The following is a 42,672-nucleotide window of genomic DNA, read 5'->3' on the forward strand; positions in this document are numbered from 1 at the left end:
TTTGAATAGCTCTTTAAAATAAATCTAGAATTAACGTTGACGTATTGTCTTGTTTTGTTCAGTTTTCAAGGTTCAATGTGTTCGCACTTCGTTTGAAGCGACTTTTATAATATACCATTTAAATCTATTATCGTCAAGGTATTTTTATTATTTTAGAAAAGTTATTTTCTTGATAATTATGTAATGCCTTTCGGACAACAAATAATAGTATACACACTATTAAACAAGTTTGCAAGAGGTAAATGTTAAAAAGTTGCAGGTCACTTTATTGACCTGCAACTTTTTTCGTTCGGAAGCTAAATCGGAGAGATCTTAAATAAAAACCTCTGTAATATAGATGTCCTTTTGCTGAGATAAATCTACTATTTCATCTGTCTTTAGTTTAACGATCGGACTGGTGAAGGCGTTCGGTTTGGTATATATGACTTCTCCAAATTCTCCGGTGGATAACTTAACCCGGTTACCTGTTCTTAAGTCCCCCATTAATTGAAGGAGTCCTTCCACTACTTTTATATCAAATTTACCAAACAAGTCTTTGCTGATCATATCCAATACTTTGAAGATCGGCTGTTTGCTTCTGTACATTCTTTCTGATGTCATGGCATGAAACATGTCGGAAATCCCGACAATCTGTGAATAGAGGTGGATACGTTCGCTCTTTTCGGATGCAGGATATCCTGTTCCATCAAAACGTTCATGATGTTGAAAGATCGCAAGCTTCGTTTCCGATTTTAATAGTGGAGTGTCTTTGACCATCTTATACCCATTTGCCGTGTGCAGCTTTACTTCTTTAAATTCACTTTCTGTCAGTGGCTGTTCCTTGAATAATATGTGGGGGCTCACCTTGGCCATCCCACAGTCAGCCAGTGCCCCAGCTAATGCCAGTTGATTGATTTGTCCAGACTGTAAACCGATTTTCTTTCCTATTAAAGAACTGATGATACTGACTGAGACCGCATGATGATAGAGATAATCTTTCTTCGTTGAATAGTGGTGAAGGGAATAGATATATATATGGTTTTGTTCCACCTGTTGAATAACGGGGAGTATGAGTTCTCTCACTCTTGCCACGTTAACGGCCGTACCCGACTGCCAATTCACGAATTCCTTCTTGTATTCCTTTACTGTTGTTAAATAAAGGTCTACAAACCCTGTTGTCTCCTGAGAATCTGTCTCCTCCTGATTGGCTTTATCAGAAGAGAGCGGTGACTTGAATGGATTCCCGTCGGCTTTTGTTTTCTCTATGTATAACTCGTTGATATGGAATGCTTGAAGGATATTCAAATGTTCTTCTTCAAGCACTGTATTCTTCGGAATGATCGGGTTTACTGCCATTCCCATGATATCTTCTGCTACGATGCAGCCTAATTGTATTTCCCCGCGATGGACCTTCAACTATACACACCTCACGTTTGTTCTTTTAGTTTATTTTACCAAATTCGGTGAGGTATAGTTGTTATTTTCAAAAAATAAATAGGTCTCCTATAAAAAATAAGCTATTTCCAGAATGGACACCCATTACTGAAAATAGCTTACTCTATTATTTATTCTTCTGTATCTTCAATGGCCTCATCAGAAGCTGGTTGTTCTTCCAAGTCTTCCTGTTCCATTCCTTCAACAGATTCGACAGGCGCTTCCGTTTCTTCTTCATCTTCTTTTTCAACTTTGGCGACGGTTGAAACAAATTCACTTTCTTGAAGACGGATCAGCTTGACCCCTTGAGTGTTACGTCCCGTTGTGGAAATGTCATTTACGTCCATACGGATGAGGACACCATGGGCGGTGATGATCATTAAGTCCTCTTCGCCTGTGACGGCTTTGACAGAGACGAGTTCTCCATTGCGCTCAGTCACATTACATGTCTTCAATCCTTTACCACCACGGGTTTGGACTCTATATTCACTGGCTGGAGTACGTTTTCCGTAACCATTTACCGTGACAACCAAGACATCACTCTTGTCTTCAAGGATTTCCATACCGACAACGATATCATCCTCGCTGAGGTTGATCCCTTTTACTCCAGTGGCTGTTCTTCCCATGGAACGGACGTCTGTTTCAGGGAAACGGATCAACATACCCTGCTTCGTTCCGATGATCATATCTTTTTTGCCATCGGTCAGTTTGACGGAAATCAGTTCGTCATTTTCCCTAAGGTTGATGGCGATCAGCCCGTTCGTACGGATATTGGCGAAATCGGAGACCGGTGTCCGTTTGGATATCCCTTGCTTCGTCGTAAAGAATAAATACCAATCGTCCACAAATTCTTCGACCCGGATCATGGCGTTGATCCACTCATCTTTTTCCACTCCAAGCAGGTTGATGATCGGAAGTCCTTTCGCAGTACGACTGAACTCTGGAATTTCATATCCTTTTGCACGATATGCTTTCCCTTTGTTCGTAAAGAAGAGGATTGTATCATGTGTAGAAGTTGTCAATAGATGTTCAACGAAATCCTCATCATTGGTACCCATACCCTGAATCCCTCTTCCGCCACGTTTTTGACTGCGGTAGGTAGAAACCGGGAGACGCTTGATGTAACCGTTATGGGTGAGGGAAACGACGATATTCTCTCTAGGAATCAAGTCTTCGTCCTCGATGTTCTCGATTCCACCCGCTATAATTTCAGATCTTCTTTCATCATTGAAGCGTTCTTTGATTTCGATCAGTTCTTCACGGATGATTTCGAGAACTTTTTCATCATCTGCTAAGATCGCTTTCAATTCTGCAATCTGCTTCACTAATTCCTGATACTCATCTTCAATTTTTTCACGTTCCAAACCGGTTAGACGTTGAAGTCGCATATCCAGGATCGCTTGTGCCTGTTTATCTGATAATGAGAAATTCTCCATCAAACCTTGTTTCGCAAGCTCTGTTGTTTGTGAGCCGCGGATAAGGGCAATGATTTCATCAATATGATCCAGGGCAATCCTCAGACCTTCTAAGATATGAGCCCTTGCTTCTGCTTTACGCAATTCAAATTCCGTTCTTCGGCGAATGACTACACGTTGGTGCTGAAGATAGTGATAGAGACATTCTTTCAAGTTCAATACCTTCGGCTGGCCGTCTACAAGTGCCAGAAGATTGATCCCGAAGCTTGTTTGAAGGGCTGTTTGTTTATATAAATTATTTAGCAGTACGTTAGCATTGGCATCTTTTCTTACTTCAATGACGATGCGCATACCATTACGATCCGATTCATCACGGAGATCGGTGATACCATCAATCTTCTTATCCCTGACCAGATCCGCGATCTTCTCAATGAGTCTCGCTTTGTTCACCTGATATGGGATTTGATGGACGATGATCGTTTCTTTTCCATTGCTCTTTGTTTCGATTTCCACGCGGGCACGCATGGTGATGGAACCTTTACCCGTTTCGTAAGCGCGACGGATCCCGCTTCTTCCTACAATCAGACCGGCAGTAGGGAAATCAGGTCCGTAGATGAATTCCATCAGCTCTTGAATCGTAATATCAGGATCTTTACTTAATGCAAGGATTCCATCGATGACCTCTCCAAGATTATGGGGAGGGATATTCGTTGCCATCCCTACGGCGATTCCTGAAGAACCGTTTACTAAAAGGTTAGGGAAACGGGCAGGCAATACTTCCGGCTCCCGCTCAGTGCCATCATAGTTATCTTTATAATCAATTGTGTCTTTATTAATATCACGAATGAGTTCCATAGAGATCTTGGACATACGTGCTTCTGTATAACGCATGGCCGCTGCAGCGTCACCGTCCACAGAACCGAAGTTACCGTGACCGTCAACCAGCATATAGCGATAGTTGAAATCCTGTGCCATACGAACCATGGTGTCATAAACGGCAGAGTCACCATGAGGGTGATACTTACCGATTACTTCACCGACGATACGGGCTGATTTCTTGTATGCTTTGTCAGACGTCATGCCGAGGTCATTCATCGCATATAAAATACGGCGATGGACGGGCTTCAGGCCATCACGTGCATCTGGTAAGGCACGTGAAACGATGACACTCATCGCATAATCCAGGAAAGACGAGCGCATTTCACTACTTATATTAATCTCTTTAACATTCGATCTTGGTGTTTCTGCCATAGTAAAAGGGACCTCCTTTTAAAGAAAGATTTATACCTTTCTCACTCTTTACCTTGTCCGCTATGTAAAAGACAGGATAGCACGTGATCTATCCTGTACTATTTAATAAAAATGTTTTCGTTAAATATCCAGATTCTTAACGTACGCAGCGTTTTCTTCAATGAAGTTACGTCTCGGCTCTACTTTGTCACCCATCAGGATATCAAAGGTTTCATCGGCTTCGATCGCATCTTGGAGACTTACCTGCAGCAGGGTCCTTGTTTCCGGATCCATTGTTGTTTCCCAAAGCTGCTCTGGATTCATCTCTCCAAGACCTTTGTAACGCTGGATTCCAGGTTTAGGCGTCGGGGAAATTTCTGCAAGTATGCGATCCAGTTCCTTATCATTGTAGGCGTACTCGATCTTCTTCCCTTGTTGTATTTTGTACAAAGGAGGTTGAGCGATGTAGATATAGCCTGCTTCAATGATATTTCTCATGTAACGATAGAAGAACGTTAATAATAGCGTACGAATATGAGCGCCATCAACGTCGGCATCGGTCATGATCACGATTTTATGGTATCTTGCTTTAGCCAGATTGAAGTCTTCACCAATCCCTGTCCCGAGAGCTGTAATAATCGCACGGACCTCGTTATTAGAAAGGATCTTATCAAGACGTGCCTTTTCTACGTTGATGATTTTACCACGCAAAGGCAGGATGGCCTGGAAATGACGATCCCGGCCCTGTTTGGCCGATCCACCGGCTGAGTCACCCTCAACCACATAGATTTCACTGATGCTTGGATCTTTGGATGAACAGTCAGCCAGTTTACCAGGTAAGCTCGAGATTTCCAGGGCACTCTTACGGCGGGTAAGCTCCCTTGCTTTTTTCGCAGCCAGTCGGGCACGGGCAGCCATCAGGCCTTTTTCCACGACTTTTCGTGCGACAACCGGGTTTTCAAGTAAGAATGTTTCCAGATGCTCTGAGAAAAGGGAATCTGTGATCGTCCTTGCTTCTGAGTTCCCAAGTTTTGTTTTCGTCTGACCTTCGAACTGAGGGTCAGGATGTTTGATCGAGATGATGGCTGTCAATCCTTCACGGACATCTTCCCCTGAAAGATTCGCATCATTCTCCCTGAATACATTATTTTTACGGGCATAATCATTGATGACCCTGGTCAACGCCGTTTTAAATCCAGACTCATGGGTTCCACCTTCATGCGTATGGATGTTATTGGCGAATGAGTAAAGATTGCTTGCGAAACCGTCATTGTATTGAAGGGCAATTTCAATGGTGATATCATCCTTCTCACCCTCGATGTAGATCGGTTCTTCATGGATGACTTCTTTCGAACGGTTAAGGTGCTCAACGTAGGACTTGATTCCACCTTCATAATGGTAGTCCCTTCTTTTCCCTTCGCCGCGCTTATCTTCAATGCTGATTTGGATCCCTCTGTTTAAGAACGCCAATTCACGAATACGGTTTGCTAGTGTGTCATAATCGTATTCCGTCGTCTCAGAAAAGATTTCAGGATCTGGTGTGAAGTGAATGATTGTTCCGGTCTTATCCGTTTCTCCTACCACTTTAAGGTCGAAGCTCGGAACACCTTTTTCGAATTTCTGGTAGTAGATGTTCCCATCACGATGGACATGTACCTCAAGTTCCGTGGAAAGGGCATTAACAACCGATGCCCCTACTCCGTGCAGACCTCCGGATACTTTATATCCTCCGCCGCCGAACTTACCGCCGGCATGAAGGACCGTCATGATGACCTCTACGGCAGGTCGTCCCATTTTTTCGTGGATACCGACAGGAATACCACGTCCATTATCCGTTACAGTTATACTGTTATCCTCTTCAATGATGACTTCTATTTCGCTGCAGTGTCCGGCTAATGCTTCATCAATACTGTTATCAACGATTTCCCACACCAAGTGATGCAGACCTCTGCTGCTTGTTGATCCAATATACATACCCGGTCTTTTCCGAACGGCCTCTAAACCTTCTAAAACCTGAATCTGATTTTCATCATAGGAGCCGCCTTGCGCTTGATTTTGCTCTATAGCCATACTGATTCACCTACACTTTCTAACCTTCAGGGCTTTATATTTCTATAATAAATTCTCATAGTTTGAGTATTTCTTTGATCGCTTCTTCAACGTACTTGATGCCAGTGGTGAAAGATACAACTTGCCTGTTGTGATAACAAGAGATTTATATGAACCCTTTGCGAGATTGCAAAGGTTTTTATCTTTCGTTTTTAGGAAATGTTGAATTTCCTCTGAAAATTGAACGGTGTCTCGATCAATAATGGCGATGATTTCATCTGTACGTACCATGACATCTTCTCCAACATGTATGTACAAGGTAACACCTCATTTCAATCTTTTCATGGATCCGGCTTCTACTTCGAACGTAGTGGCCTCGTTTAAGGTTTGATGATCAATTCCGTCCACGTTGGTCGTGGTCACGAAGGTTTGAACTTTCCCCTGGATGGTATTTAATAAGTGAGATTGACGATAATCATCGAGTTCAGATAAAACATCATCCAGAAGTAAAATCGGATACTCTTTGATTTCAGAGTGGATCAGTTCGATTTCTGCAAGTTTTACTGAGAGGGCCGTTGTCCGTTGCTGCCCCTGTGACCCGAATGTTTGAACATCCCGTCCATTCACAATAAATTGAAGATCATCCCGATGCGGTCCTACCAGGGTCACACCCCGATCAATTTCCCGTTCACGGATACCATCAAATTTCTGCTCATATATATCTACCATTTTTGACCATTCTTGATTATCTGATACATTCAAAGACGGTTTATATACGATTTCCAACGTTTCTAAGTTTCTTGAAATCCCTGAATGGATCGGTTTCGCCCAACTTTCCAACAATTGAACGAACTCAAATCGTTTCTTCGTAATTTTCACCGCCATCTCGATGAACTGTTCCGTCAAGACATCAAGCATCGTCTGGTCTTTTTGTTTTCGCGTTTGCAACTGTTTTAAGTAATGGTTCCGTTGCTGTAATATTTTCTGATAAAGGCTGATATCATGTAAATAAACAGGAGAAACCTGACCGATTTCCATATCGATAAAACGGCGCCTGACTTGAGGGCTCCCTTTTACCAAATGAAGATCTTCAGGTGCAAACATGACCACATTCATATTCCCGACATATTGACTCAATTTAGATTGTTCAAGGTGATTACTCTTCGCCTTTTTCCCCTTTTTGGACAGGATCAGCTCCAAAGGTAATCCACCGTTATATTTCTGAATCCTACCTTTTATTTTAGCATATTCCTGGTCCCAACGGATTAAATCTTTATCATTTGAGGTCCGGTGGGATTTAGCCATTGCCAGGACGTAGATAGACTCCATGATATTCGTCTTCCCCTGGGCATTTTCTCCAAGGATGACGTTCACCTTATTTTCGAAACTCACGTCGATCGACTCGTAATTACGGTAGTTTCTTAATTCTAATTGTTCAATGTACATGGACATAACACCCTTTATTATTCTCCAGCAACCACAAAGACCCCTACTTCAGGAATTTCAACTTTGTCACCCACCGTAAGTTTTCTCCCTCTTCTTTGGTCTTGTTCCCCGTTTATGTATACTTCATATTCACTTAAGAACCATTTCGCCATCCCACCGGACTGAATCACTTCAGCAAGCTTCAGGAATTGACCCAATGTGATGATTTCTGTTTCTATGGTGATCTCTTTCGCCACTAAAATCACTACTTTCCGTATAAAGTCTCTAATATCTTATTTTACTCTAAATGGAGTTAAGTCACAACTAACGAAAAATGGAGAAGGATCTGTAGTTGATTTCCGCTGCAGGTGCCCGCTTTCTGCGGAGCTAATAAAAAAACCAACACCTGATCTTTTTCTAAGGTGTTGGCTCATTTGTCTTTTAGTACGTCCTTACTGGAAGGATCAATTGAAGAATGGAATCGTCATGAAGGGGCTTCAATACGAACGGCCTCATCGCTCCGGTGAAGTTTACATGGATTTCGGTTCCTTCAATGGCTTTTAACGCGTCCATCATATATTTCGCGCTGAAGGAGATTTTCAGTTCTTCCCCTTCAATCGATTGGCTTTCCACCTGCTCGATGACCTTCCCGATTTCAGGCGTGTTCGATGAAATTTCAATGATTCCGCCATCAAGCGTCGAAAGTTTCACCACGTTATTCCGTCCTTCTCTCGCCAGTAGCGATGCACGATCGATCGCTTGTAAAAATTCTTTTGTATTAAGGGTCAGTTCTGTTTTCGTATCAGATGGAATCAATCGGCTGGTATCCGGGTAGTTCCCTTCTAATAATCTTGAGAAAAATAATAAATGTTTTGCCTTGAACAGGACCTGGTTTTCCGTAATGACGATTTCAACGGGTTCATCCGTATCATCAAGGATCTTGTTCAGCTCATTTAAGCTCTTCCCGGGTATCACAATATTGTAAGAAGCATCATGATTGGTTTCAATCGGTGCTTTCCTCATCGCAAGTCTGTGACTATCTGTTGCAATACAGCTCAACTCCCCGTCTTCGATCTGACAGTTTACACCTGTCAAGATGGGGCGTGTTTCTGAGGTGGACACTGCGAATACGGTTTGTCTAATCATTGTTTTAAGAAGATCCGTGGAAACTTTAATTCCGTTTCCTTCTTCAATTTGGGGAAGATGCGGATACTCTTCAGGATCCAGACCATTTAAATTGAATTCTGCCTGTCCTGAACGGATGACCGTTTGGAAATGACTTTGAACTTCGATCTCAACCGTGTCTTTTGGTAATTTCTTTACGATCTCACTAAAGAATTTCGCCTGGAGAACAATGCCTCCTGTTTCCATGATACCAACGATCTCAGTACCCTCTTCCTCACTTGGGATGAAAGATTCAATCGAGATATCGGAATCACTGCCTGTCAAAGTGACTCCATCTTCAGTGGCAATGATTTTGATCCCTGTCAGTATGGGAATCGTCGTTCTTGATGTGACAGCTTTCATGACGTCCTGGACGCTCTGGACAAGATGGTCCCTTTGAATAACAAATTTCATGATTTATTCCTCCAATTTGCACATAATTTTATGGACTGAATCATATACTAATAATTTATTTAAAAAATAGTAATAGAAGTAGTAGGGCCTGTTGATATGTGGATAAGTGTGTGAATCGAACGTAAACACAGCCTATCCACATGTGGACAGACTGTGTGCTAGTTAGTCGGAGTTATTCACATTATCCAGTTTGGTTGTGTGTAGAATCAGGCCTTTAATGTTTCACGAATTTCCTTCAATTGCTGCTGAAGAAGTGCATCCGTTCCTAGTAATGTACTGATTTTCTCATGAGCATGAATGACAGTCGTGTGATCACGTCCGCCAAACTCTTCCCCGATCTTCGGAAGGGAGGAATCCGTCATTTCCCTGGATAGATACATGGCGATTTGTCTAGGGAATGCGATGGACTTTGTTCGTTTCTTCGCTTTAAAGTCCTCAAGCTTCACATTGAAGTGCTCACCAACGACACGTTGAATTTCCTGGATGGTGATCGCCCTTGGCTTCGAGCTCGGGATGATATCTTTCAACGCTTCGGCTGCAAGGTCTGCATTGATGTCTTTATTTATAAGAGAAGAGTACGCGACGACACGGATCAATGCGCCCTCTAACTCACGAATATTGGAATCGATTTGATTAGCTATATAAAGCATGGCTTCATTTGGTATATCCAGTCCTTCAGCCTTTGCTTTCTTTCGTAAAATCGCAATTCTCGTCTCGAGATCCGGTGGTGTGATATCTGTGATAAGCCCCCATTCGAAGCGGGAACGAAGTCTATCTTCAAGTGTCGGAATTTCTTTCGGTGGCCGATCACTGGAAATGACAATTTGCTTGCTTTCTTCATGTAAGGTATTAAAAGTATGGAAAAATTCCTCTTGTGTCTGTTCTTTACCAGCTAAAAATTGAATATCATCAATTAATAAAACATCAACATTACGGTATTTATTGCGGAAATCGACTGCTTTATTATCCCTGATGGAGTTAATGAATTCGTTTGTGAATTTTTCGGATGATAGGTAAACCACTTTTGCAGCGGGATTATGTTCGAGTACATAATGGCCGATGGCATGCATCAAGTGAGTTTTTCCAAGGCCGACTCCCCCATAAATAAACAAGGGATTATAGGCTTTGGCAGGTGCTTCAGCTACAGCCAATGAAGCGGCATGGGCGAACCGGTTGCCCGAACCGATAACAAACGTGTCGAAAGTGTATTTTGCGTTCAGCATATTTTGATTGATATCCTGCTGATCATCATCTTTCATCGACTTTGGCGGTATTTGAATATCAAACTCTTCCGGCTCCTGGTTTTGAGGAATGATAAATTTCACGACTAGTTCTTCGCCTGTAATATCATACAAAACCCCTGAGATTAGCTGAGAGTAACGGCCTTCAAGCCAATCTCGTGCAAATTCATTTGGAGCTGTAATCACAAGGGTGTCCCCTTGAATGGAATGGGCCTTAGTTGATTTCAACCAAGTATCAAAGCTTGGTTTACTGATCTTTTTTTCAATATTTTCTAAGGCCTTGCTCCAAAGATCCCCGATATTCTCCAATCCTGATCCCTCCTTTTCTTAGTTTGTATAACATCTGTACAATCATTACGCATGATACATTCCTTAAACTCACGCTATTTTATAAAAATACAATTCGTTGAATGTGGAAAAATATATAATAAGGAAGGAAAATGGTTTTTCGACATTATCCACCACTTGTGGACAACGTTTTACAAACCCTCTGTATAAGTTACCCACATGATATCCACACTTTGTGGATAAGTTATTTCCTTGAACACAGTTATCAAGAGTGAAAACACAATAATCATATCAAAATATCCTTAGAGGTGCAATGCTTTTTATATTTTATCCACAACCCCCCACACCTTGTGGAATGAAATTGTCCACAACCCAAGAACTTGTGAAAAAGTTGTCAATATGTGTTGTGGATAATTTAAAACCATGTCGAATCCTATCCACAGGCACCTTGGATAGAAAAATCGGATAGGATTTGTAGAAGGATAAAAAGGGATAATTAATTTGAGGTGCTTTCGGAGGAACTTCACGATCATACGAAATCTTGTAAACAAAAAGTTACGTAGTTTATTAAGAAGATCTTTCATTGAAGGTATGTAATTAGATCAGGAAAAGTTATAAGGGATAAATAAAGACTGATTAATAAAGTACAAAGGCGATTTTATTTTTAGATGGTTGCAAAAACTAATACAGTTGATTGAAGCGGAAGTTGCTCGACTCCTGCGGGAAACGCGGGAAAGTTGAGACCCCACAGGGCGAAGCCCGAGGAGGCTCAACTCACGCCCCGCGGAAAGCGAGCAACTGGAGCGGAAATCAACCAGCACTCGCTAATTTAAAGAATAATGGGTTAGCAAACGAACACATTAAAAGAAAAATAATCTGAGTGTTGACTTTTTATGGGTACCGTCTTTATAATAGTGAGGAATGTCTTTAACTTTTTAAAGATATCCTTCAGGGAGGTGTCATAGATGAAAAGAACGTTTCAACCAAATAACCGCAAAAGAAAAAAGAATCACGGTTTCCGTGCACGCATGAGCTCTAAAAACGGACGCAATGTTTTAGCTCGCCGTCGCAGCAAAGGAAGAAAAGTATTATCTGCCTAGACCACTGAACTGACTCAGTGGTCTTTTTTTTCCTTTCTATTATGAGAAAAGACGATTTGGCTCGTTCGTATTTTGGTTTACAGGAAAAAGTACTTATAAATTCATATGAATGAGCCAATAATGTCAAGGTTAGATCAAGACAAAAATGAAAATTAGGTGTGGTCCATGCGGAAAGAGCAAAGAGTAAAGAAAAATAAAGAGTTCCAGGAAATATTCAAAAAAGGAACATCCTTCGCGAATCGTCAATTCGTCTTGTATCTATTAAAGAAGGAAGAGCCTCAGCCTTTTCGAATCGGAATTTCCGTTAGTAAAAAAATCGGGAATGCTGTTTGCCGTAATCAAATCAAGCGTTATGTAAGGCAGGCTTTCTTAGAATTACAAGAAGAGGTTCACGATCAGTACGACTATCTTATCATCGCCAGAAAACCGGCGGCCGAAATGAATTTCCATGAGGTGAAGGGGAGTCTCACCCATGTATTAAAAAGAGGAAAAGTATTGAAAAGGTCTTCTTATGGCAAATATGAGAGGAAGAAGTCATAACATTTTGAGAGAATGACAGGTTTCGTCATCACAAGCCTCAAAAAAGATGTTACAATACGAGGGATTGTACTTTTTTAGTACGGAATGATGGTACTTGTTTACATTTTATTTGAAAGATATTAGTTGGGAGGAAAATAAGGGTGAAAAAGAGAATTATAGCCCTGGTGGGAATCATTGGGCTAATGGCTATTCTATCAGGTTGTACAGATTACAATAAGCCGATCACATCTGATAGTAGTGGAATATGGAATGAATACATTGTCTATCCTTTATCACAATTAATTACAATGGTTGCGGAGTTCATGGGTGGTTCTTATGGATTGGCGATCGTGATTGTTACATTGCTTATTCGTACGGCAATTCTGCCATTGATGATCAAGCAAACGAGAAATTCAAAAGCCATGCAGACATTACAACCTGAAATGAAAAAACTGCGTGAAAAATATAGCTCGAAAGATGCACAAACTCAGCAAAAGCTTCAACAGGAAACGATGGCTTTATTCCAAAGTCACGGGGTGAATCCGTTAGCGGGTTGTTTCCCATTGATCGTTCAAATGCCGATTTTGATCGGTTTCTACCATGCGATCGTCAGAACGCAGGAAATTAAAGCGCATAACTTCTTATGGTTCGATCTCGGGAATCCGGATCCGTACTATATTCTACCTTTAGTAGCAGGTTTAACCACGTTCATCCAACAAAAATTAATGATGGCGGGTACAGCGAATCAAAATCCGCAGATGGCGATGATGCTTTATATCATGCCGGTCATGATCATCATTTTCGCGATTAACTTCCCTGCAGCACTATCCCTTTACTGGGTAGTCGGAAATCTATTCATGATTGCTCAGACATACTTTGTTAAAGGACCTGAAATCAAAGAAGCGCAAGCAGCTAAAGCTGGTGGGAATTCGGGAGGAAAGAAAAAGTGAGAGAAGTAGAAGCGACTGGTCAAACGGTGGAAGAAGCCATTGAATCAGCCTTGTCTCAACTGAATATCACCAAAGAAGAAGCAGAGATCGACGTCATTGATCAAGGTAAAAAAGGTTTATTCGGATTGTTCGGCGGTAGGCCGGCAGCCGTCAAAGTGAAGAAAGCGGTTGATCCGGTAGAGGAAGCGAAGGATTTCCTCCTATCCGTTGCACGTGAAATGGGCGTGGAAGCAACCATAGAAGTGAAAAGGGATGGAAGAGATGTAGAGTTCAACATTTCCGGTGAAAAAATGGCTCTATTGATTGGAAAAAGAGGACAAACGTTGAATGCTCTTCAACATTTGTCACAATTGGTCGCCAATCGGGTATCCGGTCAGTTCATCACGATTCTGTTGGATGCCGAAAACTATCGGGAAAGACGGAAACAGACGCTGACAACGCTTGCGGAACGTTTGGCAGACAAGGCACTGCGCACCAATCGCTCTGTTTCACTGGAACCGATGCCCTCTTATGAACGAAAAGTGATCCACAGCGCTTTAGTGGATTCCAAAAGGGTCGATACCCATTCAGAGGGAAGAGAACCTAATCGATACATTGTCATTGCACCAAAATAATGAAAGACGATTCCTTTCGGGGGATCGTTTTTTTTTATTGCTTCGCCGTGTTGAATCTTATTTTCATCCCGGTTTATTGTTATTCACATGTGGATAAGTTAAAATAATAGAGATGAGATGTTATCTTTGTGGATAACATTATTTGGTGACGAACAAAGGGTTTCCTTTCTTTAGTATTAAAACGGATTGTGATATTCTATTAATTTGGGGAAACGTTACTTTCTACAATATTTCATATAGATAGATCAGCTATAAGAGAGGTGAACATAATGGAATTCGATACAATTGCAGCGATATCCACGCCGATGGGAGAGGGAGCGATCGCCATCGTCCGTTTGAGCGGTGACCACGCATTCGATATCGGTGATAAAGTCTTTAAGGGAATGAAAGGGAGTTCCATGAAGGAATTTGCCTCCCATACCATTCATTATGGACATATCGTTGATCCCGACACCGATCAAGTGGTGGAAGAGGTCATGGTTTCTGTGATGAGAGGTCCGAAGACATTTACCCGGGAAGACATCATCGAGATCAACTGTCACGGAGGACTTGTGTCGGTGAATAAAGTTCTGCAGCTGGTCTTGAAAAACGGTGCGAGACTTGCAGAACCCGGTGAATTCACGAAGCGGGCTTTCCTGAATGGCCGAATCGATCTTTCTCAGGCTGAAGCAGTGATGGATCTTATTCGGGCTAAAACCGACCGGGCTATGAATGTAGCCCTCAATCAAATGGAAGGCCGTCTGTCCAATTTAATCAGGAAGCTCCGTCAGGAAATTCTTGAAACACTTGCCCATGTCGAAGTGAATATCGATTATCCGGAGTATGATGATGTAGAAGAGATGACGCATAACGTCCTTCTGGAAAAATCCAAGCACGTCCGGGATGAAATCGACCGGCTGGTTCGCACATCCGAGCAAGGGAAGATTTTAAGGGAAGGTCTTTCTACGGTGATTATCGGACGGCCCAATGTAGGGAAGTCCTCCCTCTTAAACAGTCTTGTTCACGAAAATAAAGCCATCGTGACGGATATCCCCGGGACAACACGTGATGTGATCGAGGAATATGTCAATGTAAGGGGTGTACCGCTCCGTCTTGTCGATACGGCGGGGATTCGTGAGACCGAAGATATCGTGGAACGGATTGGCGTGGAACGCTCGAGACAGGTGTTGAAGGAAGCCGATTTAATTTTACTCGTGCTTAATTATGCAGATGAATTAACCTTTGAGGATGAACAGTTATTTGAAGCGGTGAAAGGAATGGACGTCATTGTCATCGTGAACAAAACCGATCTGCCTCAGAAGATTGATATAGATAAGGTAAGAAAACTTTCCGCACATCATCAGTTGGTGACAACGGCATTACTGGAGGAACAGGGAATCGATGAACTGGAAGAAGCCATTTCATCCTTATTCTTTGCGGGATCCATCGAAGCGGGGGATATGACATATGTATCCAACAGCCGTCATATCGCTTTGCTCAACCAGGCATCCCTTGCGATCAATGAAGCGATCGACAGCGTGGAAATGGGGACACCGATTGATATTGCGCAGATCGATCTGACGAGAACGTGGGAGCTATTAGGTGAAATCATCGGGGACAGCGTTCATGAAAGCCTGATTGATCAGCTGTTTTCTCAGTTCTGCTTAGGAAAATAAACACTATTATAATGAGGATGGGACTTATCCGTCCTACAAGGAGGAAATAATAAACCATGCAATATGACGCAGGGCAATATGATGTCATTGTCATTGGTGCTGGCCATGCCGGGGTAGAAGCGGGACTTGCTTCTGCACGTATGGGAGCAAAAACGTTAATGGTCACCATTAATCTTGATATGGTCGCCTTTATGCCGTGTAATCCATCGGTCGGTGGACCGGCCAAAGGGATCGTTGTAAGGGAAATTGATGCTCTCGGTGGAGAGATGGGACGCAATATAGATAAAACGCATATACAAATGAGGATGTTGAATACAGGAAAAGGTCCTGCTGTACGTGCATTACGGGCACAGGCAGATAAATTCCTTTATCAACATGAAATGAAACGGACAATCGAAAACGAACCGAACATGACCTTGATGCAGGGAATGGTTGAGGAATTGATCATTGAAGATGATGAATGTAAAGGTGTCGTCACGATGACAGGTGCTGCTTACCGTGCCAAAACGGTTGTCATCACGACAGGTACCTTCCTTCGTGGAGAAATCATATTGGGAGACCTGAAATATTCAAGCGGTCCCAATAACCAACAGCCTTCCATCAGACTATCTGATCATTTGCATGAGCTTGGCTTCGATACGGTACGGTTTAAAACCGGGACACCGCCGAGGGTCAATAGCTCGACGATCGATTATTCGAAAACGGAAATTCAGCCAGGTGACGATGTTCCACGTGCATTCAGCTATGAAACGACAAAATACATCACAGATCAACTTCCATGCTGGCTGACGTATACAAATGAACTGACTCATCAATTAATCGACGACAATCTTCATCGTTCGCCAATGTATTCAGGTATGATCAAAGGAACCGGACCTCGTTACTGTCCTTCCATTGAAGATAAGGTCGTACGCTTTCACGACAAGCCGCGTCATCAGATCTTCCTTGAGCCGGAAGGAAGAAACACTCAGGAAGTGTACGTGCAAGGATTATCGACAAGCCTGCCTGAAGATGTGCAGCAAAAAATCCTGCAGACCATTCCGGGTCTTGAGAAAGTCCAAATGATGCGTGCCGGTTATGCAATCGAGTATGATTCCATCGTACCGACGCAATTATGGCCGACCCTTGAAACGAAAAAAATTAAAAACCTGTATACCGCAGGGCAAATCAATGGAACATCCGGCTATGAAGAAGCGGCTGGTCAAGGATTGATGGCCGGAATCAATGCTGCGTGCCGTGCCCTTGATAAAGACGAGGTGATCTTAAGCCGATCAGACGCTTACATCGGGGTACTGATCGATGACCTTGTGACAAAAGGGACGAACGAACCGTATCGTCTTCTGACTTCCCGCGCGGAATACCGCTTGTTGCTCCGTCATGACAATGCCGATCTTCGCTTAACGGATATCGGTCATAAGATCGGATTGATCTCAGATGATCGTTTTGAACGATTCACGGCGAAGAAAGAAGCGATATCAGCAGAGAAAAAGCGACTTGAAACCGTCCGCATCAAGCCGACTGAAGAAACGCAAAGGGTTATCCGTGAAGCAGGCGGAAGCGAGTTGAAAGACGGTATACTGGCTGCTGATCTCCTGAAGCGCCCTGAAATGACTTACAGCCATATTAAGACACTCGTCCCAAGCGATATCGAGCTTGATCCCGACGTAGAGGAGCAAGTTGAAATCCAGGTGAAATATGAAGGTTATATTGAAAAATCCCTTCAACAGGTCGATAAAATGAAGAAGATGGAAAATAAACGAATTCCTGAGAATATTGATTACGGTGCGATCAGCGGGTTAGCTTCTGAAGCAAGACAGAAATTAATCGAGGTCCAGCCTCTTTCTCTTGCACAGGCATCCCGCATTTCAGGCGTGAATCCCGCAGACATCTCCATTTTAATGGTTTATATCGAGCAGGGGAAAATCGCCAAAGTATCCGGTGTTCAATAGAGGTAAAGGAAGGAAAATTTCATGAACGTAAATGAATTTATATCAATGCTTGAGGAGAAGGGGATTTCCCTTTCTTCCAGGCAATTAGATCAGTTTGAACGCTACTATGAATTGCTTGTTGAATGGAATGAAAAAATGAATTTGACGGCAATCACGAACAAGGAAGATGTTTATTTAAAGCATTTTTACGATTCAATCAGTGCAGCATTTTATGTTGACTTCACGGAAGTTCAATCTCTGTGTGATGTGGGTGCCGGTGCCGGTTTTCCAAGTATTCCGCTTAAAATATGCTTCCCCCATCTACATATCTCGATTGTTGATTCCTTGAACAAGCGCATCACTTTTTTAAATCATTTGTCGGATGAACTTGGACTTGAAAATACCCATTTTTATCATGATCGTGCAGAGACATTTGGAAAAAACAAGGCTCACCGTGAAAAATATGATATGGTTACAGCAAGAGCCGTAGCCAGAATGTCCGTTTTAAGCGAATTATGCCTGCCGCTTGTGAAAAAAGGTGGAGCATTTGTCGCCATGAAGGCTTCGAATGTGAATGAAGAGCTGTCCAATGCAAAGAAAGCCATCGGAACGCTTGGTGGACAAACGGATAAAATGTATTCCTTCGTTCTTCCTGAAGAGGAAAGTGAGCGGAATATCGTGAAGATTAATAAAGTGAAAGAAACGCCTAATAAATATCCCAGAAAACCCGGGACACCGAATAAATTACCGTTAGAATAGTATGGTCACTCTCCTGCCTTAATCAGTCATGGTATAATCGGCATATGCAGAAGGCAGGAATTTGACATATTTTAGAGAATATTAATCAAGGGAGTTTCTTAAAGGTGGTGTAGGAAGATGAAGCATCCTTTCTCTCGTTTTTTTGGCCTAGGTGAAAAGGAGCAAGATGTTGAATCTGAAGAGTCAATTGTAGTGGAAGAAGATCGTGATGAAGTGAGGAAGATACAGGTCTCACAAATCATCCCGAATCGTTTTCAACCAAGGACTGTGTTTAATGATGAAAAGATAGAAGAGTTATCCAGAACGATTCATACTCATGGCATCATCCAACCGATCGTGGTGAGACAATACGATGATGAACAGTTTGAAATCATTGCGGGTGAACGGCGATACAGAGCTGTTCAAAAGCTTGGCTGGGAAACCGTACCTGCGATTGTGAAGAATCTTAATGATACAGAAACAGCTTCTGTCGCATTAATTGAGAACTTACAAAGAGAAGAGCTCTCTCCTATAGAGGAAGCAATCGCATATGGAAAACTGTTGGAATTACATGATCTAACTCAAGAAGCCCTTGCTCAACGCTTAGGAAAAGGACAATCAACCGTGGCGAACAAGCTTCGTCTCCTAAAGCTTCCAGAAGAAATTCAATCAGCTCTGCTAGATAAACAAATCACTGAACGTCACGCCAGGGCTTTGATTCCTCTGAAGAATTCTGAAAAGCAGATCCAGCTCCTTCAAGAAATCATTGAAAAGAGCTTGAATGTCAAACAGACCGAAGACCGGGTTGTGAAAATGCAAGAAGGAACGACTCAAAAGCCGAAGCCTAAACGGAAGGCATTCAGCAAGGATATGAGAATTGCTGTGAATACGATCCGACAATCGCTGTCCATGGTATCCGATAGCGGGATCAATCTCGACTCAGAAGAAGAAGAGCACGAGGAATTCTATCAATTCACCATTCGTATTCCAAAAAAAAAATAGATTCCTAGTCTAAAAGTGAGAAACATATCCGATCCGTTTCTCACTTTTTTTATTGCGAAACGAAGATAGATGTAACAAGGATCAACATTCCTTCCTATTTGTGGAAACGGGTTTCTTTTTAAAAAATTGACAGACAATTATCCCGGGATTTTGATAGAATAAAAGAATACTGTGAAAAAATGAAATCAATTTTAGGAAGTCAAAAGGTAGGTGACAACCTTGGGCAGAATCGTAGCCGTTACAAACCAAAAGGGTGGAGTGGGAAAGACCACGACATCCGTCAACTTGGGGGCTTGTTTAGCTTATATAGGGAAAAAGGTTTTACTCGTAGATATCGATCCTCAGGGAAACGCCACTAGTGGTGTCGGTGTTGAAAAAGGCGATGTACAACAGTGTATCTATGATGTGTTGGTGGATGATGTAGACGTTAAAGACACGATTAAACAATCAAAAGTGGAGAACTTATCGATTGTCCCTGCAACGATATCACTTGCCGGAGCAGAAATTGAATTGGTTCCGACCATCTCCCGTGAAGTCCGTTTAAAGAAAGCGCTGGAGAAGGTAAAAGGCGAATTCGATTATATCATTATCGATTGTCCTCCTTCATTGGGTCTATTGACGATCAATGCGTTAACGGCTTCAGATGCTGTCGTCATACCGGTCCAGTGTGAATATTATGCCCTCGAGGGATTAAGTCAGCTGTTAAGTACGGTCCGTTTAGTACAGAAGCATCTGAATCATGATCTTATGATTGATGGTGTATTGTTAACGATGCTTGACGCCAGGACCAATCTTGGAATCCAGGTCATCGAAGAAGTGAAAAAATACTTTCAAGACAAAGTGTATCGCACAATTATCCCACGTAATGTTCGTTTAAGTGAAGCACCCAGTCATGGTGAACCGATTATCATCTATGATCCGAAATCCAGGGGAGCAGAAGTTTATTTAGAACTGGCAAAGGAAGTGGTGGCGAATGGCTAAAGGTTTAGGAAAGGGCATCAATGCTCTCTTTACCAATATGCAAACAACGCAAAATGAAGAGTCTGTCCAGGAAGTGAGTCTGAAAGAAATAAGGCCGAACCCTTATCAGCCACGAAAGATCTTTGAGCCGCAGGCAATCGAAGAATTGAAAGAATCGATCCTGGAACACGGGATCCTTCAACCGATCATTGTCCGCAAGTCCATTAAGGGATATGAGATTGTAGTCGGTGAACGCCGTTATCGGGCAGCGACAGCGGCTAAGTTAGCGACAGTTCCCGTTGTAGTGCGTGAATTGAATGATCAACAAATGATGGAACTCGCGGTGTTGGAAAACCTTCAACGTGAGGACCTGACGCCGATCGAGGAAGGCGCAGCCTATCAAATGCTGATGGATAAATTGAATCTTACACAGGAAGAACTGGCGAAACGATTAGGGAAGAGCAGACCCCATATCGCGAACCATATTCGCTTACTCTCCCTCCCTTCACCCGTTCAGGAACTTATTTCTGAAGGTAACCTGTCGATGGGACATGGTCGTGCCCTTCTAGGATTGAAAGATAAAAAGAAGCTGTCCATGATCGTCAATCGGATTCTTAAAGAAACATTAAACGTCCGTCAATTAGAAAAAATCATTCAAGAAGCCAATGACAATGTTCCACGTGAAACAAAAAAGACCGAGAGAAAAGATGTCTTCATCCAGGAACAGGAGTCGCTCTTGCGGGAGCGCTTCGGTACAACCGTAACGATTACACAATCGAAGAAAAAAGGGAAAATCGAACTGGAATTCTTTTCAAAGGAAGACCTGGATCGGATTTTGGAATTATTGCAGTAACATCATTGTAAAAAGGGACTGACTTAAGTGGTATATCTCATGCCATTTAAGCCAGTCCTCTTCCATATGGTACATATACTATTCTTTGGGAAATAATCATAAGGGGAAACGTCATGGTACTTTTAGGAACGCTAGTAAATGGAGTATGTATTATCATCGGGACGCTTCTCGGGAAGATCCTGCACCGCATACCAGAAGATATGAAGGGAACGGTCATGAAAGCGATCGGACTCGCCGTTATCGTTCTTGGCTTACAGATGGGATTGAAAAGCGAGAATTTTCTCATCGTGATCATCAGCCTTGCCCTTGGTGCGGCCTGGGGAGAGTGGATGAATCTCGAGGACAGGCTGAATGCCCTTGGGAACTGGTTGGAAACAAAGATCGGCAGCAAAAATGAAACGTCCATATCTCAAGGCTTTGTCACTGCGACCCTGATTTTTGTCATTGGGGCCATGGCCGTTATCGGTGCGCTGGATAGCGGGATCAGAGGAGATCATGATGTTCTTTTGACCAAGTCGATCATTGATGGGTTTACTTCATTAATCCTAACGACGACCCTCGGGATCGGTGTTATGTTCTCAGCCATTCCAGTCGTCCTTTATCAGGGGATCATCGCCCTATTCGCCACGCAAATCCATCAATGGGTCCCACAGGAGCTCATGGACGCGTATATTGTCGAAATGACGTCAACAGGAGGCATCATGATTTTTGCGATTGGTCTCAACCTCCTGGGTGTAACGAAAATAAGAGTCGCCAATTTACTTCCAGGAATCATCGTGGTGGCCATGGTGGTCGGAATCATCCACGCCTATCATACGTATTTGTAATCAAAAAGGGAGATGGCGGAACACACCATCTCCCTTCTTTATTGCTGCATTTCTTCCCGCCATTTTTCAATGCTGACGGCATTTCTCCGTTCCACAGAATGACCTGCCAGCACAATCGCTTCGGCAATCGTCTTCGCCATTTTCATCACAAGATTCAAACGAGTATTCTGTAGGACAAAAAACTCCATAAACCCACTGACATTTACAATACCGGTCAAATGAATTTCCCCGACCTCAGGCAACTCTTTATTTACTCCGGCTCCTGGTCGTAAGGGACCTTCACTCAACTGAATGGCACCAACACTCTTTAATCGTCCGAGACACGCATCCACACCTATGATAAAGGGATTGATATGTTTCGAAGAGATCTCCTTGAGCTTCTCTTCCAGATTGACAGCATGGATCGGGTCATCCAATGTTCCATAGACATGGAATGGTTTGATATCCTGTTCCTCTATTAATGTACCGACCAAAGGTCCCAGTGAATCCCCTGTAGAGCGGTCGGTGCCGATACAGACAAACACAATGGGTCTTGTACGATAATAAGTGGGAAGCATTGATGACAAATGAACTGAAAGCTCCTGCGCTGCACCCTCTTCCTGATGAAGGACTCTAAAAGGTTCAGGTCTTCGTTCAAATAATCCTTTTTTCAGATTCATCGCTTCCACTCCTTTGGATGAGTTTAAGAGGTGACTTTGCGCCCGCCGTCCCCTTAAATCCCAGTCAGAATTTTAAGTACTATCAGTATACGGACGAATTCTATTTTTCATACATAAGCTGGCCCGATTTTTCATAAAATAAAAATTTTCCTGCAAACAATCTATTATGAGGTTATATCTACACAAGGAGAGGGAAAGTTGATAAAATAAGGAATACTTCTTATTGAATGATAAGTGGAGGTTCGGTATATGAGTGCGAATGATACAAAAGCTAAGCTAGATGACACTATTGATAAAACTGCTGAGAAACTGATAGATAATGAAATGTGGATGTCCCTGGGTACAGGTGTTTTGAAGATTGTTGCGATTATGGTCATTACCTATATTGCACTCAGGTTGGGAAGATCGGCCATACGAAACGTATTCAAAGTACGTTCCCGCTCCCCTCTTAAGTTCACTGAACGTAGGGAAGCCACCTTATCCAAGCTATTAGAGAACGTCTTGACTTATGTGATCTATTTCATCAGTTTGATGACCATTTTATCGACGCTTGATATCGATGTGAAAGGACTCATCGCCGGTGCCGGGATCGTCGGTCTTGCCGTAGGTTTCGGGGCGCAGAATCTGGTTCGTGATATCATAACCGGTTTCTTCATTATCTTCGAGGATCAATTTTCCGTTGGCGATTATGTGCGCATCGGCTCCGCAGAGGGAACCGTTGAAGAAATCGGTCTCAGGACTACCAAAATCAAAAGCTGGACCGGGGAATTGCATATCTTCCCCAATGGGAATATTACGGAAGTAACGAACTTCTCCATCCATAACAGTATTGCCGTTGTGGATGTCAGTATTGCCTATGAAGAAAACATAGAAGAAGCCGAGAAAGTGATGCAGGAACTTCTCCTCTCTTTACCACAAAAGTACGAAGATCTTGTGAATCCCCCAGAACTGTTAGGGGTTCAAACCCTTGGCGCTTCAGATGTCGTCATCCGGATCGTTGCAGAAACGGTTCCAATGAGGCACTGGTATATGGCTAGGATGATCAGGAAAGAAGTGAAACTTTGCCTGGATGCACATGGTATTGAAATTCCATTCCCTCGTATGGTGATGTATTCACGAAAAGATGAAGAAGAGCTTCACCACCGTGAAGAGAAACAAAGAAGACTTGAAAGCGAATGAGGAGGAGTAACCAGTGGAGCCAAAGACATTCACATTAAATGATATTGTAGAAATGAAGAAGCCACATCCATGTGGGACAAACCGCTGGAAAGTGATCCGTATGGGGATGGATATTCGCATCAAGTGTGTCGGGTGCGGTCACAGTGTCATGATCCCCAGAAAGGATTTTGCGAAAAAAATGAAAAAGGTCATCTCAAACGGTGAAGAAGAATAAGTATTCTTTTTTTACCCATAATTCTTTTGACCTAATCCATCTTAGGTTCACATGATTGTAACCCAGAGCATCCAGCCGTTTTCATACGAGTGGATGCTTTTTCTATAGGAATGTTTTCCTGAGTGACGCCGGAAGCTTCACTTGTCTTTTCCCGCTATTATCTCTATAATTGTGAAAGGTTCGACCGTTTACTTATTTTTTGATCTTACAGGATTTTTAATAGATAAGAATATGGATGAGGAGTGACTGAAATGGCATTAACAGCTGGTATTGTTGGACTACCTAACGTAGGGAAATCCACTCTATTCAACGCAATTACAAAAGCAGGTGCAGAATCTGCGAACTACCCTTTCTGTACCATTGATCCGAACGTAGGAATCGTAGAGGTTCCAGATCACCGTCTGGATAAATTAACAGAACTCGTGGACCCGAAGAAGACGGTTCCCACTGCCTTTGAATTCACGGATATTGCCGGAATTGTAAAAGGGGCAAGTAAAGGGGAAGGATTGGGGAATAAGTTCTTATCCCATATCCGTCAAGTGGACGCGATCTGTCAGGTTGTCCGTTGTTTCGCGGATGACAATATCACACACGTATCGGGTAAAGTAGATCCGATCGCGGATATTGAAGTCATCAACCTGGAACTGATCCTCGCTGACCTTGAGACAGTCGACAAGCGTCTTGCCAGAGTTCAGAAGATGGCGAAGCAAAAGGATAAAGAAGCGGTATTTGAACATGATATTCTCGTGAAAATCAAAGAAGCTTTGGAAGCAGAGCAGCCTGCCCGTACAGTAGAGTTCTCTGACGAACAAATGAAGCTTGTGAAACAACTTCACCTTCTAACTTCAAAGCCGGTATTATATGTGGCAAACGTAAGTGAAGATGAAATTGCGGATCCTTCTGACAACGAGTATGTTCAGAAAGTACGTGAATTTGCAAAAGATGACAACGCAGAAGTAATTGTTGTCTGCGCGAAGATTGAATCTGAAATTGCCGAGCTTGACGATGAAGAAAAGGCGATGTTCCTGCAGGAATTAGGAATTGAAGAATCAGGCCTTGATCAGCTGATCCGTGCTACCTATTCCCTATTGGGACTGGCTACCTATTTCACGGCTGGTGTACAAGAGGTCCGTGCTTGGACGTTCCGCGAAGGAATGAAAGCCCCTCAATGTGCAGGAGTCATCCACACCGACTTCGAAAGAGGATTCATCCGTGCCGAAACCGTTTCTTACGAAGACTTGGTTGCAGCCGGAACAATGGGTGCAGCACGCGAAGCAGGAAAAGTCCGCCTCGAAGGTAAAGAATACCTCGTAAAAGACGGAGACATCATCCACTTCCGCTTTAACGTGTAAATAGTATATGGTTTTCCGAAAGAGTATGGTTTCTGCCTTAGAGGAGAGAGTAGTAGTTGATTTCCGCTCCAGGTGCTCGCTTTCCGCGGGGCTGGCGGTGAGCCTCCTCGGGCTAAAGCCCTGTGGGGTCTCACCTGTCCAGCATTTCCCGCAGGAGTCGAGCACCTTCCGCTCCAATCAACTGGCAAAGCATATATTTTGTAAGAATAAAATAGATAGTATAGTTTTTCTTACCATCTCTTGAAAAGAAATTTATTGGATTTCTTTTTGCTCTGTCAAAACATACTTCTTAAGATGGTGAGTGAACTGCGAAGACTCCTGCGGAAAACGGGCGTGCCGAGACCCCGGAAGCGAACTGTGCTGAGGAGGCTCGGTCGAACGTCCGCGGAAAGCGAAGCGGTTCCCTCACCATCCATCACACACTAATCGACAGAGCCAGGCAGACAACTTATTCTAAAGCATCAATCACATGAAAAGGTCATACAAAAAGACTAGAATTCCGATTCTAGTCTTTTTTTTACGTCATATTGCAATAATAGATATCTTATGCTATAATTTTATTTCGTGAGTAATGAACGCATTGCTCCTTGTTCTTTCATAAAGAAAGGACCGCATAGACCACGAGGAGGTGACATTCAGATGAGAAAGTACGAAGTTATGTACATTGTCCGCCCAAACATTGACGACGAGTCAAAGAAAGCAGTAGTTGAGCGTTTCGATAACGTTTTAACAACTAACGGCGCGGAAATCATCGAGTCAAAAGATTGGGGTAAACGTCGTTTAGCGTATGAAATCAACGATTTTCGTGATGGTTTCTATCAACTAGTTAAGATGAGCGCTACTTCTGATGCAGTTAACGAATTCGATCGTTTAGCTAAAATCAGCGATGATATTATCCGTCATATCGTTATTAAAGAAGAAGAATAATCCGTACGTTTTTTAAGATATACACTTCTATCATCTGTTTCACGTGAAACAGGAAACTAGAAGGAAGGGGTTGATTCTGATGATGAACCGAGTTGTATTAGTAGGGCGTTTAACCAAAGACCCTGAATTAAAATATACTCCAAGTGGAGTGGCTGTTGCTTCGTTTACACTGGCTGTCAATCGTAGTTTTACGAACCAATCAGGAGAACGGGAAGCAGATTTTATTAACTGTGTTGTATGGCGTCGCCCTGCAGAGAATGTAGCAAACTTTCTTAAAAAAGGCAGCTTAGCTGGCGTTGACGGTCGTATTCAAACACGTAATTTCGAAGGACAGGATGGACGCCGTGTGTTTATGACGGAAGTTGTAGCAGAAAGCGTTCAGTTCTTAGAACCGCGTAGTGCGAATCAAGGCGATCGTGGAGGAAGTCCGGGCTATTCGGGTGGAGGTCAGCGTGACCAAGGAAATCCGTATAGTCAGAATCAGAATCAACAACGCAACAATAATAACAACAACAACTATACACGTGTAGATGAGGATCCATTTGCAAATGACGGTCAGCCGATCGACATTTCCGATGATGATCTGCCATTCTAAACGAACGATAACGAATCCAAACAAGATAGGAGGCGAAACAAATGGCAGGAGGACGTAGAGGTGGACGTAGACGTCGTAAGGTGTGCTACTTCACAGCAAACGGAATTACACATATCGATTTCAAAGATGTTGATCTTCTTAAGAAATTCGTATCTGAACGTGGAAAGATTCTTCCACGTCGTGTAACTGGAACGAACGCTAAGTACCAACGTAAGTTGACTCGTGCGATCAAACGCGCTCGTACAATGGCATTACTTCCATACGTTACTGGTGAATAATATCATCGACTTAAAAGCAGCAGAGACTTGTCTCTGCTGCTTTTTTTATTGGCTGTTTTCGTAAATATTGTGTTTTAAAATTAGTGAGTGCTGGTTGATTTCCGCTGCAGGTGCTCGCTTTTCGCGGGGCGTGAGTTTCTGAATATAGGAAAATATAAATACATTCACGCATTAACTACCAGTATTTTTTGAAGTATTAAGCGGTCAACGATATCCTCTATAGTATATGAGTGGTTTTTCGATGAATTTTGTTACTAATGAGTTCTGTCACTCTTGGTTGTTGGGCTTTGTCAGATGCTTTTTTACCACAAGAATCTCTGCCAAAATAGCCTTTCGTAAAGATTCTTGTTCCTATTTAGTAAGAGATTTAATATCTGTTCATAATTAGAAGCCCGCTATGTAAAAGCACAGAGTGGATTGTAGCGGAAGGCACTTGACTCCTTCGGGAAATAGAGGAAAGGTCGAGACCCCGCAGGGCAAAGCCTGAGGAGGCTCGACTTCCTCCCCGAGGAAAGCAAGTGCCTGGAGCGAAAAGGAACGGTCTTATTTTCACACCACACCTTATCAAAGGACAATCAATATTTTAATATTTGAAATGTAAATTCCCCCCAAACTATAAATAATCACAGGAAAATGTCGATGAATAAGTATGTGTACATTGATGTTTTTTGTAGTATAAGGGGGGATTTTGGTGAAAAAAATCAGAAAGAAAAACAAAAAAGATCATAAAAAGAGATTTATTTTATCGTCCATCAGAATGAAGCTTATCGTCATCATTTCTATCTTATTTATAGTTTCTTTGGCTGTCATCATCTCCATTACCAGCTGGCAGACAAGAATGAAAACAGAGGATGAAGTCATCAGTCAAACTCAAGGGATCGTCGGGGAGCTAAATAATTCTGTACAGCTGTTCCTGGGACAATATGAAAAGAGTATTGATCAATACTCAGTTTCCAATTCATTGAAAAATTATGCAAAGGCACAAATGCAATCAGAAACGGAAGTAGATAATACGGAGCTATATGCGAATATCCAGTCGGATTTTGATAATTATCTTAGTTTATATGAGGAAGCCACTTCCATCTACTTTGCATCACCTAATAAGAAACTGAAAATTGTCCCTTCCGTCTCCCTGCCGAGTGATTTTGATCCGACGAGCAGGGATTGGTATAAAACTGCTGCTGAAGCAAGGGCCGGAGTCGTATGGAGCGAACCTTATGTCGATACGGCAACGGAGGAATACATCATTACGGCTTCAAGGGCGATTGTATCGGAAAACAAAGTGGTTGGTGTCCTCGGTGTCGATATTAACCTGTCGAAACTGACCGACCGTGTTTCCAAAATGGATATCGGATATAATGGCTATCCGTTTTTGATCGGCCTTGATGGTACAGCCATCGTTCATCCAACCAAACGCGGTGAAGATTTATCGACCCTGCCTTTCATCAGCAAAATGTTGAAATCCGAAAAAGAATCGGACACCATCCGTTATGAACTGGAAGGCGATAAAAAAATATTGGTATACAGTACGGTACCGAAGACGAATTGGAAAGTGGGATCGGCTTATAACATGGAGGATCTCATTCAATCCTCGAAAGACATTGAGCATTTACTTCTGATTACGGCTCTGATTACACTGGTCATCATGCTGGTACTGGTTGTCATTGTAGCAAATATGATGACAAAACCGATTAAAGAGCTGCAAAAAACGGTAACCGACGTGTCGTCCGGTGATTTATCCATTCAATCTGGAATTAACACAAAAGATGAAACGGGCCTACTGGCTTCAGATCTAAATAAAATGATCGTGAATATGAAAGATACGATAAAAGTCGTTCAGGAATCAATTTATAATGTTCGGGAATCTGCCGAAGGGTTAAGTGCGGTTTCTGAGGAAACAAATGCGTCAAGTGAGGAAATGGCAAGGGCTGTAACGGAAATCGCCACCGGAGCTTCCCAGTCAGCGGCTGACTCTGATCGTGCCCAGCTTCAAACAGAGCAATTGGGAACGAGAATTGATGGGGTTTATGAAAAATCCAAAGCCATGTCTGAACTTGCAGGGAAAGCGGATGTCATGAACCAGTCTGGATTGAATCAGGTTAAGGAATTGGAAAGTGCCTACCACTCCTCCAGTGAATACATCACTTCCATGGAAAAAGTCATCCTTAGCCTGGAAGCGAAAGTGAAGACGATTGAATCTGTCATGGGAACAATCACGGAAATTTCGTCTCAAACGAATCTCCTGGCCCTCAATGCGAGCATTGAAGCGGCACGAGCCGGTGAGCACGGTAAAGGGTTCGCCGTGGTAGCCGAAGAGGTCCGCAAGCTTGCAGATCAATCCGTGAAAGCGACGGAAGAAGTAAAGCGTACGATTGTTGAGATCCAACAGGGCTCTCATCAGGCAGTGGACGAAATGGTCAAGACGAAAGAAACATTCGAGGTACAGAATGATGTGATTCAGAAAACAAATCATGTATTCGACGAAACCTCTCAATTAATGAAATCCATGCAGCGTGAAATTGAGAATATGTATAACGAGGTGGGTCAAATCAATCTCGAAAAGGATGAAGTGGTCAATGTGATCCAAATGATGGCCGCGACAGCTGAAGAGACAGCGGCTTCCTGCGAGGAAATGAGCGCTTCGACAGAGGAGCAGGTAAGGGCCGTACAGTCCGTTACAGAAGCAGCGGAGCGTCTGACGGACTTAAGCCAGGAGCTTCAGTCATCCATTGAAAGGTTTAAAATTTCATAATCTGCGATAGTAGGGTGGTCCTGACACATTGCCATTCTTTATCTCCTACGTATACTCCTTTTTAAAGTGAGTGCATACTAGAGTAGATGAAGAGAGTTGCATGTTCAAGGACCGCCTTCTTTATTTGTGTGAGTCATTAAGATGAAATCTATCTCTAAAATTGATATGATAGTGCTATTGCATGTTGTTGTTTATTTTATTGTAAGGAGCGTTTTGAGTGAGGAATCCCCGTGTGTTGACTGAAGGTGCGCTTATGCTCGCCATCTTTACTGTACTAATGTTATTGAGTTTATATGTTCCGCTTATTGGGACCCTGGCATTTTTTGTGTTGCCCCTCCCTCTTATTTTATTCAGTTCCAAGTATTCGTTGTGGAATTCGGTCTTAGTATTGATCGGATCACTCGGTCTGTCTTTCTTATTCGGAGGACTGCTTGCATTGCCGGTTGCCTTTATGGTGGCTACAACCGGGGTGGTCATTGGCTGGTGTGTGAAGGCAAGAGTGGATAAGATGAGGCTGTTTATGGCAGCAAGTCTCACACTTGTTATAAATATTGTGATCGGTTATGTTGTTTCGATTCTTTTCTTAGGCGTGAATGTGATTGAAGACAGCCTGAAGGAATCGAAGGCAGCTTATTATTCTATTTTTGAAAAGCTTGGCCAGCAACCGGATAAAAGGCTGGTTGAAAGTCTGGAAAGTTCCGTCGAGTTGATCCATACCTTGATTCCTACTTTGTTTGTAGGGATAGCGGTGGTACTTGCTTTACTATTCATCTTGATCAATTTCCCGATCATGAAGCGTCTGGGAAGGGATGTACCGGTATTCAGGCCATTCAGGGAATGGAAGCTCCCTAAGAGCATTCTTTGGTATTATTTGATCACACTTGTGCTGTCGATGATCCTTCAGCCGGAAAAAGGAACATATGTTTATACGGCGCTGATTAATATTTTGTATGTACTGCAGACGTTGATGGCGGTGCAAGGCTTGTCTTTCATTTATTTCTTTGCCCATCTGAAAGGATGGTCCAAAGGGATTTTGGTATTAATTACAATCATTTCGATTCCTCTTCTTTATCTCGTGCGAATTTTAGGTATAATTGACTTAGGATTTGATCTAAGACAACGCCTGCAACGCAAGTCATAGAAATTTAAGATCCAGGAGCTGAAATCATGCCATCTTATTTTAATAAGCGAATGATCCGCTACCCATTGTACGGTCTAGCTATATTAACAGCTCTCATGTTAGTAGCGGTTTCCTTTTACCAATGGATCATTTCGTTAATAGGGTTGATTGTCTTTGGAGTCGTGTACTTTCTCGCTTTCTATTTTGAAAGAAGGTCACACGAAGAAACAGAGGAATATATCTCCACCTTATCCTATCGTGTCAAACGTGTTGGGGAAGAAGCGTTAATGGAGATGCCCATTGGGATCATGCTGATCAATGATGAATATTACATAGAATGGACGAATCCTTTTCTCGCCTCTTGTTTCAATGAAGACACAGTCGTAGGAAGGTCCCTATACGATGTGGCTGAATCACTTGTTCCATTAATCAAACAGGAAGTCGATTCGGAAATTGTGACGATTAATGAACGGAAGTATCATGTCGTATTGAAGCTCAAGGAAAAACTACTCTACTTCTTTGATGTCACAGAGCAAAAAGAAATAGAAAAGCAATATCATGATGAACGCACGAATATTGGAATCATTTTTCTAGATAACTATGATGAGTTGACGCAAGGCATGGATGATCAGACGAGAAGCAGTTTGAACAGCCTTGTGACATCCATCCTGAATAAGTGGGCGAAAGAGTACGGTGTGTTCTTGAAGAGGGTGTCTTCCGAACGGTTCATCGCCGTCATAAATGAGAAGATCCTTCAAGTACTGGAGAAGGAAAAGTTCGGAATCCTCGATGATGTACGGGATACGACTTCGAAGCAAAATGTCCCCCTCACATTGAGTATCGGTGTCGGGACAGGGGTCTCATCCCTTCCTGAACTCGGGACTCTGGCCCAATCAAGTCTTGACCTCGCTTTGGGACGAGGCGGTGACCAGGTCGCGATCAAACAGACCAATGGAAAGGTCAAGTTCTATGGCGGTAAAACCAACCCGATGGAAAAACGCACCCGGGTCCGGGCAAGGGTCATTTCCCATGCCTTGAAGGAAATCATGATCGAGAGTGACAAGGTCATCATCATGGGGCACAAACATCCCGATATGGACGCGATTGGAGCGGCGATCGGAATCAGGAAAGTGGCCCAGATGAATCAGCGTGATGGCTACGTCGTCTTGAACTTTAATGAAATCGACAACGGCGTGAAACGATTGATGAAGGAAATCAAAGCCAATTCCGATCTTCATCCACGCTTCATCACACCCGAGGAAGCACTTGAGATGGCAACGGACGATACGGTGCTCGTAGTCGTCGATACCCATAAGCCTTCCCTGGTCATTGAAGAAAAGCTTTTAAATAAGGTGGATAAAGTCGTCGTCATCGATCATCATCGACGGGGCGAAGATTTTATTAAAAATCCACTGCTAGTCTATATGGAGCCATACGCTTCCTCTACGGCAGAGCTTGTGACAGAGCTCCTCGAATATCAGCCGAAGCATGAGAAGATCACGATGCTTGAAGCGACGTCGCTCCTCGCAGGGATCATTGTCGATACGAAGAGCTTTACGCTCCGGACGGGCTCGAGAACGTTTGATGCTGCCTCGTATTTACGGGCACAAGGGGCGGATACGGTACTCGTCCAAAAATTCCTCAAAGAGGATGTCGAGACGTATATCAAGCGTTCCCGATTAATCGAATCGGTCAAATTCTTCCGTGAAGGAGTCGCCATTGCGAAAGCCGAGGAGGATGTCATTTATGATCCCGTCCTCATTGCCCAGGCGGCAGACACATTACTGACAATGGATGAGGTCATTGCGTCCTTCGTCATCTCGAAGCGGGATCCTGAAACAATCGGTATCAGTGCACGTTCACTTGGTGACGTCAACGTACAGATCATCATGGAAAACCTGAACGGTGGAGGTCATTTAACCAATGCCGCCACCCAGATCAAGCAGGTATCGGTCCTGGAAGCGGAAGAACAGCTGAAAGAAGCACTAAATGATTATTTTGAAGGGAGAAAAGAGATATGAAAGTCATTTTCTTAAAAGACGTTAAAGGTAAAGGTAAAAAAGGCGAAGTGAAAAATGTAGCAGACGGCTATGCACATAACTTTTTATTGAAGAAGGGACTGGCTGTTGAAGCAACGAATGCAAACATCGGTCAACTTGAGGGGCAGAAGAAGAAAGAACAGCAAGTCGCTCAAGAAGAACTGGAAGAGGCGAAAAAATTAAAATCGACACTTGAAGAAATCACGGTTGAGATGAAGGCGAAATCCGGTGAAGGCGGCCGATTATTCGGATCCATCACGAGCAAGCAAATCGCAGATGCGATGAAAAAGGCTCATGACATTAAAATCGATAAACGTAAAATCGAAATGAATGACGCCATCCGTGCCCTTGGTTACACAAATGTTCCTGTGAAACTGCATACAGATGTGTCCGCAACATTAAAGGTACATGTAACGGAAGAATAGTTTTCCACTGAATATACGAAATTTGGTAACTTCATTTTGAGAAAAACATGTTAAAATGAATATAGCTTGATATAAAATGTGATCTGGATTTTATCCTGATCACATTTTTTCGGTAGAATACCATTCTTTTTTTATATAGATAATGAAAGTCAGGATCTGTTTGATCGTAAGGGAGGCTTGAGCATAGATGAATGAAATGTTTCAGGACCGGGTTCCACCTCAGAATATAGAGGCTGAACAAGCGGTATTAGGGGCCATTTTCCTTGAGCCCAGTGCATTGACGACCACATCGGAAATATTGATTCCAGAGGATTTCTATCGTCATTCTCATCAAAGAATATACAATGTCATGCTGAATCTGGGGGACGGTGGAAAAGCCGTCGACTTGATCACGGTGACCGAAGAACTGGCAGCAGCGAAAGAGCTTGAAGACGTCGGCGGAGTCGCTTACTTAAGTGAACTGGCCGCTTCCGTTCCAACCGCTGCGAATATTGAATACTACGCAAAGATCGTGGAAGAGAAGTCATTACTCCGCAGGTTGATCCGTACAGCGACGGATATCGCTTCTGACGGCTATGCCCGTGAAGATGAAGTGGACAGCCTCCTGAGTGAAGCGGAAAAAAATATCATGGAAGTGGCTCAGCGTAAAAACGCCGGGGCTTTCCATAATATTAAAGATGTACTCGTACGGACGTATGACAATATCGAAACCCTGACGAATCGTAAGGGTGACGTAACGGGTATTTCAACAGGATTCGCCGACCTTGATCATATGACGGCGGGATTCCAACGAAATGACTTGATCATTGTAGGTGCCCGTCCTTCCATGGGTAAGACCGCCTTTGCCCTGAACATCGCTCAGAACGTAGCCGTAAAAGCCAAGGAAAATGTAGCCATCTTCTCACTCGAGATGGGTGCGGGACAGCTTGTCATGCGTATGCTGTGTGCAGAAGGGAATATTAACGCTCAGAATCTCCGTACCGGTGATCTGACGGACGAAGATTGGAGAAAGCTGACCATGGCTATGGGAAGCCTTTCGAATGCAGGTATTTATATTGATGATACACCGGGGATCAAAGTAGGGGAGATCCGTTCCAAATGCCGTCGACTCGCTCAGGAGCACGGACTGGGCATGATCCTCATCGATTATTTGCAGCTGATCCAGGGTAGCGGACGTTCCGGAGAAAACCGTCAGCAGGAGGTTTCGGAGATTTCCCGTTCCCTTAAGGGACTTGCCCGTGAGCTTGAAGTGCCAGTCATCGCCTTATCCCAGCTCTCCCGTGGAGTGGAGCAGCGTCAGGACAAGCGCCCGATGATGTCGGATATCCGTGAATCAGGAAGTATCGAGCAGGATGCGGATATTGTAGCCTTCCTATACCGCGAAGATTACTACGACAAAGAAGCGGAAAACAAGAATATCATTGAAATCATCATCGCCAAGCAGCGTAACGGCCCGGTTGGGAACGTATCATTGGCGTTTGTGAAAGAATATAATAAATTCGTGAATCTGGAGCGGCGATTTGACGACGCTCCGGCTTAAAAAAAATCCAAGCCCTGTCTGATACAGGTGCTTGGATTTTTTTGTTTATAGAATGGTCGCATGCTGATGGGCATGAAGTCTTGTGAAGATACCGTCCTCTTTTGAAAGCAGTTCTTCATGTGTCCCATCTTCAGCAATCCCATTTTCGGTGACGACCAGAATGCGGTCCGCTTTTCGGATCGTTGCCAACCGGTGGGCAATCACCAGTGTGGTCCTGTCTTTTGCCAGTTCATTTAAAGCCTCCTGGATGATCGCTTCCGTTTCCGTATCCAAAGCGGAAGTGGCCTCATCCAGAATCAGGATTCGTGGATTCTTTAGGAACATACGGGCGATGGATAAGCGCTGCTTTTGACCTCCGGAAAGCTTCAGTCCCCTCTCCCCGATCTGGGTATCATATCCGTCTGGAAGGGATGCGATAAGATCTGTCAGATGCGCACGTCTCGTCGCTTCCTCGATTTCTTCCTGAGTAGCATCAAGCTTCCCATAAGCGATATTTTCACGGAGGGATCCTGTGAATAAGAACACATCCTGCTGTACGATTCCGATTTGGGAGCGGAGGGATTCCTTCGTCATCTCACGAATATCGATCCCATCAATGGTGATGGATCCTTCTTCTATATCATAGAAGCGGGGGATCAATGAGCAAATCGTCGTTTTCCCGGCACCGGAAGGACCGACAAATGCGACGGTCTGGCCTGATTGAATGGTAAAGGATAAATCGTTAAGAATAGGTCGATCCGGCTCATACCCAAAAGTCACGGCGTCAAAGGCAATATCCCCTCTCAGCGTGGACACTTCAACAGCATGAGGGCGATTCTCAATATCCGGCTCCACATCCATGAGCTCAGTGAACCGTTTAAAGCCTGCCATCCCCTTCGGATACAGCTCAAGGAGGGCGGAAATTTTATCAATTGGTTTAAACAGGACATTGATATAAAGGATGAAAGCAACGAGCTCCCCATAGGAAAGGGCCCCTGAAAAACTTAACCATGCCCCGTATACCAGTATGATCAAGGTCATCAATCGGGTCGTAATGTAGATGCCGGACAAATTCACGCTCATCACGTTATAAGCCTTCAGTTTCGATTTACGGAAAAATTGATTGTTCTCGTTAAATCGTTCCATTTCATAAGACTCATTTGTGAATGATTGAACCACTCTCGCCCCAGAAACACTGTCTTCAACGCGGCTGTTGACGTCCGCGATATTTCCGTACATCTTCGTCCAGGCCGCATTCATTTTAATATTTGAATGCGAAATGAGCCAGACAAGGAATGGAACAATGATAATAGCGACCAAAGCAAGCTCCATATTGATGGTGAGCATGATCCAAAACGCCCCGATGAAGGTCATGACAGCGATGAACAGATCTTCAGGACCGTGGTGGGCAAGCTCCCCGATGTCCATCAGGTCATTTGTCACCCGGCTCATGATATTACCCGTTTTCGTATTGTCAAAGAAGCGGAACGATTGTCTCTGTACATGCTGAAACAATTCTCTCCTCATATCTGTCTCGATATTGATCCCAAGCTTATGCCCCCAATAGTTCACTACGAACTGCATGGATGAACTCAGAAGATACAAGACCAGAAGACCGGCAGATACAGCAAGGATGGTACTCCAATTCCCATCTGGCAATAAGGAATCAATAAACCACGATACCGCCAAAGGAAATCCTAACTCTAAAAGTCCCACCAACACCGCACAGGCAAAATCAATATAAAAAAGCCGCCGGTGCGGACGGTAATAACTAAAAAATCGTTTAATCATCAAATCGTCACCTCGATATTTAATTGTATGTAAAATTCAAAATGCTTATTTTAGATTAGCAAAAGATTCTAAAATGCGCTATCTTATTTGTTCGCTTCTTTACCAAGCTTGATCAAGCAGATTGAGTGCTATTGCTCTGTTCGTATAGCATATTGCTTGATTGTCAGGGTATTCGCTCCCTTTCTCCGGACGACCGGTCAAGCCTCCTCGCATTCGCTGCGGGGTCTTGACTCGCCCGTTTTTCCGCAGGAGTCTCGCAAATCCCCTGACAATCTATATATTTTCTTAAACTATCACAATAAAGTTGATTTTCTGCTCCCTTGTAGATAGTTCATCTTCTGAATCAAACTATCTACATTAAGAGTTTTTTTGTTTGCCATTTCTCATTATGCAGTCAAAATATAAAAGCACAGAGTGGATTGTAGCAGAAGGCACTTGACTCCTCCCCCCCGGGGAATCTTGTGCCTGGAGCGGAAAGGAACGGTCCCCTTTTCACCCACCATCATTACCTCACTTTTAATTAGCCTGTTTTATTTGTCTTGAAATTCTTAAACTAAAGGATTTCAGGGAGGAAAGTCCGAAATTACACGAACATAAATATAATTACCTATTTAAACGTTCGTGTTTTGATTGACTTTCAGTTTTAGTGTTGATAAAATGAGTTTGTTTGATAAAAGAGGGAATACTAATTCCCGTCGGAGGTGCTTAATATGTCTTCAGTAGTAGTAGTAGGTACACAATGGGGAGACGAAGGAAAAGGAAAGATCACTGACTTCCTTTCTGAACATGCAGAAGTAATCGCGCGTTACCAAGGTGGGAACAACGCGGGTCATACGATTAAGTTTGACGGTGAAACATATAAATTACACTTAATTCCATCAGGTATATTCTATAATGAAAAAACGTCCGTCATCGGAAACGGGATGGTTGTCGATCCTAAAGCTCTTGTGAAAGAGTTGAAGTATCTTCACGATCGCGATGTAACAACAGACAACTTAAGAATCAGCAATCGTGCACACGTGATTCTTCCATATCACTTAAAGCTGGATGAAATTGACGAAGAGCGTAAAGGTGCCAACAAAATCGGCACAACAAAAAAAGGGATCGGTCCTGCTTATATGGATAAAGCAGCACGTGTCGGAATCCGTATAGCAGATCTTCTGGATCGGCAATCATTCGAAGAAAAGCTTTCACGTAACCTTGAAGAGAAAAACCGTCTCTTTGAAAAATTTTATGAAACAGAAGGCTTCAATATTGAAGACATTCTGGATGAATACTACGAGTACGGTCAGCAAATCAAGCACTACGTTGTCGATACTTCCGTTGTCTTAAACGATGCAATCGATAACGGCCGTCGTGTTCTATTCGAAGGAGCTCAAGGGGTTATGCTTGATATCGATCAAGGTACATATCCATTTGTCACGTCTTCTAACCCGGTAGCCGGTGGAGTGACAATCGGTTCTGGTGTAGGCCCTACAAAAATCAACCACGTAGTCGGCGTATCCAAAGCATACACTACCCGCGTAGGGGACGGACCTTTCCCAACGGAACTGACGAACGAAACTGGAGACAGAATCCGCGAAGTTGGCCGTGAATACGGTACAACGACTGGGCGTCCACGCCGTGTCGGCTGGTTTGACAGTGTGGTTGTGCGTCATGCTCGCCGTGTCAGCGGGTTAACAGACCTTTCACTGAATTCGATCGACGTTCTGACAGGAATCGAAACATTGAAAATCTGTGTTGCTTACAAGTATAAAGGTGAAGTCATGGAAGAGTTCCCTGCTAACCTGAACATCCTGGCTGAATGTGAGCCTGTGTACGAAGAGCTTCCAGGATGGACGGAAGACATCACAGGATGCAAGACGTTAACGGATCTTCCTGAAAATGCTCGTCACTACTTAGAGCGAGTATCACAATTGACAGGTATCCCTCTGTCCATCTTCTCAGTCGGACCGGACCGTTCTCAAACGAATGTGGTTCGCAGCGTGTGGAGCCCGAATTAATGACAATAAAACTCTCAGCCTATAAGCGGCTGAGAGTTTTTTATTGATTCAATTCTTCGTACACCCGGTCATGACAAACGACATAGAGGATGTCATCGGTATGAAGCTCCCGATTCGTGGCATCGGTGAAATCCATATTATCATTCACGGCAAGGAGAATGGCCCCTTTTTCAAGAAGTTCCTCTGATGCCTGCTTGATCGTCTTCCAATTTTCCTTCACCTTGAATTCATGAATGTTATTTCCGTATCGCTTACTGAGTAGTTGCCTGAATAAATTCGTCGTTCCGGGATGCAGGGTGGCTTTTGCCATGAGAAGGGAAACGGAATCATTGGATAAAATAAAGTCCTCGACGGCGATATGCTGGAATTTAGGAATATGACGGTCTTCCGAAACTTCTACGATGGTATGGACTTCCCTCTGATGGGTTTTCGATAATCCTTCAACGGCGGATGCTATTAATAATGTCTTACCATCTATCAGGGAAGGATCCTCGATCTTGGAATCCGAAAAGATCGCCACACGTTTAGCCTCAAAGATATTTGCCATCAGCAAAATATTCTCATCAGATGGGTCCCCTTGGATGAAATGGATCTGCTCATGCTCGATCGGAGTGACGGGAAGCATGTCGATGAGTACAATTTCGGCATCGGGAACATGGGCAAGTATTTCTTCAATGGCCCTCTCCGTTTTCTTTGACCAATTGATGTAAATGTAATGATCTTCATATGTATACACTAATTTTCCCTCCCTTTTGAATTTCTGAAACGTCGTAATCGAATCAACCGTCTTACTGATCAACACCCCGATGATCCCGATTCCAAAGATGAAGAGGAAGATCCCAAGCATCCTGCCTCCAACTGAAACGGGAAAGTAATCCCCATAACCGACAGTGGTCAAGGTCGTCATTGTCCACCAGAATCCATCAAAGAGCGTTGGAAAGGTTTCAGGTTCCAAAAAATGACTGCCAACGGTTCCAATTAGGACGATAATCAGTGATAATAGAAAAATGAACCCGAAGTCCATCTTCGTGATCTGTTTCCAAATCCTTTGGAAAATAAGCATACTGCCCCTCCTTTTTTAAAAAAATCATAGTTCAATCATACCAATGAACTCCCGGGAAATGAAACTTTTTCCGCATTGGTTCGTATAGTTAAAAGAAATCATTGTAGGAGGCTGGAGTTATAAATGAAAGCACCGATATTAGAATATAGATTGAGAAAAGGGAATGACACCTTTGAAGCGATTTATCATTATCAAGATATTGAGCTGGAACAGATCCTGGCAAGGAGGGAATGTGAGTTCTTCGTGAAGGAAGGAGTCACCTACCGGCAGCTGTCTTCTGCTATTGAAGGGAACCTATTCATCATTTATGTGGAAACCTATGAAGAGGAGCCGCTGAAGGATCAGTTGTTTCCCCCTGAACGACTGATACTCGAGATTCGTGAATTAAATCAGCGGAAACATAATCCCATTTTAAAAATAGAACACCATGATTACCATCTTGATATTCTAAGTGTCATCGGTTCTGTTTACTATTATGTAGATGGGACTGAATGGGAACGGGACTCTGCTGAAATCGATGAGGACCGTTATGTGTATATACTCTATGTGAAGGCAACGGGATATAAGCTAGAGGAGGAAAGAAGATGAACAAAACGAAAAAAATGATGGCGGGAGTGGCCGCTTCCGTCATGGCGATATCTGTCAGTGGATGTGGGAATCAGGATCTTCCACCGGAACCGACGGATGTAGACTGTGACGACTGGGATTGGGATGACGATAGCGGGACGTATTATTGCGATGACAACAGGTCACCCCACTTCGGCTATTTTTGGTTCGCTGGCAGGATGTTTAAAAACAAATCAAACCTGAAAAGTTTCTCCAAATACAAATCATACTCCAAAAGCTATAAATCAGGAATCGGAAGCGGCTCTAAAGGTGGATTCGGAGGATAATATGACAACCTCTCATCGTGAAAGAAGAAATGACTTTTACAACGACATTCCTGAGTTCTGGCACAATTTATATGACATGGAATATGCACTACTGGATCTTCATATGAAATCACGTGAAACGGTTCTGGGGATTCACGAAGCATCCAAGAGGGTATACGCCATATTTGTTAAAACAGCCGATCTGCTGAGGGAATTAGAAGATGATACCCTTCTCGAACTTGGCTACCCCGAGGAATCACTTGCGTATATAAAATTCAAATCCATTTCGCAAGAGTGTCTTATCGGGAGATTCGATTTTGTCGTTTCAGAAGGGGAAATGAAACTATTGGAATTTAATAGTGATACTCCCACTTTCATAAAAGAGCTCTATTACGTGAATGAAAGGGTATGTCAGTATTTTGATTGTCCGAACCCGAATGCGGGAATGGAACAGCAATTAACCAAAGAGTTGAAACGGGGTCTCTTATCTTCCTGGAAGTCCCTTCAACGAAAAGGAGACGCAAAAATCGTCTTCACTTCTCATGCTGATCACGAAGAAGATTACTTGACAACGAAGTATATCCAGGAGCTTTCCGGAGTCCCTTCAGAATATGTCAGTCTCGATCAGCTGCAAATACGGGACGATGGATTATATACTCCCAAGGGAGAGCGGATCGATATCTTATACCGGCAAACCTATCCGGTCGAGCATCTCGTCGACGATCAAGATCCACTGACTGAAGAAAAAGTCGGTCTGGAACTGATGCGTTTGGTATCGGATAGAAAGCTTGCGATCTTGAACCCTCCCTCCTCCTTTTTGCTGCAATCAAAAGGGGTGCAGGCACTCATATGGGGGCTGCATGAAGAGAGAAGTCCTTTCTTTACCGAAGAGGAACACAAATGGATCGAACGCTACTTTCTTCCAACCTATTTGGATCCAGAACCCTTCGAAGAAAGCGGGATGACCTACGTTCAGAAGCCTGCATTCGGACGCGAAGGAGATACAGTCAAAATCTTGGAAGCAACAGGGAGGGTCCTATTACAAGATAAAAATGAAACCTATAAACAAACCCTCCCGGTATATCAAAAGTTCTGTCCACTTCCCGTCTCGGTGATCACAACCGATGAAGGAAAAAAGGAAGCAAGCCTAATGGTCGGGAGCTTCATTATTAACGGCAACCCGGGCGCCATCGGCATACGGGCCGGAAATGCCATAACCGATAACGAATCATACTTTCTGCCTGTAGGAATACGGGAGAATTAAAAAGGAGAGAAACACATGCAAATCATAACAAGTGACGCCTTACTCAGCTTTTTGGCCCACGTCGGAACCGGCCTTGGACTCATGATCCTCGGAATCACCGTCTTCGCCTTCACCACCAAGTTCTCAGAAGCGACTTTGATCAAAGAAGGAAACATCGCTGTAGCCTTGAAGCTGTGGGGAAAAGCCATCGGGCTCGCCATCGTCATCTACACCGTCTGGGCGAACAGCCTGAACCTGCTTGACGCGTTCATCTGGGGACTGATCGGAATCGCGACCCAGGTCATCGCCTACTGGATCATCGAGTACGTCCTGACGCCGCGTACGAACTTAGCGAAGAAAGTGGAAGAAGGAAATATTGCCATCGGATTCAGCCTATTCTCCGCAGCGATCGTCGTTGGATTGGTTGTGGCGGCTAGTTTGACTTATTAATTGGGATTAGGGATCTGCTGTTGGAGCGGTTTATGGCTCGGATGGCGGGTCTTTTTTGTGTGTGGATTTCATTAAAATTAATTCACCCTTAAGCTGAAAGAACCAAATTATTCCCCAAGAAATAATTTTCGACAAAAAAACCAAAAAAACAGTTGCCCTCGACAATCATGCTGTGATAATATTAATTTCGTTGTCACGAAAGAGGCTTTGATCAAGCTTATCGATTCGTGTTTATATATACTTAGAGAGCCATTAGCTCAGTTGGTAGAGCATCTGACTTTTAATCAGAGGGTCGAAGGTTCGAATCCTTCATGGCTCACCATTTTTTTACGGCCCATTGGTCAAGCGGTTAAGACACCGCCCTTTCACGGCGGTAACACGGGTTCGAATCCCGTATGGGTCACCA

At 43.3% G+C, this 42,672-nt stretch carries 38 protein-coding genes and 2 tRNA genes; 29 read left to right on the forward strand and 11 right to left on the reverse strand.

Annotation, left to right across the window (positions count from 1 at the left end; genetic code table 11):
* Nucleotides 1-312: 312 nt before the first annotated feature.
* The 8 genes from NQ095_RS22025 to dnaA form a co-directional block, all read right to left on the reverse strand.
* Nucleotides 313-1,395, reverse strand: coding sequence for an HD-GYP domain-containing protein (locus NQ095_RS22025; protein WP_258265487.1), 1,083 nt, complete (start codon nucleotides 1,393-1,395; stop codon nucleotides 313-315).
* Nucleotides 1,396-1,544: 149 nt separating this feature from the next.
* Nucleotides 1,545-4,079, reverse strand: coding sequence for a DNA gyrase subunit A (gyrA, locus tag NQ095_RS22030; protein ID WP_258265488.1), 2,535 nt, complete (start codon nucleotides 4,077-4,079; stop codon nucleotides 1,545-1,547).
* Between the two features lie 120 nt (nucleotides 4,080-4,199).
* Nucleotides 4,200-6,128: a DNA topoisomerase (ATP-hydrolyzing) subunit B gene (gene gyrB / locus NQ095_RS22035; protein WP_258265489.1), complete on the reverse strand. Its 1,929-nt coding sequence runs from the start codon at nucleotides 6,126-6,128 to the stop codon at nucleotides 4,200-4,202.
* Nucleotides 6,129-6,170: 42 nt separating this feature from the next.
* Nucleotides 6,171-6,425, reverse strand: coding sequence for an extracellular matrix regulator RemB (remB, locus tag NQ095_RS22040; protein ID WP_258265490.1), 255 nt, complete (start codon nucleotides 6,423-6,425; stop codon nucleotides 6,171-6,173).
* A gap of 9 nt (nucleotides 6,426-6,434) precedes the next feature.
* Nucleotides 6,435-7,553, reverse strand: coding sequence for a DNA replication/repair protein RecF (gene recF, locus NQ095_RS22045; protein ID WP_258265491.1), 1,119 nt, complete (start codon nucleotides 7,551-7,553; stop codon nucleotides 6,435-6,437).
* A gap of 17 nt (nucleotides 7,554-7,570) precedes the next feature.
* Nucleotides 7,571-7,789 carry a S4 domain-containing protein YaaA gene (gene yaaA / locus NQ095_RS22050; protein ID WP_034764734.1) on the reverse strand — a complete coding sequence of 73 codons (219 nt, stop codon included), beginning with the start codon at nucleotides 7,787-7,789 and terminating at the stop codon, nucleotides 7,571-7,573.
* Nucleotides 7,790-7,973: 184 nt separating this feature from the next.
* On the reverse strand, nucleotides 7,974-9,110 hold the full coding sequence (dnaN, locus tag NQ095_RS22055; RefSeq protein ID WP_258265492.1) for a DNA polymerase III subunit beta: 1,137 nt from the start codon (nucleotides 9,108-9,110) through the stop codon (nucleotides 7,974-7,976).
* 206 nt (nucleotides 9,111-9,316) lie between these two features.
* The gene (gene dnaA / locus NQ095_RS22060) at nucleotides 9,317-10,660 is read right to left on the reverse strand and encodes a chromosomal replication initiator protein DnaA (RefSeq protein WP_061811179.1); all 1,344 of its coding nucleotides are present in this window, start codon (nucleotides 10,658-10,660) and stop codon (nucleotides 9,317-9,319) included.
* A 944-nt stretch (nucleotides 10,661-11,604) separates the two neighbouring features.
* Here dnaA and rpmH point away from each other — a divergent pair.
* From rpmH to NQ095_RS22115, 11 genes are all read left to right on the forward strand, one after another.
* A complete protein-coding gene (gene rpmH / locus NQ095_RS22065) occupies nucleotides 11,605-11,739 on the forward strand; it encodes a 50S ribosomal protein L34 (protein ID WP_034764748.1) in 135 nt (44 codons plus the stop codon).
* A gap of 165 nt (nucleotides 11,740-11,904) precedes the next feature.
* On the forward strand, nucleotides 11,905-12,279 hold the full coding sequence (gene rnpA / locus NQ095_RS22070; protein WP_258265493.1) for a ribonuclease P protein component: 375 nt from the start codon (nucleotides 11,905-11,907) through the stop codon (nucleotides 12,277-12,279).
* A 140-nt stretch (nucleotides 12,280-12,419) separates the two neighbouring features.
* Nucleotides 12,420-13,208 (forward strand): YidC family membrane integrase SpoIIIJ, encoded by a 789-nt coding sequence (gene spoIIIJ / locus NQ095_RS22075; RefSeq protein ID WP_060674626.1) that lies wholly within the window; start codon nucleotides 12,420-12,422, stop codon nucleotides 13,206-13,208.
* Nucleotides 13,205-13,822, forward strand: a complete 618-nt coding sequence (gene jag / locus NQ095_RS22080; protein WP_258265494.1) for an RNA-binding cell elongation regulator Jag/EloR — start codon at nucleotides 13,205-13,207, stop codon at nucleotides 13,820-13,822. The genes spoIIIJ and jag overlap by 4 nt, the downstream gene beginning before the upstream one ends.
* A gap of 269 nt (nucleotides 13,823-14,091) precedes the next feature.
* A complete protein-coding gene (gene mnmE, locus NQ095_RS22085) occupies nucleotides 14,092-15,477 on the forward strand; it encodes a tRNA uridine-5-carboxymethylaminomethyl(34) synthesis GTPase MnmE (RefSeq protein ID WP_258265495.1) in 1,386 nt (461 codons plus the stop codon).
* Between the two features lie 56 nt (nucleotides 15,478-15,533).
* On the forward strand, nucleotides 15,534-17,426 hold the full coding sequence (gene mnmG, locus NQ095_RS22090) for a tRNA uridine-5-carboxymethylaminomethyl(34) synthesis enzyme MnmG (RefSeq protein WP_258265496.1): 1,893 nt from the start codon (nucleotides 15,534-15,536) through the stop codon (nucleotides 17,424-17,426).
* 21 nt (nucleotides 17,427-17,447) lie between these two features.
* Complete coding sequence (gene rsmG, locus NQ095_RS22095) at nucleotides 17,448-18,164, forward strand: 16S rRNA (guanine(527)-N(7))-methyltransferase RsmG (RefSeq protein ID WP_258265497.1); 717 nt, start codon at nucleotides 17,448-17,450, stop codon at nucleotides 18,162-18,164.
* Between the two features lie 117 nt (nucleotides 18,165-18,281).
* Nucleotides 18,282-19,145: a nucleoid occlusion protein gene (gene noc / locus NQ095_RS22100; protein ID WP_258265498.1), complete on the forward strand. Its 864-nt coding sequence runs from the start codon at nucleotides 18,282-18,284 to the stop codon at nucleotides 19,143-19,145.
* A gap of 219 nt (nucleotides 19,146-19,364) precedes the next feature.
* The gene (locus NQ095_RS22105; RefSeq protein WP_258265499.1) at nucleotides 19,365-20,126 is read left to right on the forward strand and encodes a ParA family protein; all 762 of its coding nucleotides are present in this window, start codon (nucleotides 19,365-19,367) and stop codon (nucleotides 20,124-20,126) included.
* Complete coding sequence (locus tag NQ095_RS22110; RefSeq protein ID WP_258265500.1) at nucleotides 20,119-20,958, forward strand: ParB/RepB/Spo0J family partition protein; 840 nt, start codon at nucleotides 20,119-20,121, stop codon at nucleotides 20,956-20,958. Before NQ095_RS22105 ends, NQ095_RS22110 begins: the two co-directional genes overlap by 8 nt.
* A 113-nt stretch (nucleotides 20,959-21,071) precedes the next feature.
* Nucleotides 21,072-21,785 carry a DUF554 domain-containing protein gene (locus tag NQ095_RS22115; RefSeq protein ID WP_258265501.1) on the forward strand — a complete coding sequence of 238 codons (714 nt, stop codon included), beginning with the start codon at nucleotides 21,072-21,074 and terminating at the stop codon, nucleotides 21,783-21,785.
* A 38-nt stretch (nucleotides 21,786-21,823) separates the two neighbouring features.
* On the opposite strand, the gene yyaC is transcribed toward NQ095_RS22115, so the two are convergent.
* Nucleotides 21,824-22,444 carry a spore protease YyaC gene (gene yyaC, locus NQ095_RS22120; protein WP_258265502.1) on the reverse strand — a complete coding sequence of 207 codons (621 nt, stop codon included), beginning with the start codon at nucleotides 22,442-22,444 and terminating at the stop codon, nucleotides 21,824-21,826.
* Nucleotides 22,445-22,693: 249 nt separating this feature from the next.
* On the opposite strand from yyaC, the gene NQ095_RS22125 reads away from it, so the two are divergent.
* From NQ095_RS22125 to dnaB, 11 genes are all read left to right on the forward strand, one after another.
* Nucleotides 22,694-23,623 carry a mechanosensitive ion channel family protein gene (locus NQ095_RS22125; RefSeq protein ID WP_258265503.1) on the forward strand — a complete coding sequence of 310 codons (930 nt, stop codon included), beginning with the start codon at nucleotides 22,694-22,696 and terminating at the stop codon, nucleotides 23,621-23,623.
* Between the two features lie 13 nt (nucleotides 23,624-23,636).
* Nucleotides 23,637-23,837 carry a DUF951 domain-containing protein gene (locus NQ095_RS22130; RefSeq protein WP_258265504.1) on the forward strand — a complete coding sequence of 67 codons (201 nt, stop codon included), beginning with the start codon at nucleotides 23,637-23,639 and terminating at the stop codon, nucleotides 23,835-23,837.
* Between the two features lie 251 nt (nucleotides 23,838-24,088).
* On the forward strand, nucleotides 24,089-25,189 hold the full coding sequence (gene ychF / locus NQ095_RS22135) for a redox-regulated ATPase YchF (RefSeq protein WP_060674606.1): 1,101 nt from the start codon (nucleotides 24,089-24,091) through the stop codon (nucleotides 25,187-25,189).
* A 639-nt stretch (nucleotides 25,190-25,828) separates the two neighbouring features.
* The gene (gene rpsF, locus NQ095_RS22140; protein WP_201716174.1) at nucleotides 25,829-26,116 is read left to right on the forward strand and encodes a 30S ribosomal protein S6; all 288 of its coding nucleotides are present in this window, start codon (nucleotides 25,829-25,831) and stop codon (nucleotides 26,114-26,116) included.
* Nucleotides 26,117-26,195: 79 nt separating this feature from the next.
* Nucleotides 26,196-26,711 (forward strand): single-stranded DNA-binding protein, encoded by a 516-nt coding sequence (ssb, locus tag NQ095_RS22145; protein WP_034764778.1) that lies wholly within the window; start codon nucleotides 26,196-26,198, stop codon nucleotides 26,709-26,711.
* 41 nt (nucleotides 26,712-26,752) lie between these two features.
* Nucleotides 26,753-26,989 carry a 30S ribosomal protein S18 gene (gene rpsR / locus NQ095_RS22150; protein ID WP_034764780.1) on the forward strand — a complete coding sequence of 79 codons (237 nt, stop codon included), beginning with the start codon at nucleotides 26,753-26,755 and terminating at the stop codon, nucleotides 26,987-26,989.
* Nucleotides 26,990-27,680: 691 nt separating this feature from the next.
* A complete protein-coding gene (locus NQ095_RS22155) occupies nucleotides 27,681-29,741 on the forward strand; it encodes a methyl-accepting chemotaxis protein (RefSeq protein ID WP_258265505.1) in 2,061 nt (686 codons plus the stop codon).
* Between the two features lie 217 nt (nucleotides 29,742-29,958).
* Nucleotides 29,959-30,882 (forward strand): YybS family protein, encoded by a 924-nt coding sequence (locus tag NQ095_RS22160; RefSeq protein ID WP_258265506.1) that lies wholly within the window; start codon nucleotides 29,959-29,961, stop codon nucleotides 30,880-30,882.
* 26 nt (nucleotides 30,883-30,908) lie between these two features.
* Complete coding sequence (locus NQ095_RS22165; protein ID WP_258265507.1) at nucleotides 30,909-32,882, forward strand: DHH family phosphoesterase; 1,974 nt, start codon at nucleotides 30,909-30,911, stop codon at nucleotides 32,880-32,882.
* A complete protein-coding gene (rplI, locus tag NQ095_RS22170; RefSeq protein ID WP_258265508.1) occupies nucleotides 32,879-33,325 on the forward strand; it encodes a 50S ribosomal protein L9 in 447 nt (148 codons plus the stop codon). The genes NQ095_RS22165 and rplI overlap by 4 nt, the downstream gene beginning before the upstream one ends.
* Before the next feature lie 187 nt (nucleotides 33,326-33,512).
* A complete protein-coding gene (dnaB, locus tag NQ095_RS22175) occupies nucleotides 33,513-34,865 on the forward strand; it encodes a replicative DNA helicase (RefSeq protein ID WP_258265509.1) in 1,353 nt (450 codons plus the stop codon).
* A gap of 45 nt (nucleotides 34,866-34,910) precedes the next feature.
* On the opposite strand, the gene NQ095_RS22180 is transcribed toward dnaB, so the two are convergent.
* Nucleotides 34,911-36,635, reverse strand: a complete 1,725-nt coding sequence (locus NQ095_RS22180) for an ABC transporter ATP-binding protein (protein WP_258265510.1) — start codon at nucleotides 36,633-36,635, stop codon at nucleotides 34,911-34,913.
* A 710-nt stretch (nucleotides 36,636-37,345) separates the two neighbouring features.
* Here NQ095_RS22180 and NQ095_RS22185 point away from each other — a divergent pair.
* Nucleotides 37,346-38,638, forward strand: coding sequence for an adenylosuccinate synthase (locus NQ095_RS22185; RefSeq protein ID WP_258265511.1), 1,293 nt, complete (start codon nucleotides 37,346-37,348; stop codon nucleotides 38,636-38,638).
* Nucleotides 38,639-38,678: 40 nt separating this feature from the next.
* Here the strand turns inward: NQ095_RS22185 and NQ095_RS22190 are convergent, their stop codons facing one another.
* Nucleotides 38,679-39,701, reverse strand: coding sequence for a potassium channel family protein (locus tag NQ095_RS22190; RefSeq protein WP_258265512.1), 1,023 nt, complete (start codon nucleotides 39,699-39,701; stop codon nucleotides 38,679-38,681).
* A gap of 123 nt (nucleotides 39,702-39,824) precedes the next feature.
* Here NQ095_RS22190 and NQ095_RS22195 point away from each other — a divergent pair, with 123 nt between their 5' ends.
* From NQ095_RS22195 to NQ095_RS22220, 6 genes are all read left to right on the forward strand, one after another.
* Nucleotides 39,825-40,289 carry a hypothetical protein gene (locus tag NQ095_RS22195; protein ID WP_258265513.1) on the forward strand — a complete coding sequence of 155 codons (465 nt, stop codon included), beginning with the start codon at nucleotides 39,825-39,827 and terminating at the stop codon, nucleotides 40,287-40,289.
* The gene (locus NQ095_RS22200) at nucleotides 40,286-40,594 is read left to right on the forward strand and encodes a hypothetical protein (RefSeq protein WP_258265514.1); all 309 of its coding nucleotides are present in this window, start codon (nucleotides 40,286-40,288) and stop codon (nucleotides 40,592-40,594) included. Before NQ095_RS22195 ends, NQ095_RS22200 begins: the two co-directional genes overlap by 4 nt.
* A 1-nt stretch (nucleotide 40,595) precedes the next feature.
* Nucleotides 40,596-41,837: a glutathionylspermidine synthase family protein gene (locus NQ095_RS22205; RefSeq protein WP_258265515.1), complete on the forward strand. Its 1,242-nt coding sequence runs from the start codon at nucleotides 40,596-40,598 to the stop codon at nucleotides 41,835-41,837.
* Between the two features lie 15 nt (nucleotides 41,838-41,852).
* Nucleotides 41,853-42,266 (forward strand): DUF350 domain-containing protein, encoded by a 414-nt coding sequence (locus NQ095_RS22210; protein WP_258265516.1) that lies wholly within the window; start codon nucleotides 41,853-41,855, stop codon nucleotides 42,264-42,266.
* 246 nt (nucleotides 42,267-42,512) lie between these two features.
* Nucleotides 42,513-42,588 (forward strand) — tRNA-Lys (locus NQ095_RS22215).
* Nucleotides 42,589-42,597: 9 nt separating this feature from the next.
* Nucleotides 42,598-42,672: transfer RNA gene (locus NQ095_RS22220), tRNA-Glu, on the forward strand.

Origin of the sequence: Rossellomorea sp. SC111 (assembly GCF_024733565.1) — a bacterium.
Taxonomy (GTDB): domain Bacteria; phylum Bacillota; class Bacilli; order Bacillales; family Bacillaceae_B; genus Rossellomorea.

Bases quoted from the DNA above. Each gene is read 5' to 3' on its own strand.
- gyrA (WP_258265488.1), bottom strand. From the start codon at position 4,079: ATGGCAGAAACACCAAGATCGAATGTTAAAGAGATTAATATAAGTAGT.
- gyrB (WP_258265489.1), bottom strand. From the start codon at position 6,128: ATGGCTATAGAGCAAAATCAAGCGCAAGGCGGCTCCTATGATGAAAAT.
- recF (WP_258265491.1), bottom strand. From the start codon at position 7,553: ATGTACATTGAACAATTAGAATTAAGAAACTACCGTAATTACGAGTCG.
- dnaN (WP_258265492.1), bottom strand. From the start codon at position 9,110: ATGAAATTTGTTATTCAAAGGGACCATCTTGTCCAGAGCGTCCAGGAC.
- rpmH (WP_034764748.1), top strand. From the start codon at position 11,605: ATGAAAAGAACGTTTCAACCAAATAACCGCAAAAGAAAAAAGAATCAC.
- rnpA (WP_258265493.1), top strand. From the start codon at position 11,905: ATGCGGAAAGAGCAAAGAGTAAAGAAAAATAAAGAGTTCCAGGAAATA.
- mnmE (WP_258265495.1), top strand. From the start codon at position 14,092: ATGGAATTCGATACAATTGCAGCGATATCCACGCCGATGGGAGAGGGA.
- mnmG (WP_258265496.1), top strand. From the start codon at position 15,534: ATGCAATATGACGCAGGGCAATATGATGTCATTGTCATTGGTGCTGGC.
- rsmG (WP_258265497.1), top strand. From the start codon at position 17,448: ATGAACGTAAATGAATTTATATCAATGCTTGAGGAGAAGGGGATTTCC.
- noc (WP_258265498.1), top strand. From the start codon at position 18,282: ATGAAGCATCCTTTCTCTCGTTTTTTTGGCCTAGGTGAAAAGGAGCAA.
- NQ095_RS22110 (WP_258265500.1), top strand. From the start codon at position 20,119: ATGGCTAAAGGTTTAGGAAAGGGCATCAATGCTCTCTTTACCAATATG.
- NQ095_RS22115 (WP_258265501.1), top strand. From the start codon at position 21,072: ATGGTACTTTTAGGAACGCTAGTAAATGGAGTATGTATTATCATCGGG.
- yyaC (WP_258265502.1), bottom strand. From the start codon at position 22,444: ATGAATCTGAAAAAAGGATTATTTGAACGAAGACCTGAACCTTTTAGA.
- NQ095_RS22125 (WP_258265503.1), top strand. From the start codon at position 22,694: ATGAGTGCGAATGATACAAAAGCTAAGCTAGATGACACTATTGATAAA.
- ychF (WP_060674606.1), top strand. From the start codon at position 24,089: ATGGCATTAACAGCTGGTATTGTTGGACTACCTAACGTAGGGAAATCC.
- rpsF (WP_201716174.1), top strand. From the start codon at position 25,829: ATGAGAAAGTACGAAGTTATGTACATTGTCCGCCCAAACATTGACGAC.
- ssb (WP_034764778.1), top strand. From the start codon at position 26,196: ATGATGAACCGAGTTGTATTAGTAGGGCGTTTAACCAAAGACCCTGAA.
- rpsR (WP_034764780.1), top strand. From the start codon at position 26,753: ATGGCAGGAGGACGTAGAGGTGGACGTAGACGTCGTAAGGTGTGCTAC.
- NQ095_RS22165 (WP_258265507.1), top strand. From the start codon at position 30,909: ATGCCATCTTATTTTAATAAGCGAATGATCCGCTACCCATTGTACGGT.
- rplI (WP_258265508.1), top strand. From the start codon at position 32,879: ATGAAAGTCATTTTCTTAAAAGACGTTAAAGGTAAAGGTAAAAAAGGC.
- dnaB (WP_258265509.1), top strand. From the start codon at position 33,513: ATGAATGAAATGTTTCAGGACCGGGTTCCACCTCAGAATATAGAGGCT.
- NQ095_RS22180 (WP_258265510.1), bottom strand. From the start codon at position 36,635: ATGATTAAACGATTTTTTAGTTATTACCGTCCGCACCGGCGGCTTTTT.
- NQ095_RS22185 (WP_258265511.1), top strand. From the start codon at position 37,346: ATGTCTTCAGTAGTAGTAGTAGGTACACAATGGGGAGACGAAGGAAAA.
- NQ095_RS22190 (WP_258265512.1), bottom strand. From the start codon at position 39,701: ATGCTTATTTTCCAAAGGATTTGGAAACAGATCACGAAGATGGACTTC.
- NQ095_RS22195 (WP_258265513.1), top strand. From the start codon at position 39,825: ATGAAAGCACCGATATTAGAATATAGATTGAGAAAAGGGAATGACACC.
- NQ095_RS22200 (WP_258265514.1), top strand. From the start codon at position 40,286: ATGAACAAAACGAAAAAAATGATGGCGGGAGTGGCCGCTTCCGTCATG.
- NQ095_RS22205 (WP_258265515.1), top strand. From the start codon at position 40,596: ATGACAACCTCTCATCGTGAAAGAAGAAATGACTTTTACAACGACATT.
- NQ095_RS22210 (WP_258265516.1), top strand. From the start codon at position 41,853: ATGCAAATCATAACAAGTGACGCCTTACTCAGCTTTTTGGCCCACGTC.